Here is a 56,637-nt window from a genome sequence, read left to right on the forward strand (position 1 = left end):
GAGCGGCACGACGATCTCGAAGCCGTCCGACAACCCGACCGGCACCGTCAACTCGATGACGTTCCGGGCGGACATCGCCAAGAACAAGCAGTACTCCGCCAACGGCGACGACGGCGGCGCGTGGCTGGCCCGCACGGACAGCGCGCTGCAGGACGTCGACGACCAGCTCAACACGGTCAAGAACCTCGCGCTGCAGGGTCGGTCGACCGGCAACTCGGACGCGACGGCCCGCAACGCGCTCGCCGCCCAGGTCGACCAGCTGCGCAACGGGCTCATCGACAGCGCCAACGCGACCTACCTCGGCCGGCCGGTGTTCGGCGGCACGACCACGGGCACGATCGCCTTCGACCCGACCACCGGCGCCTACGTCGGTGACACCGGCTCGGTCAACCGCACCGTCGGCAAGGGCGACTCCGTGCGGGTCGACACGCCCGGCGAGACGACCTTCGGCAGCGGGCCCGACCAGCTGTTCAAGGTCATCGACGACATCAGCACGCACCTCAAGAGCGACCCCACCTCGCTCGACGCCGACCTCGCCCGGCTCGACAAGGTCATCAACGGGGTGCGCCAGGCGCAGTCCGACGTCGGCGCCCGCACCAACCGGGTCGAGGCGCTGCAGACGACGGCCAAGGCGCGCATCGACGCCAGCAGCAAGGCGCAGGGCGAGATCGAGGGCGTGGACATCCCCGCCGAGACGATCAACCTGAGCATGCAGCAGGTGTCCTACCAGGCCGCGCTCAGCACCGCCAGCAAGGTGCTGCAGCTCTCCCTCAACAACTTCCTCCGGTGAGTCGCAGGTGACGAGCGCCCTGTCCACGCGGCACGATGTCCCCATGACCTCCGTTCCCACGCTCGAGGCGAGCACCGAGCCGGTCCTGCGCTTCGAGACGGGCCTGCCCGGCTTCCCCGACGCGCGCGAGTTCCTGCTCGTGCGCCTCGACGACGCGGGCACGGTCTTCTCGCTGCGCTCGGCCGAGGACGCCGGGCTGCGCTTCCTCGCGGTGCCGCCGGCGACGTTCTTCCCCGACTACTCCCCCGAGATCCCCGACGACGCGGTCGACGAGCTCGACCTGCGTGACGCCTCCGAGGCGCTGGTCCTGCTGCTGGTGACCTGCCAGACCGGGCTCGCCGACGCCACCGCCAACCTGATGGCGCCGGTGGTCGTCAACTCGCGCACGCACGCCGCCGCCCAGGTCGTGCTGGCCGGATCCGACCTCCCGCTCCGCGCGCCGCTGCAGTCCTGAGGCACCGTTCCCTAGACTCGGGACCCGACGGGCACCACCTGCCCGCGACCACCGAGGAGGGCCCGTGCTCGTCCTGAGCCGCCGCGCCGGCGAGAGCGTCGTCATCGGTCACGACGTGACCATCACCGTGCTCGAGGTCCGTGGCGACCTCGTCCGCATCGGGATCGACGCCCCGCGCAGCGTGCAGGTCCACCGCGAGGAGGTCTACAAGGAGCTCCAGGAGGCCAACCGCGTCGCGGCCCAGGCCCCCGAGGACGCCGTCGCCGCCCTCACCGCCCAGCTGACCGGCCGGGCCGCCCCGCCTCCCGCAGACGCGCGATGACCATGAGGAAGTCAGCAGCGACACGCGCGTGTCGTGCTGACTTCCCCATGATCATCACGGGTGGGGGGCGTGGAGGGGGCGGAGCGGGCTACGACGCGTCGGGCTTGCGGTAGGCGTAGACCGAGGGCAGGGCGTGGCCGGTGAAGTCGAACTGCGTCATGTTGTCGTTCGAGGCCTCCGCCCCGGGCTGCCAGCCCACGCCGGGCACCCACTCGGGCTCCCAGTCGAAGAAGCCGAGGCCCATCCCGTCCGGCACCTGAAGCAGCACCCGGCGCAGCGCCTCGAAGAAGCCGGCCTGGCCGAGCTCGGTCGCGGGGTACTGGTCGCCGTCGGGCAGCACGGTGCCCGGCCCGACGATGTTGCCCTTGCCGTCACCGTCGGCGTAGGTCCAGGGGTACGCCGTCTCCACCACGACGACCGGCTTGTGGTAGCGCGCCACCGAGTCGTCCAGGTTCGCCTGCAGCTGCGCGAGCGAGCCGTGCCAGATCGGGTAGTACGACTGGCCGATGACGTCGAACGGCACCTTCGCGGCCGTGACGTGGTCGAAGAACCACTGCGTACCGCCCAGATCACCGCCACGGTCGATGTGGATCATCACCTTCATCTCGTGGTGGCGCGGGTTGCCCTCCTTCGCGCCGGTGACACCCGCCTTCAGCAGGTCGGTGAACGCGGCCCAGTGGTCACCGCCCCCGGGCGGGTAGAGCTGACCCGTGGGCCACAGCATGCCGCCGGTGATCTCGTTGCCGACCTGGATCATGTCGACCGGCGTGTGCTGGTTGGCGAAGTCCTGCACCAGAGAGCGGGTGTAGGCGCGCACCGTGTCCTTCAGCGCCGGCAGCGCGGTGGGCCAGCCCGCCGGGATCGGCTGCTTGCTCGGGTCGGCCCAGAAGTCGGAGTAGTGCGGGTCGAGCAGGATCTTCATGCCGGCCTTCTTGGCCCGCTTGGCCAGGGCCAGCGCCCGGGTCTCGTCGGTGTAGCCCGCCGGCGGGTCCACCCACACGCGGATGCGCATGTAGTCGGCGCCGTGCTTCTCGAGGATGCGCTCGGCCGGCTTGGCCTTGCCGTTGACGTCGCGGAACGTGACGCCGGCCTCCTCGAGCTGGGGCAGGAACGAGAGGTCCGCGCCGCGGATGCTCAGCGCTCCGGTCTCGTGGTTGCGCGCCTGCGCGGGCGCCGCGACGGTGCCGAGCACCAGCGCGGCGAGCGGGACGGCCGTCAGCAGCCGTCGCGCCGTTCGGGACAGGGTCATGGGTGCTTCCTCTCTGAAGCGGTGGGGGGTCAGTCGGTGCAGAGATGGGCGTAGGTCTCGGCGATGCGCGTGTGGAGCTGCGCGCCCGCCGTCTCACCCCTGCGCAGGCAGTCGCCCGCCAGGCGCAGGTGCTCGAGGGCCAGCGGGCGCAGGTCGCGCCCGTCGGCCGAGGGGGACGGGGTACGAGTGGGGCTGAGCGCCCCGCCGTGCACCCGCACGGCGCCGTGCTGCGTGCAGAGCACCTGCAGGTCGCGCGCCGCTGTCGGGTAGGAGACGCCGGTCAGGTCTTGGACGTCGCCGACGCTGAGCGCGCCGCGCTCGGCCAGGACCTGCAGCAGATGGGCGCGGCGCTCGTGCGGGAGCGCGTCCCGCGCGGGCGGCCGCCGCAGCTGCGTCACGCTCATGGTCGCGGGCGCCGGAGGACGGCGACCTCGCCGGCGGGCAGCTCGAACGGAGCGCCGTGCTCGGCGCCCGTGAGCAGGTCGACACCGTGGTCGGGCACGGTCGCGGGCGAACCCGCGTGGTTGATCAGGAAGACGTAGTCGTGGCGGTCGTCGCGCCGCACGACCCGCTCGAGGTCGACCGGGAGGTCTGGCGTGGTCACGCCCGCCTGCTCGAGGACTCGCCCGACGACGTCGTGGAGACCTGCGGCATCCGGGTAGCAGGAGAGGTACCACGCCGTACCAGCGCCGTAGGTGTGGCAGGTGAGCGCCGGTGCACCGGCGTCGGGACCGTCGATGAAGCGTACGACCGCCTCCGCACCCGAGGTGTGCACCGCCTCGGACCACACGGCGGCGGTGGTGCCGTCGTCGAGCGAGACCTGCGCACCGTGCGCCAGCGGGTGGAACTCGTCGACCCAGACGCCGAGCACGTCGCGCAGCTGACCGGGGTAAGGCCCCTCCGGCACGATGTCGAGCTCGTCGACCATCCCGGAGAAGAACCAGACGAGCAGCGTGCCGCCACCGCTCACGTAGTCGCGGGCGACGTCACGGCCGCGGTCGCTGAGCAGGTAGAGGCTCGGCGCGACCACCACGGGGTAGCGCGACCAGTCGCCCTCGGGTGCGACGAAGTCGGCGGTGAGGTGGTGGTCCCAGACCGCGGTGAACAGCTCGCGCACACGCTCGACGTGGTCGACGTCGATCGAGGGCTTGAACTCGAACTCGCCGGCCCACCAGTTCTCCCAGTCCCACACGACCGCGACGTCCGGCACCACCCCGCTGCCGGCCACCTCGACCAGCGACTGCAGGTCGGAGCTCAGCCGGGTCAGCTCCGCCCACACGCGCGACCGCGTCCCGGAGTGCGGCAGCATCGCCGAGTGGAACTTCTCCGCCCCCGCCCGTGAAGCCCGCCACTGGAAGAAGAGCACGCCGTCGGCGCCGTGGGCCACGTGCGCCAGGCTGTTGCGCCGCAGCTCACCGGGGGCCTTGGCGAGGTTGCGGTCCTGCCAGTTGACCGACGAGGTGGAGTGCTCCATGAGCAGCCACGGCCGACCGCCTCCCAGCGACCGGGTGATGCCGGCCGACATGGACAGGTCCACCTGGCTGCGCGGGTGCTCGGCGATCAGGTAGTGGTCGTTGGCGACGACGTCGAGGTGCGGGCTCCACGGCCAGTAGTCGGTGTGGATGCAGTTGTTGGCCATCAGGTTGGTGGTGACCGGCACCTCGGGCGTGACCGACAGCAGCTCCTCGCGCTCGTTGAGGTAGCAGGCGAGGTACTCCTGCGAGGAGAAGCGCCGGAAGTCCAGCTGCTGCGCCGGGTTGACGGGCATGGGCGCCGGCACGGGCGCCGTGACCTCCGCCCAGTCGTGGTAGCGCTGCCCCCACACCGCCGTCTGCCAGGCCTCGTTGAGCCCGTCGAGGTCGCCGTAGCGGTCGGCCAGCCAGCTGCGGAACGCGGCGACGCTGGCCGGGCAGTAGCACGGGCCGACGTGCGCGCCGAGCTCGTTGTTGACGTGCCAGAGCGCCAGCGGCTCGTAGTCGCGGTAGCGCCGGGCCAGCGCGCCGGCGACCTCGCGCGCCAGTCGCCGGTAGTCCGGCGAGCTGGGGCAGAACGCCTCGCGCGCGCCGATGCCGAGGACCTGGCCGGTCGCGGTGACCGGCCGGCTCTGCGGGTACGCGGTGGCGAGCCACGCGGGCGGCGCGGCGGTCGGAGTGGCCAGCACGACCCGCAGCCCGGCCGACGCCACCAGGTCGAGGATCCGGTCGGTCTGCCCGAAGTCGAAGACGCCCTCGGCCGGCTGCAGCAGGGCCCACGAGAACACGCCCAGCGTGACGACCGAGACGCCGGCCTCCTTCATGAGCAGCAGGTCGTCCTGCCACACGCTCTCGGGCCACTGCTCGGGGTTGTAGTCGCCGCCGAACCCCATCGCGGGCAGCTTCGTCGGCCAGCCGGTCACGCCTCCTCCACGGCGTTGGCCCGGGCCACGGAACCGAAGAAGGCCGCGCTGTCCTTGGGAGTGCGCCGCAGGGTGTCGTAGTCGACGCGCACGATGCCGAACCGCTTGGCGAACCCCTCGGCCCACTCGAAGTTGTCGAGCAGCGTCCACACGAAGTAGCCGCGGACGTCGACGCCCTCCTCCACGGCCTGGTGCAGCGCGGCGAGGTGGCCGCGCAGGTAGTCGAGCCGCTGCTGGTCGTGGACCGCGCCGTCGGGCGACACCTCGTCGTCGAAGGCGGCACCGTTCTCGGTGATGAAGACGGGTGGCAGGCTCGGGTGGTCCTTGGCCAGGCCGACGAGCAGCTCGCGCAGGCCGTCGGGCTCCACCGGCCAGTCGACCGCGGTGACCGGTACGCCGTCGGGCAGCACGGTGGCCGCCTCCAGTCGTCCCTCGCCCGGCGAGTGCCGGACGAAGATGCGCCGGTAGTAGTTGACGCCGAGGAAGTCGACGGGCGCGCCGGCGAGCTCCAGGTCGCCGTCCTGCACGAAGTCGAACGCCGCCGGGCCGCCCAGGTCGTCGACCACGTCGGCCGGGTAGCGGCCGTAGAGCACGGGGTCGAGGAACAGCCGGTGCGAGTCGCCGTCGAGCCGCCGGGCGGCGGCGACATCCGCGGGGGCGTCGGTCACCGGCACGACCGGCGAGAGGTCGAGGGTGATGCCGGCCGTGTGGTCGCGGCCGGGCGCTGCGCGCAGCACCTCCATGCCGAGGCCGTGCGCGAGCAGCAGGTGGTGCGTGGCGCGCATGCGCTGCCCGAGGTCGTCGATGCCGGGCGCGTGGATGCCGGAGCCGTAGCCTGCGTGGCTGGCGACCTTCGGCTCGTTGAGCGTGGTCCAGTGCGACACCCGGTCGCCGAGGGCGCTCTCGACGAGCGCCGCGTACTCGGCGAAGCGGTACGCGGTGTCGCGCGCCGCCCAGCCGCCGACGTCCTGGAGCGCCTGCGGGAGGTCCCAGTGGTAGAGCGTCACCCAGGGCGTGATGCCCTCGGCGAGCAGCGCGTCGACGAGCCGGCTGTAGTGGTCGAGGCCCTTGGGGTTGGCCGGGCCGGTGCCTGTCGCCTGGATGCGGGGCCAGGCCACCGAGAAGCGGTAGGCGCCCAGGCCGAGCCCGGCCATGAGGGCGATGTCCTCGGGGTAGCGGTGGTACTGGTCGCAGGCCACCTCACCGGTGTCGCCGTTGGCGATGGCGCCGGGTGTGGCGCAGAAGGTGTCCCAGATGGAGGGGCCGCGGCCGTCTTCGGTGACGGCGCCTTCCACCTGGTAGGACGCGGTGGCCGCGCCCCAGACGAATCCGTGCGGGAACTGGCGGGAGGTCATGCCGGGTCGGTCTCCTCGAGGGTGGGAGCGGGTCGGTGGCGGGTGCGCAGGGGCTCAGCCCTTGACGCCGCCGGAGACGAGGTCCAGGCGCCAGTACTTCTGCAGGAACAGGAACAGCGCGATGAGCGGGATGATGGAGAGCAGCGCGCCCATGACGGTCAAGCTGTAGAGCGCCGGCTGGCTGGCGCCCTGGTTGAGCATCGAGTAGAGCCCGACGGTCAGCGGGAAGCGGTCGTCGTTCGAGATCATGATGAAGGGCAGCAGGAAGTTGTTCCAGATGGCGACGAACTGCAGCAGCAGCAGCGTCACCATGCCGGGCAGCATCGGAGGCATGCCCACCGACCAGGCGAGGCGGTACTCCCCCGCCCCGTCGATGCGGCCGGCCTCGAGCATGTCGTCGGGGATGACCGCCGCGGCGTAGATGCGGGCGAGGTAGATGCCGTAGGGGCTGATGATGCTGGGCAGCAGGACCGCCCAGTAGGTGTTGACGAGCCCGATCTTCGACATCAGGAGGTACTGCGGGATCGCCAGCGCGACCTGCGGCACCAGCACCCCGGCGAGGATGCACCGGAAGATCGTCTCCCGGCCGAAGAACCGGAACTTCGCCAGCGCGTAGCCGGCCAGCGTCGACACCAGCACGGAGACGACCGAGCCGACCCCTGCGTAGAGCAAGCTGTTGAGCGCCCACTTGTAGAACTGCCCGTCGTTGAAGTCGAGCAGGTGGCGCAGGTTGTAGGTGAACCCGCCGTGGAAGCTGGGCCTGAAGGAGAAGGTCGTGAAGAACTCGTCGGGGTTCTTCGTCGACGCCACCAGCACCCACAGCACGGGAAGCAGGCAGTAGAGCGCGCCGAGGAGCAGGACGGCGGTCGGCACGACCTTGGCGCGCGGGCGGAGGCCGGAGTGCGTACGCGGTGACGCCTCCTGCCGGCGCGCCGGCTTCGTGAGGGTGGTGCTCATCGGTCCTCCCCGAACGCGCGCCGCTGCAGCGTGCCGAGCACGGCGAGCGAGAGCACGAGCGTCGCCGCGGCGAGGACCACCGAGGCCGCGGCTGCCGTGTAGACGTCGTTGTTGACGAAGGCGTCGCGGTAGATGGTCATGAGGGGCACCCAGGTGCTGGAGATGGCGGACGTCAGCGGCACGAGCGTCTGCGGCTCGTTGAAGACCTGCAGCGTCGAGATCAACGAGAAGATCGCGGTCATGATGACGGCAGGCAGCACGAGCGGGACCTTGATGCGCCAGGCGATCTGCAGCTCGTTGCAGCCATCGATGCGGGCCGCCTCCTGCAGCTCGGCCGGCAGGCCGCGCAACGAGGTGTAGATGATGATCATGTTGAAGCCGATGCCACCCCAGACCGCGATGTTGACGACGGAGTAGAGGACTGAGTGCGGCCCGAGGAAGCTCGGCACGGGCAGCCCGAGGGTGTCCGCCGCCTCGCGGATCGGGCTGACGCCGGGCAGGTAGATGAAGCCCCACAGCAGGGTGGCGATGACGCCGGGCACCGCGTAGGGCAGGAAGATCGCGATGCGGCTGAACCTGCCGAACCGGATCACCGGTGAGTCGAGCAGCAGGGCGAACAGCAGCGCGAAGCCCAGCATGATCGGCACGACGAGGAAGCCGTAGCCGAGCAGACGGAGCACCGAGTGCAAGTAGGCCGAGTCGCTGACGGCCGAGACGTAGTTGTCGAAGCCGACGAACTTCTCGGTACGCACCCCGAAGCCCGTCGAGTCGACGCGCGAGGCCCGCAGGCTCAGCCAGAGGGTGTAGCAGATGGGGACGACCAGGAAGACGGCGAACAGCGCCAGGGCGGGCGCGAGGAACACCAGCGGCGTGCTCCGCGCCCGCACCCGTCGTCGGCCCTGCCTGGGAGTCGAGACGGCCGCGACCGTGCTCTCCTTCAGGCTCATGCCCTAGGCCCCGGCGACCTTGAAGCCCTGCTTCTCGAGGTCGGCCACGGCGGCCGCCTGCAGGGAGTCGCACGCCGCGGCGAAGTCGGACTTCGACTGGATCGCCTTGGCGAAGATGTCGCTGTAGGAGCTGTAGGTCACGTTGACGTTGGGCGCCCACGTGAAGCCCTTGGCGGTGGCGGCGATCGCCTTGGCGTCGGCGTAGAAGCTCGGCTGGTTCGGCATCATCGCGGGTGCCTTCTCCAGGGCCGGCACGCTCTGGCCGGCCGAGGCCGCCGGGTAGATGCCGCCGAACTCGACGAAGGCCTGCAGCGCCTCGGGGTCGGTGTTGAGCCACTTGACGAACTTCTCCGCCTGCGGCTTCTGCTTCGACTTGGCCCAGATGGCCGTCGCCGACCCGCCCCAGAAGCCGGTGACCTTCGCCCCCGCGTCCCACTGCGGCAGCGCCGTCATCTTCCACTTGCCCTTGGTGCTGGGCGCGACGCCCTCGAGGACGCCGGCGCCCCACACCGCGCTCGGCCACGCCAGCAGCGTGCCGTCGCTCATGGCCTTGTTCCACTCGGGGGTGTACATCGGCTTGCCGGACAGGACGCCCTTGTTGACGAGGTCGCCCCAGAACTTCGCCACCTTCTTGGTGGGCTCGTCGTTGATCGACACCTTCCAGGTGCCGCCGTCGTTGGTCCACCAGCTGGCGCCCGCCTGCTCCGCGAGTCCCGCGAACCAGCCCGGGTCGCCTGAGGAGAACGTGGCGAGGTAGCGCTTGGGGTCCTTGGCGCGCACCTGCTCCGCGACGCTGGCGAACTCGTCCCAGGTGGTCGGGACGGTCAGGCCCATCTCCTGGAAGAGGTCCTCGCGGTAGTAGAGCATCATCGGGCCGACGTCCTGCGGGATGCCGTAGGCCTTGCCGCCGAACGACGTGAGGGCCCACGTGCCGTCGGGGAACGCGCTCTTGACCTGGCCGGCGAGCGAGCTGAGGTCGGCCGCGACGCCGTTGGTCACGAGCACCGGCAGCGCTTGGTACTCCGCGTGGATGAGGTCGGGGGCGTTGCCTGCCCGTGACGCGGTGATGATCTTGGTGAGGAGCTCCTCGCCCTGCGCCTGGCGGCTGACCTTGACCTGCTGGGTCGGGTTCTTCTTGTTCCAGATGTCGACGACCTTCTCGATGTTGGTCGTCCACGTCCAGAAGGTCAGCGTGGCCGCGGCGTCGGCGTCGCCCGCGCTGCCTGCAGCCGCGGCGGTGGAGGACGCACTGCCACCGCCCGAGCTGCCGCCGCACGCCGCGAGCAGCGCCGAGGCGGAGGCGGCTGCCCCGGCTCCGGCCAGTCCCTTGAGGAACCCGCGCCGCCCGAGGACCGGAGCGTCGAGCGCTGCACCTGCGCGTGGGCCGAACGGGGATGAAACCATGGACGAGCCTCCTGGACCGCGATGTCGAGTGTGCTGGGAGCGGTCACACACTCCGTCGCGACGCCAGGGGTTGTCAAGAGGTCGATGCTGGCCGTGACCTATCTGTGACCGCTCCCGGTCAGCCGTCGCGTTCCGTCCGCGACGCGTGCCCTCTCCCGTTGTCAAGCAGCGTGTGCCATTCTCGGGAGCGTTCCCACACGTCTCCGCTCTGGAGCTGCCCCGTGCCCTCTCTCGTACGACCCCCCGCCCAGCCGCTGCGTACGGTTCGGCTCGGCTGCGCCGACCTCGACCGTTCGCTCGACTTCTACACACAGGCACTGGGGTTCTCCGAGGTCGCGCGCCCGTCGCCGGGGACGCGTGCCGTCACAGACGGCGCCACGACCCTCGAGCTGGTCCACGTCAGCGGCGGCTCGCTCGGCGGCTGGCGCAACGACGACCTCCAGGGCGGCATCCGCCACGTGGGCCTCAAGGTGCCTGACGTGGATGACCGCATCTCCGCCCTCGCGGCCCGCGGCACCACCGTGCTGTCACCGCCCGCCGACGTGCTGGGCGACGTACGCATCGCCTTCTTCCTCGACCCCGACGGCGCGCGGCTCGAGTTCGTGCAGGGCTCCCTCACCTACCAGTCCGTCGCGTCGCCGGAGCTCGCCGCCGCCGAGCGGGCCGCGGAGCCGTCGTCCGGTGCGCCGGCGCGGGTCGACCACGTGGCCGTCACGGTGCCCGACCTCGACCAGGCCCTGCGGTTCTACTGCGACGGGCTCGGCTGGCAGGAGATCGGCCGCATCCGCCACGAGGGCGACGAGCGCGGCTTCCTCATGACCTACCTGCAGGCGGGCCCCACCGTGCTGGAGGTCTTCAGCTTCGACGTGCCCACCGCTCCGCCGCCCGCCCGGCCGGACCCGGCCCTGCTCGGCATCCAGGGCGGCGTCATCGACGAACTCCCGGAGCGCCAGCTCGAGGTCCTCACGGAGCTCGGCGCCCGACGAGTGGACAGCAGTGGTACGACTGTGGTCGTGGCACCCGACGGACTGCCGCTCGAGATCGGAGCAGGGTCGTGAGCAGGGTCCTGGTCACCGGCTCGACCGACGGCATCGGTGCCGCCGTCTCGACCCGGCTCGAGGCGGAGGGGCACACGGTGCTGCGGCACGCCCGCAGCGCGGAGCGGGCCCGGGAGGCCGGGGTGCCGGACGCGCTCGTCGGCGACCTGATGTCGCTGGAGTCGACGGCGGCGCTCGGACGCAGCGTGCGCGAGGCGGCCCTCGATGCCGTCGTGCACAACGCCGGCTGGGCCAGCCCGCACGACGTCCGCGAGACGACGGTCGACGGCGTCGAGCGCACCTTCGCCGTGCACGTGCTCGCTCCCTACGTCCTCAGCGCGGTCGCCGGCGTCCCCGCGCGGTGGGTCTACGTCAGCAGCGACTCGATCCGCGGCGCGTCGGTCGACCTCGACGACCTGCAGCTGGAGCGGGGCTGGACCTCGGCCACCGCGTACTCCAGCAGCAAGCTGGCCGGGACCGCACTGACGTTCGCGCTGGCCCGCCGCGTACCGGGCGCGCTCGTCAACGCCGTGCACCCGGGCTGGGTGCGCACGAAGATGAGCGGCGACGTCGCGCCGCTCAGCGTCGAGCAGGGGGCCGACACGCCCGCCTGGCTGGCGGTCTCCGACGACCCCGAGGCACTCACCACCGGCCGGCTCTTCCAGGACCGCGCCGTCGTGCGGCTCAACGACGCGGTCGACGACGAGGCGCTGCAGGAGCGGGTCGTCGAGACCTGCGAGCGGCTCAGCGGGCTGCGGCTGGCGTGAGCAGAGGCCGGGGGGCCGACGACGCCGGGGCGATACCATCGCCGCGGTCGTCGCACGGTGCCGGTCGACCGGCTCCACGGGAGGTGCAGGTGGCGGGGGACGGTGCGGCTGTGCCCACGTCTGAAGGCGCCCACCCCAAGTCCCGCACCGCGGCGCGTCGGGCGCAGCGCCGCGCACCCACCATCGACGACGTCGCCCTGGCCGCAGGCGTCTCCCGCGGGACCGTCTCCCGAGTGCTCAACGGCGGGCACTACGTCAGCCCGGCCTCGCTGACCGCTGTGACCCGCGCGATGCGGGAGACCGGCTACGTCGTCAACCAGAGCGCCCGCACGCTGGTGACCGGGCGCGCGAGCGCGGTCGCCTTCGTCCTGCCCGAGCCGCAGGAGCGGCTGTTCGAGGACCCCAACTTCAGCGTGCTGCTGCGCACCTGCACCCGTGCGCTGGCCGAACGCGACTACAGCCTCGTGCTCATGCTGGCCGAGAGCGCCGAGGCGCACGAACGGGTCATGCGCTACGTGCGCAGCGGCCACGTCGACGGGGTGCTGCTCATCTCGACCCATGCCGGCGACCCGTTCCTCGAGCAGCTCGACCGGGGCGGCGTGGCGGCGGTGGCCTGCGGCAAGCCGCTCGGGCACGAGGGCGGGCTGCCCTACGTCGCGGCCGACGACCGCGAGGGGGCGCGCCAGATGACGCGCTACCTGCTCGAGCAGGGGCGCACGCGCGTCGCGACGATCACCGGGCCGCTCGACACGCCGGGCGGGCGCGAGCGGCTCGAGGGCTACCGCGACGTGCTCGGGCGCCGGGCGCTCAAGCGCCGGATCGCCTCGGCCACCGACTTCAGCATCGAGGCGGGCGACGCGGCGATGACCGACCTGCTCGCGCGCAGCCCCGACCTCGACGCGGTGTTCGTGGCCTCCGACCTGCTGGCGGCCGGGGCGCTGCAGGCGCTGCGCCGCGCGGGGCGCTCCGTGCCCGACGAGGTCGCGGTGGGCGGCTTCGACGACTCGCGGCTGGCCGAGTCGACGCAGCCGGCCCTCACGACGGTGCGCCAGCCGCTCGAGCGGGTCGCCACCGAGATGGTCGACGTGCTGCTCCAGCTGATCGCCGGCGAGCCGGTGGCCTCGCGCATCCTGCCGACCGAGCTCGTACGCCGCGGCTCCGCCTGACGGGGCCCAGCCCTGCCCCCAGCACGTTTGGCACGATGTGACTCCTTGCCCATGGGATTGGCAAGGAGTCACATCGTGCCAAGGGTCAGGCGCCCCGCGACCGGGGCCCTGGCGTCAGGCGAGGACGACCGAGAGGCGACCGGCGCCGTAGCCGGCGACCGTCACCTTGAGGTCGCTGCGCCGGCCGAGCGTGCGCGAGATCGCGATGAGGTCGTTCGGCGGGAGCTCCTTGAGCCCGAAGGTCTGGTAGAGACGCACGTGCGGCTCGCCCTCGGCGTTGAAGAGCGAGGCCAGCACGTTGAGGACCTCGTCGAAGTTCTCCTTGACCGAGGGCGAGAGCTCCCGGTCCTCGATCGCGGCCTCGGCCCCGCCCTTGGGGATCAGGCCGATCGCCGCGCCCGCGTAGGCCGACATCGGCAGGTCGGCGATGACCACGGCCGCCGTGGCGGTGCGGTCGTCGACGTAGACCGCCGTGGTGGCGAGCTCGGTCGCGGAGTGCACGACCGGCTCGCCCTGCGCGATCTCGACGTCACGGAACAGCAGGCCCGAGAGCGCGTCCCGGATGGCCTTCTCGTGCGGCACGAACTTGACGACCATCGCAGTGTCCTTCAGGGAGGGGGAGGATCAGACCAGCACGGCGTCGAGGGCGTCGCGGAACGCCTCGGGCGTGAACGGCTTGGCGATCAGGAACAGGGCCCCCGACGCCTCGGCGCGGCCGCGCATCTCGGGCGAGCCCTCGGAGGTGACGAAGCCGAAGCGCACGGCGTTGCCGGCGCCGCGCAGCGCGTCGAGGAGCTCGATACCGGTCATGTTGGGCATGTTCCAGTCGCTGAGCACGAGGTCGGGCGCCTCGGCAACGACCTTCTCGAACGCGTCCTTGCCGTCGACGGCCTCGACGATGTCGTGGCCGTCATACCCGGCCTGGCGCAGGGTACGCGTGACGATCTGGCGCATGACCTTGCTGTCGTCGGCGATGAGGATCTTCACGGTCAGGCTCCCTTGGTCTCGATGGACGACCACACGGTGATCTCGAACTGCTCGCCCTGCCACTCGAGGGCGGCCTCGGCGACGATCGCGGCGCCGCGCTCGCTGACCGTCACCGCACCGGCGGAGACCAGGGGCAGCGAGAGCGAGCTAGGACCGGGCAGCACGCTCTTCACGTTGCCGCCGATGATGTTGACGAGCTCGCCGAAGGCGTCGTTGACGTCACCGTCGCTGAGGTCGGCCTCGTCGATCTCGAGCAGGACCGAGCCGACCAGGCGGGCGCCGCGCACGCTGGTGCCGACGACCACGAGGCCGTTCCACTCGCCGACGACCGAGACGGTCGCGCTGACCTCGGGCACGACGAGCCCGGCCACGGAGGGCAGGGGCTCGTCGCCGAGGTAGGACGCCCAGAGGTCGCCGGCGATGGCGAGGATGTCCTCGCTGCCGAGGAGTGCGATGGTCATGCGGACACCGCCGTCGGGTTCAGGCCGAGCAGCGCCAGCTTGTCGGCGATGGCGTCGGCAGTGAAGGGCTTGATGACGTACTCGTGGGCACCGGCGGCGAGGGCGCGCACGATCTGGGCGTGCTCGCTCTCGGTGGTGACCATCATGAGCGTGAGGTTGGACAGCTCGCTGCGGGAACGCGCCTCCTTGATGAAGGTGAGCCCGTCCATGACGGGCATGTTCCAGTCCACGAGGGCCAGCGCGGGGAGGTCGTCCTCCGCCTGCAGGGTCGCGAGGACGTCCAGCGCCTCCTGGCCGTTGCCGGCGTCGGAGACGGTGAAGCCCTGCGCGGCGAGGATGCGACCGAGGATGGTCCGCATCGCTCGCGAGTCGTCGATGACGAGGGCGCGCATGTCAGGCCCCTCTCCTTCCGAGTTGTGCGGCCGGCTTGTGGACCGGCGCTCCGGCGACGAGGACGCGATCCCAACGCTCGTCCACGCCAAGTGTTGTTTCGGCACCACCGAGCAAGAGATGAGACTCGGGGCGCATGACTCCTGCGACACGGCTCAGGATCGAGCGCTTGGTGGCCGTGTCGAAGTAGATGAGCACGTTGCGCAGCAGGACGATGTCGAACGGCTGCATGGGGGGGAACGGTGCTGCCAGGTTCATCCGCTGGAAGCGGATCGAGGAGCGCAGCTCGGGGGCTGCCTCCCACTCCGTGCCGCGTCGTGAGAAGTGCTTCACGAGCAGCGGCGCGGGGAGTCCACGGTTGACCTCGAGCTGCGAGTACCTGCCGGCCCGCGCACGGGTCAGCATCTCCTCGGAGATGTCGGTCGCGAAGATGTCGAGCCGCCAGCCCGCCGCCTTGACCTTGTCGGTGAGCGACATAGCCACGGTGTAGGGCTCCTGCCCGCTCGAGCAGGCCGCCGACCAGATGCGCAGCGTCCGGTCGGCCCGGCCGCTGGCCAGGATCTCGGGCACGAGCACGTCGGACAGCGCGCGGAACGGCGAGCCGTCGCGGAACCACGACGTCTCGTTCGTGGTCAGCGCGTCGACGACGCGGGCCGCCTCGCGGCTGTCACGGCTGGTACGCAGCGACTCCACGTAGGCGCCGACGCTGTCCTTGCCCGCCTGGCGCGAGAGCGGCAGCAGGCGTGCCTCGACGAGGTACTCCTTGCCGGGCTCGAGCACGATGGCGGCCTCGCGGTAGACGAGGTCGCGGACCCAGTCGAAAGCGGCCGGTGGCAGGGTCGATGCGGGTCTCGCGGCTGCCGACGGCCGAGTCGGCGCCGGTGCTGTGGTCATGGTCGGGCCCCCAGAGGTATTGCGTGGGCCTGGTGGCCCACCGAGTCGACGATCGCGCCTGCAACGGCGTCGATCGGGAGGAGCGCATCGGCGAGGCCGGCGTGCGCCACTGCACCGGGCATGCCCCAGACGACCGAGGTCGCCTCGTCCTGGGCGAGGATCCGGGCGCCCTTTGCGCGGAGCAGCTCTGCCCCGCGCCGGCCGTCGGACCCCATGCCGGTCAGCACGACGGCGAGGCTCGCGCCGCCGTAGACGCTGGCCACGCTGCGGAAGAGCACATCGACCGCTGGGCGGCAGAAGTTCTCGGCCGGGCCGCTGGTGAGGTGCGCCGTCACGGCGGCACCACGGCGTACCAGTTCGAGGTGGAAGTCACCGGGCGCGATGAGCACCGTCCCCGGCTTGAGCTGGTCACCCTCGGCCGCCTCGCGGACGTCGAGCGCGCTGGCGCGCGAGAGCCGCTCTGCGAGCAGCCGGGTGAAGATGGGTGGCATGTGCTGGACGATCACGACCGGCACGCGCAGCGTGCCGGGAAGCCCGGTGAGCACACGCGCCAGTGCCTCGGGACCTCCGGTCGAGCTGCCGATCGCCAGCACCTCGGGCCGCTGCACGGGTCCGCGCACCGCGCCGGCCCGGGGGCCGACCACCGCCGTCGCCGTGCTGGCGACCGGCCGCAGCGGGGCGGTCGGGCGGGTCGGCAGGGACGTCGTCGGGCGCAGCGGCGTACGCGGCCGCCCGGCCGGCACGTCGCGCCCGGTCAGCGAGCGCAGCTTCGGCACCAGCTGCTCGCGCACGCTGCGCACCGAGTCGGTGAGCGCCGTCGTGTTGGACGGCTTGGTGACGTAGTCGCTGGCGCCCAGGGACAGTGCCTCGAGCGTCTTGGCCGCGCCGCGCTCGGTGAGCGTGCTGAACATGATCACCGGGACGCGGGCGTGCGTCTTGCGCAGCTCCTTGAGCGTGCCCAGGCCGTCGAGCTCAGGCATCTCGATGTCGAGCGTCACGGCGTCGGGCGAGAGTGCGGCGAGCTTCTGGAGCGCCACGCGGCCGTTCTCGGCCGTGCCCACGACGGTGATGTCGGGCTCGGCGTCGAGGACCTGCGCGACGATGCGCCGCACCACCGCCGAGTCGTCGACGACCAGCACGCGGATGTCCGCCATGCGCCGCCCCCCGTCCCTCGTGTGGTCCGGAGCACAGCGCCCCGTCGAGGAGACTTATCGACGGACCCCCCGACCGCTTGAGGCTTTGTGCCCAGCGGTGTCGGTGGGGCGCGAGGGTCAGCGCAGCGGGCCGAGCACCCCCGCGAGCGGCTCGACGAGCGCATCGACGTCGGCGTCGGCCAGCAGGTCGGCGACGACCAGCGCGTGCACGGCCCCGGAGACCAGGTTCCAGACGCCGCCGGCGCAGTCGCTTGTGCCGAAGCCGGCGGCCTGGGTCGTCATCACGGCGAGCATCTGGGCCTGGGCGGCCACGCGCGTCCGGTCGGAGAGGTGGGCGGCCCACGAGGCGTTGTGCACGGCGAGCGCCCAGCTCGAGGTGCCGGTCGAGGCGCCTGAGGTGCGGCGGTACTGGTCCGCGGCGGCGCGCACGGCGTCGCGGTCGGCCGGCAGGCACGTACGCACCCGGAACAGCAGCCGGTGCACCGAGGCGCTGCCGGGGCCGAGGTCGCGAGGCAGCGAGCGGTGCGCGGCGGCGCGGCGCCAGGCCTCGAGCAGCACACCGCGGTCGGCCGTGGAGAGGGCCGAGCCCGCGTAGGACGCGGCGACCGCGTCGCACACGGCGGCGACCGCGCGCGTGCTGGCGTCGTCCTGCACCGCGAGCCCGTTGCCGGTGCGCCAGGTCCAGTCGAAGACGTCGTGGCGCACGCAGCGCAGCAGGTCCTCGAGCCCGCCCACCTGGGTCGTCTCGAGCCCGCGCAGCGCCGCGAGGGTCGCCGGGCCGGTGGTGCCCCGGGTGCGCGAGGCGAGGGTGCGCAGGTCGACCGAGTCGCGGGTCGCCCGCGCGACGCCGGCCCACGCGTCGGCGCGGTCGCGGTCGGCGGGCGCGGCGGCTGCCAGCGCGGGCAGGTCGGCCGCGGTCAGGTCAAGGGCGGCGGCTACCACGGCGGCGGTGTCGCTGCCGCCCGGGCGGCGCACGAGGTCGAAGCCGAGGACCGGGGAGCTGACGAGGGAGTACACCCCCCAAGGGTCTCCCAGCGCCCCCGTCGGCGCACTCCCCCGACGGAGCGGTTTGCCCTCACACGCCGTAGGGGAGCGTCACCGACGGCGACGCTCCCCTGGGACGTCCCGGACGAGCCGGGACTTCTCGGGCTCTCGCGAGCCCGCGGCCGGCTCAGACGGTGAAGCGGCCGACCAGCGACTGCAGCTCGCCCGACATGCGGGCCAGCTCCGAGGCCGACTGCTGCGCCTCGGTCACCGTGTGGGCGGTGGCCCGGGCGCTGCCGGCCACGCCGTCGATGCCGGCGGCGATGCGGCTGGTGGCCTGCGCCGCCTCGGTGACGTTGCGGCCCATCTCGCCGGTCGTCGCCGTCTGCTCCTCGACCGCCGAGGCGATCGTCATCTGGAAGTCGTTGATGCGGGCGATGATCGCGGCGATCTCGCCGATGGCCTCGACGGCGCTGGAGGTGTCGTTCTGGATCGCCTCGACGCGGCGCACGATGTCGTCGGTCGCCCGCGAGGTCTCCTGGGCCAGGTCCTTGACCTCGTTGGCGACGACCGCGAAGCCCTTGCCGGCCTCGCCGGCGCGAGCGGCCTCGATGGTCGCGTTGAGCGCGAGCAGGTTGGTCTGCTCGGCGATGCTGGTGATGACCTTGACGACGTCGCCGATCTCCCGCGAGGAGTCGCCGAGCGAGGTGACCGTGGCGTTGGCGGCCTCGGCCACGCCGACCGCCTGCGAGGCGACGCGCGCAGCCTCGCTGGTGTTGTGCGCGATCTCGGCGATCGATGCGCCCATCTCCTCGGAGCCCGCGGCGACGGTGTCGACCGCGTGCGAGACCGAGCCGGCGGCCTCGGCCACCGCGTCGGCCTGCGCGGACGCCGACTCGGCGGTGCCCGAGATCTCGGCGGCGACGCCGGTCAGCTGCTCGGCGGCGGTCGACAGGCTGCCGGCCGAGCCGCTCACGGCGTCGACCAGCGTGCGGATGCCCTGCTGCGCGCCCCGCAGCGACTCGCCCATGCGGCCGATCTCGTCGCGGCCGGTGATGTCGACGGCGTAGGTGAGGTCGCCGTGCGCGAGGGCGTCGAGCGCGTCGCCGGCCTTGCGCAGCGGACGGACGATGCCGCGCGACACGCGCCAGGCGATGCCGCCGAGCACGAGCAGCGCGAGCAGGCAAGTCAGGAGGGTCAGGCTGCGCACCTCGGTGACCTTGCGGGCGCTGCTGGCGGTGTACTTCTTCACGTCCACGGTCAGGGCGTCGTCGGCCGCGGCGACCGCGTCGTCGGTGGCGTCGTTGGCCTTCTGGACGTCCTCGTACTTCGCCCGCTCGACCGGCTGGTTGGCCGTCGCGGCGTCGATGACGGTCTTGATCTCGCCGAAGTAGGCGGCGTAGGCGGTGCGCAGGCCCGCGATCTCGTCCTTGGTGTCCTGCGTCAGCTGGTCCTCGTGGATCGCGTCGAGGAAGCCCTGCGCCTTGGCCTGGTCGTCGGCCAGGTCGGCGAGCAGCGCGTCCGGCTTGGGGGCGAGCAGCGCCTTGTAGGCGTCGACCTTGAGCTCGCTGGCGCGGGTGTCGAGGCGCAGGACCAGCGCGCGCACGTCGCGCACGTCGTTGAGCTTGTCCTGCTCGCTGCGGATGCCGTTGGCGCCGCTGATGGCGACGGAGCCGACGGCCACCGTGGAGAGGAGGCCGGCGCCGGCGAGGGCGGCGAGCTTCTTGCTGACGCTGAGCGCGGGGAGTGCCATGGGGGAGGCGCAGCCTTTCCTGTGGTTCGGGACGTTCGGTGCGTGGTGCCAGGCCGAACGGCCCGGTGCTGCTGAGAACATCGGCAGACCGCGTACGCACCTGAGCCCCGGCCCCGCACCTGTCGTCAGGTGCGGGACCGGGGCTCAGAGCCGTACGGGTGTGGCGCGGCAGCGTCAGCCGACGTCGACCGCGCGGTCGATGTCGAGCGCCAGCAGGAGGCGGTTCTCCAGCTTGTAGGCGCCGGTGATCAGCGCGCGCTCACGGGCGCTGAGCGTCTCGGGCGGGGTCTCGAACAGCTCGTCGCTGACGGTGACCACGTCGCCGATCGCGTCGACGAGCAGGCTGACGACCTCGCCGTCGACGCGGACGACGACGTTCATCGGCTCGGAGCCCTCGGCCGCACCCGGCAGCTCCAGGCGGCGGCGGAGGTCGACCGAGGTGACGACCTGCCCGCGCAGGTTCATCATGCCGCCGATGGCGGCCGGCGCGAGGTGCACCTTGGTGCTCGGCTGGTAGCGGAGCACCTCCTGCACGCGGCTCACCTCGACGCCGAACAGGTGGTCGGCCAGGGTGAAGGTGGCGAGCTGGGTCACAGCGAGATCCCCTCCAGGGAGAAGGCCTCTGCAGCGGCAGCGGCCGGGTCGTACGCCGCGGCGGGGTCGCCCGGCAGGATCGGGTCGAGCGGGAAGTGCGGGTCGGCCGCGAGGATCGCCTGGCGCACGTCGAGCAGCTCGACGACCTGCTGCTGGATGAGCGCGGAGCCCAGCAGGCCGATGTCGTCGACGTCGCTGCGGGCGTGGACGCCCTCCTCCACGATGTCGATGATGCGGTCGACCACCAGGGCGACGCTGCGCCCGCCGCGCGACGAGACGATCATCGGCAGGCGCTCGCCGGTGCCGTCGTCGAACGAGCCGAGGTGCTGCGAGAGCCGCACCAGCGGGAGGATCTCGTTGCGGTACTCCACGACCTCGCGGCTGCCGACGTGCTGCACCTTGTCGGTCGGGAACTCCTCGAGCCGGGTGACCATGTCGAGCGGGATGGCCACGCGGCGACCGCCGGCCACCTGGGCCACGAGCAGCTTCTCGGCCTCGACGACCGCGGCCGTGTGCTGCTCGACGGCGGCGGCGCGCTTGGCGCCCTCGCTGCTGAGAGCACCGGCGGCCAGGGCCTGGATGTCGAGGATGAGGGCCACCGAGCCGTCGCCGAGGATCGTGGCGCCGGAGTAGACGCCGATGCCCTTGAGCCGCGAGCTGAGCGGCTTGACGACGATCTCCTCGCTGTTGAGGACGCGGTCGAGGATGAGCCCGAAGGTCCGGCCCTCCGACTGCAGCACCGCGATGTTGAGCAGCCCGTCGCGGCGCTTGCCCTCGAGCCCGAGGACGTCGGCCAGGTCGACCAGCGGCAGCAGGCGGCCGCGCAGGCGGTAGACCGGCGCGCCGGACACCTGCTCGATCGCGGTGGTGCCGCGCGAGGCGTCGACGCTGACGACCTCGAGCAGGCTGATCTGCGGGACCGCGTAGCGCTCGCCCGCGCACTCCACCGTGAGCGCCGGCACGATGGCCAGCGTCAGCGGGATCGTGAGGCGGAAGGTGCTGCCCTGGCCCGGCACCGAGGACAGGTCGACGGTGCCACCGATCTTCTCGATGTTGGTGCGCACGACGTCCATGCCGACACCGCGGCCGGAGACGTTGGTGACCTTCTCCGCCGTGCTGAAGCCCGCCTTGAAGATGAGCATGAGGACCTCCCGCTCGGGCATCGCCGCGAGCTGGGCGCTCGTGATGATCCCGCGCTCGACGGCCTTGGCCCCGATCTTGGCGGGGTCGATGCCGGCGCCGTCGTCGAGGATCTCGACGACCACGCGACCGCCCTCGTGGAAGGCGCGCAGGCGCAGCAGGCCGGTCTCCGGCTTGCCCGCGGCGCGGCGCGCCTCGGGCGTCTCGATGCCGTGGTCGACCGAGTTGCGCACGATGTGCGTCAGCGGGTCCTTGATGGCCTCGAGCAGGGTGCGGTCGAGCTCGGTCTCCTTGCCGTGCATCTCCAGCGAGATCTGCTTGCCGAGCATGCTCGACAGGTCGCGGACGACGCGGGGCAGCTTGGACCAGACGTGGTCGATCGGCTGCATGCGCGTCTTCATGACGCCCTCCTGCAGCTCGCTGGTGACCAGGTTGAGCCGCTGGGTCATGCGCAGCAGGTCCATGTCGTGCTCGGCGCTGGCCCGCTGGATGAGCTGGTTGCGGGTCAGGACGAGCTCGCCCACCAGGCGCATGAGCAGGTCGAGCTGGTCGACGTCGACGCGGATGGTGCTGTCGGCAGCGGTGCGCCGGGCGGGGTTCTCGGTGCCGGGCTCCGGGTGGTGCTCCGCCTCGACCGAGGTGGGCGCCACGGGCGGCGCGACGACGGTCGGCGCAGGGGCGGTCACCGGCTCGGCGGGTGCCGCCGCGGCCTTGGGGGCGCGCGGGGCGGCCGGCTTGCGCGTACGCCGCTTGGCGGCCGGCTTCGGCGCCTCCTCCGCGACGGGCTCGGCCACGGGGGCCGGCTCGGCGGGGGCCGCGGTCACCGCGCTGCCGTTGAGGCACGCCTCGACGAGCGCGACGGCGCCGCTCACGTCGACAGCGCCCTCGGTGCCGTCCTGCTCGATGCGGGACAGCAGGCTGCGCACGTCGTCGACCATGCGCAGCAGCGCGTCGGTGGTGGCGGCCGTCATCGGCAGCTCCCCGTCGCGCAGGCGGCTGAGCAGGTTCTCACCGACGTGGGTCAGCGACTCGAGCTTCGAGAAGGCGAGGAAGCCGCTCGTGCCCTTGATCGTGTGGATGGTCCGGAAGATGCTCGACAACAGGTCACGGGAACCCGGCTCAGCCTCGAGCGCGACGAGGTCGCGGTCGAGCTGGTCGAGGTTCTCGTGGCTCTCGACAAGAAACTCCTGGACGATCTCGTCCATGCCCTCAAGGCCGTCCATGCGGACCTCTCTCCTTCTCGCGGGCCATCGCTCGTGCCCCGACCAACAAGACCATCGGCGTCCGCTCGCGCGGCTTGACCCTATTGACGCGCCCGCTTTGGGCTGGTGAGGTCAGTGGCTCGTCAGGACGAGGGGAGTGCGGTGGAGCTCGGAGGCGGACTGCTGGGCGCCGTCGTGCGGATCGGCGCAGCCCGCACCACCGCGGAGGCGCTCGACGCCCTGCTGCGCGCGGCGCTCCTGCTGGCGCCCGGGGCGCAGGTGGCCGCGGCGCTCCACGGCCCGGACGGTGCGCTGCGCGAGGCCGCTGCGGCTGACCTGTCGACGGACGCGACTGCCGTGCTGGCACGACTGCGGGCGCACCCTGACGCGGTGGTGCTGCCGGTGCCGGTGGAGGGTCGAGCACCAGGCGTGCTGGTGGTGGAGGGGCTGCCCGCCGCCGAGATCGAGCCACTGCGGCTGCTGGCGGTCGCGGCGGGAGCGGCGATCACCACCGCCCACGCGCTCGAGCGGGCCGAGCTGCAGCGTCGCTGGTCGGAGGGGAGCGCCTCGCTGGTGGCCGCGATGGCGCGCTCGGCCGGTCGCGGCGACGACGAGCTGCACCAGGTAGCCCGGCGGGTCCGCGAGCTGGCCGGTGCCGATGCGGCGCTCCTGCTGCTGCCGAGCGGACCGTCCGAGGTGGTCGTCGAGGTGGCCGCCGTCGCACCGGGGCTGGACCCGGCGGCCCTCGCCGGCGCGCGGCTGCCGCGCGCCGCGACGCTGGCGGGTGCGGTGCTCGAGGAGGGCGAGGCGCTGGTCGTCGACGCGGCGCCGGAGGCCGCAGCCGTACGCGGCGACCTGACGGCACCGCCGGGCTGGCCGGGCGGCGGGCCGACGCTGCTCGTGCCGCTGGGAGGCGCCGACGACGTACGCGGGGTGCTGGCGCTCGTGCGCTCGGCGCCCGCCTTCACCGAGCTCGAGCTCTCGCTGGCGAAAGGGTTCGCGGGCCTGGCGGCGCTGGCGCTGCAGCGCTCGCGTGCGCAGGCCGACCGGGGCGCGCACGCCGTGCTCGAGGACCGCGACCGGATCGCGCGCGACCTGCACGACTTGGTGATCCAGCGGCTGTTCGCGACAGGCTTGCAGCTGCAGGGCGTCGCCCGGCGCGCCGACGGACCGCTGCGCGAGCGGGTCGAGGGTGCGGTCGACGACCTCGACCAGACGATCCGCGACATCCGCACGACGATCTTCCAGCTGCACCGGCGGCCCGACAGCACCGACCTGCGCGGGCAGCTGCACGACGTGGCCGACGAGGCGGCGCGTCCGCTGGGGTTCCCGGTGCTGCTCGAGCTGCGCGGACCGATCTCCGAGGCGGTGCCCGACGAGCTGGCGCCGCACCTGGTGGCGGTGCTGCGCGAGTCGCTCTCCAACGTGGCCAAGCACGCGCAGGCGAGCGCCGTGACGGTGACGGTCACCGCCGACCGCGACATCACCCTCACCGTCGAGGACGACGGCCGCGGCTTCGTCGCCGACCGTGCCGGCAGCGGCATGCGCAACATGCGCCGTCGCGCCGAGATGCACGGCGGCCGCCTCGACGTCGCCGCCCGCCCCGGCGGCGGCACGCGCCTCCAGTGGCACGTCCCCGCCTAGTCGCGGCGGCCCGACGTTGATCGCCCTAGCCGATCAAAGTCGTGCCGGGCCCATGCAATTTGGTCGGCCCGGCACGAGGTTGATCGCCCTAGCCGATCAACATCTCGGCGGGGTCAGGCGGGGGTGGGGAGGGAGTGGCGGGTGGCGAAGATGGCGGCCTGGGTGCGGCTCTCGAGGCCGAGCTTGCCGAGCAGGTTGGAGACGTGGTTCTTGACCGTCTTCTCGGCCACCCCGAGCGCCTCGGCGATCTGCCGGTTGGTCTCGCCCTGCGCGATGTGACCGAGGATGCGCCGCTCCTGGTCGGTCAGGCTGGCGATCCGGTCGGGACGCCCGCCGCCGCGCAGCCGGTCGAGCACCCGCGCGGTGACCGCCGGGTCGAGCAGCGACTGGCCGGCGGCGACGCGGTGCACGGCCTCGATGAGGTCGTCGCCGCGCATCTGCTTGAGCAGGTAGCCCGACGCGCCCGCGGTGATGGCGGCGAACAGCGCCTCGTCGTCGTCGTAGGACGTGAGGATGAGCACGCGGACGAACGGGTCGGCCGAGCGTACGTCGCGCGCCACCTCCACGCCGCTGCCGTCGGGCAGTCGCCCGTCGAGGATCGCCACGTCGGGCCGCGCGAGCAGGATGCCGTCGCGCGCCTCGCGCGCGGTGCCGGCCTCGCCGACGACCTCGATGGCGGGGTCGGACTCGAGCAGGTCGCGCAGGCCGCGGCGCACGATCTCGTGGTCGTCGAGGAGGAAGACGCGTACGCGGCGCACGGGTGCGTCGGACGGCTGGCTCATGTGCGTGGCTCCTCGGTGCGGACCGGCAGCGCCGCTGGAGCGGCGCCGACGGTCCCATCGGCAGGCAGGGCGCCGACGTGAGCGAGGGGATGCAGGGAACGGGGTCGCCGGTGCCGGGACGGAGCCCGGCACCGGCACTCCGTGACGGCGGAGGCGGCGGGATTTGAACCCGCGAGAGGGTTTAAGCCCTCAACCCGCTTAGCAGGCGGGCGCCATAGGCCACTAGGCGACGCCTCCGCGGGAGAGGCTACCCGGACGGGAGGGCGCCGAGCAAAGCGGGCTCAGCGCCCGCAGCGGAGCGGGCTCAGCGCCCGAGCGGAGCGGGCTCTCAGAGTCCGTAGGCCTCCAGCAGCCGCAGCCAGATCTCGCTCACGGTCGGGTAGGACGGCACCGCGTGCCAGAGCCGCTCGAGCGGGACCTCGCCCACCACGGCGATGGTGGCCGCGTGGAGCAGGTCGCCGACGCCCGGGCCGACGAAGGTGACGCCGACGAGGACCTTGCGCTGCTCGTCGACCACGGCGCGCGCGGTCCCGGTGTAGCCGTCGGCCAGCAGCGAGGCGCCCGCCACGTTGCCGATCTCGTAGTCGACGACGCGCACGTCGAGGCCCCGGGACTGCGCCTCGGCCGCGGTGAGGCCGACAGAGGCCACCTCCGGGTCGGTGAAGACCACGCCGGGCACGGCGACGGCGTCGGCCGTGGCCGACGTCGCCGCCCACGGGCTGCCGTCGACCTGCGTGCCGCGCGCCCGGGCGGCGATCGCGTCACCCGCCGCGCGCGCCTGGTACTTGCCCATGTGCGTCAGCAGGTTGCGCCCGTTGACGTCGCCGACGGCGTAGAGCCAGTCGAACCCGGTGACGCGCAGCGTGTCGTCGACCTGGAGCGGCGCCTCGGGGTCGAGCCCCACGGTCTCGACGCCGACGTCGTATCTGCGCGCGCGGCGACCGGTGGCCACGAGCACCGCCGCCGCGGTGACCGGCTCGCCGGCGTCGAGCTGCAGCGTGGTCGGTCCGTCGCCGTCGCGCGCGGCGGAGGTCACGTTGACTCCGAGCCGCACGTCGACCCCGGCCTCGCGGAGCCCGCGCAGGACGAGCTCGCCGGCGAACGGCTCGTAGCGGCCGAGCAGCGTCTCGTCGCGCACGAGCATCGTCACCTGCGAGCCGAGCGCGTTCCAGGCGGTCGCGAGCTCGCACGCCACGACGCCGCCGCCGATGACGGCGAGCGTCGGCGGCACCTCCTTCGCGGAGGTGCCCTCGCGGCTCGTCCAGGGCGAGGCCTCGCGCAGACCAGGCACCGGCGGCACGACCGCGGTGGAGCCGGTGGCCAGGACGACGGCGTGACGGGCGTGCAGCGTACGCGTGCCCTCCGCCCCCTCGACGCGCACCGTGCGCTCGCCCTCGAGCGCGCCCTTGCCGCGGACGACCGAGATGCCGGCGCCCTCGGCCCAGCTCACCTGGCCGTCGTCCTTCCAGTCCGAGGCGAAGGAGTCGCGCCGGGCGAGGACGGCGGCGACGTCGAGCTCACCGGTCGCGGCAGCCGCCGCGCCGGGCAGCCGGCGCGCGGCGGCGAGCGCCTCGGGGTCGCGCAGCAGCGCCTTGCTCGGCATGCAGGCCCAGTAGGAGCACTCGCCGCCGACCAGCTCGTGCTCGACCAGCGCGGCGGTCAGGCCGCCGCGCACGGCGCGGGCCGCGGCGTTCTCACCGGCGGGGCCGGCACCGACCACGACGACGTCGAAGGTGTCCGGTGAGTCTGCTGCCGTCTCGGGCGACTGGTCGGTCATGCCGATCACTCTGGCACGCGCACGCCGTCGGCGACATCGCTCCATGCCGGGTCGGTCATCTCGGCGAGCAGGCGCTTGCGCGCCCGGCGCGGCAGCTTGTCGACGTAGACGACGCCGTCGAGGTGGTCGTACTCGTGCTGCAGGCAGCGCGCCACGAGCCCGTCGCCCTCGACGGTGACCGGGGCGCCCGTCTCGTCGAAGCCCCGCACGCGCGCCCAGCCCGGCCGGGCCAGGTCGTGGTAGACGCCGGGCACCGAGAGGCAGCCCTCCTCGCCCTCGTCGAGCTCGCGCCCGCGCTCCAGCTCGAGCACCGGGTTGACGAGGGTCGCGACCACGCGCTCGCCGTCGCTGCCCGGGCAGTCCATGACGAACACCCGCAGCCCCACCCCGATCTGCGGCGCCGCGAGCCCCACTCCGTCGGCCGCGGCCATGCTGCGGCGCATGTCGTCGACGAGGGCGGCGAGGTCGGCGTCGAACGCCTCGACCGGGCGCGCGACCGACGAGAGCACCGGGTCGCCGTAGCGCCGGATGCGGGGTGCGTCAGGCATGGCTCCAGCCTAGGACCGACACGCAGGACGCCGCCCGTCCGCGTGGGCCCGCCGGCCAGGGGGCAGTCTGTACGCCGTGAGCCCCCCAGCCCTGCCGCGCACGCTGGTCGTCGACAGCGGGGGCACCGGGATCAAGGCGCTGGTGCTCGACGCGCACGGCCGGATGATCACGCCGCGACGGCGGGTCGCCACGCCGTACCCCTGCCCCACCAGCGTCTTCCTCGAGACGGTCCGCAGCCTCGCCGAGCCGCTCGGCGAGTACGAGCGCGCCTCGATCGGCGTGCCGGGCGTGCTGCGCCACGGCCGCGTCGTGCACACGCCGCACTTCGTCACGGTCGCCGGGCCGTTCACCCCTGCCGACCCGCAGCTGGTCGAGCAGTGGCGCGGCTTCGACGTCGCCGCCGCGCTGTCACTGGTGCTGGGCGTGCCCGTGCGCGCGGTCAACGACGCGGAGATGGCGGGCTGCTCGGTGATCGCCGGACGCGGGTTCGAGGTGGTCATCACGCTCGGCACCGGCTTCGGCTTCGCGATGTTCGACGGGGGCCACCTGCTGCCCAAGGTCGAGATGTCGGCGCACGTGTTCCAGAAGGGCGAGACCTACGACCAGCGCCTCGGCAACGTGACGCGTGCCCGCATCGGCCGCGAGCGCTGGAACGCGCGGATGGTCGAGGCGATCGACGGGCTGCGCCGGGTGTTCTTCTGGGACCACCTCTACGTCGGCGGCGGCAACGCGCGCCACCTGCGGGTCGACCTCGGCCCGGACGTCACGACGGTGCCCAACATCGCCGGCCTGCTGGGCGGCGCGGCGCTGTGGCGCGAGGAGCTCGAGGGGCACGTCGGAGCCGGCGCACCCTGAGGCCGCTCAGCCCACCAGGGCGGGAGCGGCGAGCATGGCGACGTCGACCGAGCCTCCCTTGGTGCTCTGCCGGCCCACCTCGACGAAGCCGAGACGGGTGTGGAAGCGCATGGAACCGGGGTTCGGCGGGCGGGTGTTGACCTCGCAGCAGACCTCGGCCAGCCCGAGCGCGCGGGCGTCGTCGAAGATCGCGGCGTAGAGCACGCGACCCAGCCCACGGCCGCGGGAGCCCTCGCCGACCGCGATGCGGTCGACGTAGAGGAAGTCCGAGGAGCGTGCCTCGAACCACCGGTAGTTCTCGCTCGCGTAGTCCGCGCCGGGCAGCAGGCAGAGCGCGAAACCGGCCACCGCGTCGGTGGCGTCGTCGACGACCGCGAGCGCCAGCCGGGTCTGCCCCACCAGCCGCTCGAGCGCCGGCGCGTCCAGCTCGCTGACGGCGGGCACGGAGGCGTTGTTGATGACGAGCACGTCATCGAGGTCAGCCGGCACGACGGGCCGCACGACGTAGCTCACCCGCGAGACTGTAGTGGCGGGCCCGGCGCGCCGCGGGTCCTAGGGTGAGCCCGATGAGCACCGACTTCGCGCCCGTCGCCCGGGTGATTCGCTCCGGCTTCGTCGAAGGCGTCCACGTCGGCGCGGCGGTGGTCGTCGACCCCGACGGCACGGTGGTGGCCTCGCTCGGCAAGCCCGGCGTACCCGTCCTCCCGCGCTCGGCCGCGAAGCCGCTGCAGAGCGTCGCGATGCTCCGCGCCGGGCTCGACCTGCCGCCCGACCTGCTGGCGCTGGCGACCGCGAGCCACAGCGGCGAGGCCGAGCACCTCGACGGCGTACGCCGCATCCTGGCGCTCGCCGGCCTCGCTCCCGAGGCGCTGCAGGGCACGCCGGACCTGCCGCTCGGCCGCGCGGAGCGGCGGGCCTGGCAGCAGCGCGGCGACGAGCCGTCGTCGCTGGCGCAGAACTGCTCCGGGCAGCACGCGGCCATGCTGCTCACCTGCGTCGGCCGCGACTGGCCGACCGACGCCTACCTCGCCTCGGAGCACCCGCTGCAGCAGGAGGTGGCGCGCACCGTCGCCGAGCTGGGCGGCACCGAGGTGGTGGCGACCGCGGTCGACGGCTGCGGCGCGCCGACCCTCGCGCTGCCGCTGGCTGCGCTCGCCCGCGCCTTCGGACGCATCGCGAGCGCCGGTGCGGGAAGCGTGGAGGGCCGGGTGGCCGACGCGGTGCAGGCGCGGCCCGACCTGCTCGGCGGCTCCGGCCGCGAGGTCACCCGACTGCTCCGGGCGGTGCCCGGCCTGCTCGCGAAGGACGGCGCCGAGGGCGTGTTCGCCGCTGCGGTGCCGGGCGGGCCGGCGGTCGCGCTCAAGGTCGGCGACGGCGGCGCCCGCGCGGTGTGGCCCGTGGCGGTGGCGCTGCTGCGCCGGGCCGGGGTGCGCGCCGCGGTCCTCGACGAGCTCGCCGAGGTGACCGTGCTCGGTCACGGCGAGGTCGTCGGCTCTGTGCAGCCGGTGGCGCTCGAGGAGCTCAGGGCGCCGGCGTGAGGGCGGCCTCGCCGAGCCGGCCGGTCACCTCGCTCCACTCGGCCGGCGTCAGCTCGACACGCAGTTCCTCGCCGTCGTCCGAGACGGCGACCAGCAGGTCCTCGCCGGCGGTGTAGGCCTCGCCCGCGCCGAGCACCGCGATCTCGGCGAACATCCGGCGCTGCGCCTGGTCGGAGGGGTCGAGGTCGACACCGAGGTGCGGCTCGTCGCTGCGCGGGAGCCGGCCCTCCTGCACCTGCTCCGCGGCGAGCGAGCGCACCAGCGCGAGCGAGGGCGCGGCCTGCTCGTCGACCCGCGCGGCGGGCGGCTCGTCGACCCAGGCGGAGTCGAGCAGGGGCGCCAGCACGTCGACGACGGCGAGCAGGACCTCGCGCCGAGCGCCGGGCGGGGTGCCGGTCGGCACGGTGTAGGGGCGGCGGTCTGCGGCGGGCTCGGTCGTCACGGGGGCATCGTCTCAGCCGCGGGAGACCAGCCGCAGCGGGCGGGCCTTGGCCGCGGGCCGGAGCTCGGCGTCGGGCGCGTAGAGCAGGTTGTCGCGGATCCAGGTGGCGAGCTTCTCCGGGGGCAGCGGCCGGCTGAAGAGGTAGCCCTGGGCGATGTCGCAGCCCATCTCCTCGAGCTTGCGCAGGCTCAGCCGGTCCTCGACGCCCTCCGCGACGACGACCTTGCCCATGTGGTGGGCGAGCTGCACGACCGCGTTGACGACGGCCTCGTCGTTGGCCTCGGTGCCCATGCCGAAGACGAACGACTTGTCGATCTTGACCTCGTGGACGGGCAGCCGGCTCAGCTGCGCGAGCGAGGAGTAGCCGGTGCCGAAGTCGTCGACCGAGATGTGCACGCCCAGCTCGGCGATGCGCGTCAGCGCCTCACCGGCGCTCGCGCGGTCGTCCATGATGCTGGTCTCGGTGAGCTCGAGCGTGAGCAGGTGGCCGGGTACGCCGTGGTGCCTCACGACGCCCGCGACCTCGTCGACGAACGCGCTGTCGAGCAGCGCGCGCACGGAGACGTTGACCGCGACCGGGATCCGCTTGCCCTCGTCGAGCCACGCGCGGCACTGCGCGACCGCCTCGTCGAGCACGAGCGTCGTGAGCGGCGCGATCAGGCCGGTGTGCTCCGCTGCGCCGATGAACTCGTCGGGCAGCACGAGCCCGCGGGTCGGGTGGTTCCACCGCACCAGCGCCTCGACGCCGGCGAGGACGTCGTCGGAGAGCTGGACCTTGGGCTGGTAGTAGACGACGAGCTCGCGCGACCGGAGCGCCTGACGCAGCTGGGCGACGAGGGCGAGGCGGCGCGCCGTGCCGTCGTCGAGGGAGTCGTCGAAGACGCGGACGCCGAGGCGCCGGTCCTTCGCGTGGTACATCGCGATGTCGGCGTGCTGCAGCAGCGAGGTGGCGTCGCGGCCGTGCTCCGGGTGGAGCGCGACCCCGATCGAGCCCTCGATGTCCATGACCGAGCCCTCGAGCGTGACCGACTGGAGCAGCGAGTCGACGAGCGAGCGGGCGGTCCGCTCGGCCTCGCCCTCACCGCCGGGCCGGCGCAGCAGCACGGCGAACTCGTCGCCGCCGAGGCGCGCGACGGTGGACTGCGGTGGTGCGGCCGCGAGCAGCCGCTGGGCGACCGCGCAGAGCAGCTGGTCCCCACTGGTGTGGCCCAGGGCGTCGTTGATGTCCTTGAACTCGTCGAGGTCGAGGATGCAGACCGCGACGGGCACGTCGTCGCGCACCTCGGCCGCGACCTCGGTCATGAACTGCGACCGGTTGACCAGGCCCGTGAGGTCGTCGTGGGTGGCCTCGAGCCGCAGGCGCTCGAGCAGGCTGCTGTTCTCCAGGGCGAAGCCCGCCTGGGTGGCCAGCGTCTCGAGCAGGTGCAGGTCCTCCTCGCGGAACGACCGGCTCTCGGCGAGGTGGCCGGTGACCTCGAGCGTCCCGATCACCCCCGACTCCGAGGGCAGCGGCACCACGACGGCGTCGCGGGCGTCGCGCCCTGCCAGCCACGCCTTGAGCTCGACGTCGGCCGTGGACCGGGTCACGAGCACCGGCTGCTGCCGGCGGCGCACCTCGGCGTGGACGCTGTCGTCGAGGGTGTCGACGACCTCGACGCCCGACGGGCCGAGAGTGGTACGCCGCGGCCCGGTGCCGTCGGCCAGGGCGGTGAGCTCGAGGGTCGCGCTGCGCGCGTTGAGCAGCTCGACGGCCCGCTGGAGCAGGTTGCGCTCGAGGCCGGTGAGGTCCTGGCCGGGGCGCACGGTGCGGGACGTCTCGTAGAGCCGGCCGAGGGCGACGTGGCGGCGCAGCAGGGCGCCGTAGACCCGGTAGCCGACGTAGAACGACAGGCCGAGGGGGACGAGCAGCATCGGCTGCCACGACCCCGCCTCGACCAGCACGTAGGTGATGACGCCGACGGTGCCGCTGAAGAGCGCCGCCAGCAGGGCGATCCAGAGCGTCCAGCCGGTCTCGGCGGTCGGCGCGGTGCCCTCGTTGAGGTAGATCGCGCCTTGGACGGCGGCGAACTCGAAGGCGCTGGCCAGCAGGACGCCGAGCAGCGCGCCGGCACCCGCCGCGAGGCCGAGGTGGCCGTGCGGGGAGCACAGCTGCTGCACGGAGTAGGCGATCAGCGTCGTGCTGACGTAGAGCGCGACGTTGAACAGCCGCTTGATGAGCGGCACCGGCGTGAAGAGGCTGCCGACCAGCACGCCCACCGAACGGGCCAGGGCCAGCCCGAGCGGGTTGAGGAGGAAGAGCCCGAGGGCGACGGGCATGTCGCTGAAGTGCACGCCGTGCGTGTCGCGGCGGACCTCGATCTGGATGGGCAGCGACTCGGTCGCGGCGAAGGCGAGGGTCAGGGCCAGCAGCCAGCGCCACGACCCGAGGTTCGTGTCATGGCCGAGGGCCACCCAGAGGACGGCGCCGAAGCCCAGCAGCGCCGTCGCACCCAGCCCGGCGGTCGCCTCGAGGGAGAGGCGACCCGCGGGCGAGCGCTCGGCTCCCTCGACCACTCCGGCTCCTCCAGACGTTCTGCTGCGTCAGCCTTCCACACTGCGCCACGAGCTGCCCCGCCAGGACGAGCCGCGCCACGACGACCCGCGCCACGACGACCCGCGCCACGACGACCCGCGCCACGATGACCCGCGCCAGGAGCTGCCCCGCCACGACGAACCCCGCCACGAGCTACCCCGCCACGACGAACCCCGCCACGAGCTGCCCCGCCAGGACGAGCCGCGCCACGAGCTACCCCGCCACGAGCTACCCCGCCACGAGCTACCCCGCCACGAGCTACCCCGCCACGACGACCCGCGCCAGGAGGAACCCCGCCATGAGCTGCCGCTCACCGAAGTCTCGCCCTGCGCGGCGGCCGGTGTCGACCGGTTCGGAGCAGTCGCCGACGAGGACGACGAGGAGGCGGTGGGTGCCGCGGTCCGCAGGGCCGCGTCGACGTCGAGGACGCCGGCCGGGCCGAGGGCGGAGGGGGCGGCGGGCAGCGCGCGGGCCGAGGAGACCAGCACCGCCTTGGCCTGGTCCGGGGTCAGGCCGGGACGTGCCGAGAGGAGCAGTGCGGCTGCGCCGCTGACCACCGCGGTGGCCTGGGAGGTGCCGCTGCCGCGGAACCAGCCCGCACCGGTCCGCGCGGCCGGGTGCGACCGGTCGAGCGTCGAGCCAGGCACCCGCAGCCCGAGCACCGACTGCCCCGGGGCGAGGACGTCGACGCGACGGGCGGACGTGCCGAGCGAGGTCACGGGCGACACGGAGTCGGCACCGCGCCGCAGGGCGGAGGCGCCCACGGCGAGCAGGTGCGGCGACGCGGCGGGCACGTCGAGCGCGGCCGAGCGGCCGGAGTTGCCGGCAGCTGCGACGACGAGGATTCCTGCCTGCCAGGCGGCCTCGGCGGCCCACGTCACGGCCGCCTGCGCCTCGGGGTCGCTCGCGTCGACGGCGAGCGAGAGGTTCAGGACGCGGATGTTGCGGCCACCGTCGTGGGCGTGCTCGACGACCCAGCCGACGGCGCCGTAGATGTCGGCGCTGTCGACGGAGCCGTCCGAGCGGCCGACGCGCACGTTGACGACGCGGGCGTCCGGCGCGATGCCGTCGCGCGAGGTCGGGTCCCCGGGCACCTTCCCGTCGTTGGCGGCGACCAGGCCGGCCATGACGGTGCCGTGGCCGTAGCGGTCGACGCCGGCCGCACCGTCGGCCGTGACGTCGGGGCCGTCGACGACCTTGCCCCGCGACGACAGGCCGGGCACGCGTGCGACACCGGTGTCGATGACGGCGACGTCGACCCCTCGGCCGGTGACGCCCCTGCGCCAGGCGGCGACGGCGTGGACGTCGGAGGCGACGGCGTACGGCGAGACGCTCGCGGTCGCCGACGATGCGAATGGTGTGGAGAGGAACGCTGCCGCCGAGCGCTCGGGGGTGCGGGCAGCAGGAGCCGGCGAGGCGGCCGACGAGGGCAGTGAGCCGGCGGTGGCCGACGCGACGGCGGCCAGCGAGAGGGCCGCGGCGAGGGGGACCGTGGCGCGGGCCCGCCGGGCGGCGGGGCGAGACGTCGGGGCTGCGGGGACCGGAGAATCCAGCATGAGCCGTCTACCTCTCTAGGGCGCGCTGCTGCGCTGTCGGTGGTGGTGCTTCGGAGACCGATTACCCAAGCGTGAGTGCTCGTCCGGGTGAGCGCTCTCAGCACTCCCAGCACAGATTCACGGAGGCCCCGCCCCTCCGCATCCCGGCGTCACTCAGCGCAGATCTTAGGTGCACTGCTGGTCACTCGCGCGAGCGACACCTCGTGCCCGGATGCGGTTCCGGTGACGCACCGTGCAGGAGAGTCGCGCAGCGTCCCTACGACGTACCGGTCGCGGCGAGCTGCTCCCCCACGAGCGCCGGCGAGTCGCAGGTCGTCGAGATCTCCCGCGCGACGCGGTCGACGGCCGCCTCCAGCAGGGCCTCCATCACGTCGAGGACGTGGAGGGCCAGCCCGGCGGACGCCCGGTGGGGCTCTCCCTGGGCCAGCGAGCGCGCGAGGTCGGCGACCCCGACGCCGCGACCGGCGCCGACGTAGCCGGCGGACGCGGGCAGCGTCTCCCACTCCTCCGCGCCGGCGCGGAACACGCGCACATCGCCGTCGAAGTAGTTGGGGTCGGGCACCGAGAGCGAGCCGTCGGTGCCGTAGACCTCGATGCGCGGCAGCGCCGCCGCCCACACGTCGAAGCTCATCACCATCGTCGTCACGGCGCCGGACTCGTGCTCGAGCAGACCGGTCACGTGGGTGTCGACCGTGGACTCGAAGCTGGCGCCGGCACGCGGCCCGGACCCGATGGTACGCAGTGGTCGCGGCCGCGACGACGTGCCGACCACGCGGCGCACCGGCCCGAGCAGGTGCACCAGCGCCGAGAGGTAGTAGGGGCCCATGTCGTAGAGCGGTCCGCCGCCGGGCCGGTAGTAGAACTCGGGGTCGGGGTGCCAGCGCTCGTGGCCTGGAGTGGTCATGAAGGCCGTCGCGGCGACCGGCGTGCCGACGAGCCCCGCCTCGACCGCGGCGCGCGCGGTCTGGACGCCGGTGCCGAGGACGGTGTCGGGCGCGCACCCCAGCCGCAGCCCGGCGGTCTCGGCGGCCTGGACCACGGCCGCCGCCTCGGACGTCGTGAGCGCCAGCGGCTTCTCGCCGTAGACGTGCTTGCCCGCGTCGAGGGCGGCGTGCGCCACCGACGCGTGGGCGGCGGGGATCGTCAGGTTGAGCACCAGGTCGACGTCGTCGGCCGCGAGGAGCTCCTCGACGGTGCAGGCCCGGGCGCCGGGGTGCTCGGCGACGGCGGCCCGGGCGCGGTCGGCGTCGAGGTCGGCGACCGCCGTGACGGCGACCTGCGGCAGGTGGGGGAACGTCGAGAGGTAGGCGCCGCTGATCTTGCCGGCGCCGACGACGCCGACCCTCAGCGGCTGGCCCACAGCAAGCCCCTCTCGACGATCGTCCGGATCTCGGGCACGTCGAGGTCCTCGGGACGGTGGCCGACCGTGCAGACGAAGACCTTGCCCGCCCCCCACGCGCGCGCCCACACGGCGGGCGAGACGACGGGCGCGTGCCACGGGTCGCCCTCGCGCACGGCCTGGGTCGTGGTGGCGAGCACGTCGCTGGCCGAGTCGGCGAGCACCCAGTACTGCTCGGTCTCGAGCGCGACGCTGGTGAACCCCTGCACGACCGGGTGGTCGGCACGCTCGGGGACGACCTCGACGGTGTAGGGGACGAAGCCGCCCGGGTGGGCGGCGAACGAACCGCCGACGAGCTGGAGGTAGTCGGAGGAGTCGCGGAACGAGTCGGCGATCCCGCCGTGCCAGCCGGCCAGCCCGGTGCCCGCCTCGACGGCCGTGCGCAGCCCGGCCAGCTGCTCGGGGGTGATGGTGCCCATCGTCCAGCACTGGACGACGAGGTCGGTCGCCGCCATCAGCTCGGCGTCGGCGTAGGGCTCGAGGCTGTCGGACACCGTCACGTCGTAGCCGGAGGACTCGAGGAAGGGGAGGAACCGCTCGGTCGCCGCGACCGGGGAGTGACCCTCCCAGCCGCCGCGCACCACCAGCGCCCGCCGGCTCGGCCCCTGGCCGCTCTGCGTCTCGCTCAACGTCGCTCTCCTGCCCTGCGGCTGCCAGTTGCGCAACGCGGGACCCCGGTCACGCAGGTGGTCACCTTGTCAGAGGGCTGGACCAGCGTCAACGGGAATCTTGTTGCGCAACTGGCGGCTGCCGCGACAGACTCCACGCGTGTCTGCAGGAGCCCGCACCCCCACGCTCGGCGACGTGGCGGCGCTGGCCGGGGTCACGGTGCCTACGGTGTCGAAGGTGCTCAACGCGCGCAGCGACGTGTCACCCGCCACGCGCGAGCGGGTCCTGGCCGCCCTGCAGCGCACCGGCTACGCGAAGCCCCCGCGCGGCCGGCGCGGCACGACGGCCGCGGCGGGCGCCCGCACGCAGCCCGGCCTGGTCGACCTGGTGCTCGGCAGCGTCGAGGGGTCGTGGGGCAACCGCGTGCTGGGCGGGGTCGAGCGGGCCGCCGCCGAGCTGGGCCACGACGTCGTCGTGACGCTCGCCGACCCCGACACGGCCGACGGGCGCAGCTGGGTCGACCGCCTGCTCGCCCGCGGCTCGACCGGCGCGGTCCTCGCCCTCGTCGACGCGTCGGCCCAGCAGCGGGCCCGCCTCGCCGACGGAGGCGTGCCCGTCGTGCTGCTCGACCCCCGCAGCGAACCGGGGCCGGGGGTGGCGAGCGTCGGGGCGACCAACTGGGCCGGCGGGCGCGCCGCCGGCGAGCACCTCGTCGCGCTCGGCCACCGCGACATCGGCGTGGTGGCCGGCCCGCCCCAGCAGGTCTACAGCACCGCGCGCGTCGACGGACTGCGCTCGGCGCTCACCGAGGCCGGACTGGTGCTCGCGCCCGAGCGGGTGCGCTCCGGCGACTGGACCAGCGAGGGCGGCCAGCGCGCGGCGGCCGAGCTGCTCGGCTCCCGCCCTGCACCGACCGCCGTCTTCGCCTGCTCCGACCGGATGGCGCTCGGCGTCTACGCCGAGGCCGCGGCCCGCGGCCTGCGCATCCCCGAGGACCTCGCCGTCGTCGGCTTCGACGACCTGCCCGAGGCCCGCTGGCTGGTCCCGACGCTGACCACCGTGCGCCAGCCGGTGCGCGAGATGGGGGCGGTCGCACTGCGTACCCTGCTGCGCCTGCGCGCCGGCGGAGCGCCCGAGACCACCCGGCTCGAGCTCGCGACCTCCCTGGTCGTCCGCGCCAGCGCGCCCGCGGTGCCCCGTCCGGAGGTGAAGTAGGTTGAGCCCGACCGGGGTTCCGCATCAGGGAGGCCGCTCCATGGGTCCCAGCATGCGCGACGTCGCTGCACGCGCCGGGGTGTCGCCGAAGACGGTGTCGAACGTCGTGCGCGGCTGGCCCAACGTCACCGACGAGACGCGGGCCCGGGTCAACGAGGCGCTCGAGGCGCTCGGCTACCGCATGAACCTCTCCGCGCGCATGCTGCGCAGCGGGCGCTCGGGGATGCTGGCGCTGGCGGTGCCCTACCTCGCCGTGCCCTACTTCGCCGAGCTGACCAGCGGCATCGTCCGGGTCGCCGAGGCTCGGGGCTGGACGGTGCAGGTCGAGCAGACCGACGGCTCCCTCGACCACGAGCTGCGGGTCCTGCAGGGCGCGCGCGGCAACCTCATCGACGGGCTGATCCTGAGCCCCTACGCCGCGGGGCCCGAGCACATCGCGGCACGCACCGCCCCGACGCCGCTGGTGCTGCTCGGCGAGCGCATCGGCCACGGCGCCGCCGACCACGTCGCGGTCGACAACGTCTCCGCGGCGCGCGACATGGTCTCGCTGCTCGTCTCGCGCGGCTACCGCCGCATCGCCGCGATCGGCCTGGTCGGGGGGGCGACCGGCCAGCACTCGCGGATGCGGCTCGAGGGCTACGAGCAGGCGCTCGCGCGGGCCGGCCTGCCCCTCGTGCCCGAGCACCAGCGGCAGGTCTCGGAGTTCGGCCGGGCCGAGGGCGCCCGCGCGATGGACGAGCTGCTCGACCTGCCCGAGCGCCCTGACGCGGTCTTCTGCTTCGACGACCTGCTCGCGCTCGGGGCGCTGCACGCGGCCCACGAGCGAGGTGTGCGCGTGCCGGACGAGATCGCGGTGGCCGGCTTCGACGACATCGAGGAGTCGCGCTACTGCTACCCCACGCTGACGACGGTGCGCCCTGACAAGGAGGCGCTGGCCCGCCAGGCGGTCGAGCTGGTGCTGGCCCGTCTCGACGCGGGCGACTCCGAACCGCCGCGCAGCATGGTGCCCGACTACGCACTCGTCGAGCGCGACAGCACCGCCTGACCGCTCAGCGCGGCCGCCGCCCTGCCGATCCTGAGGCCGGGACCGGCCGGTCCCCAGGGACGAGGGGGCGGTGTCGGCGGTGCGTGCCTACGCGGTCGACGCCGTGGCGGCGCTGCTCTCCGCCGTGCTCTGCGTGCGCGCGTCCCGGCTCGCCTCGCCCCGCGGCGCCCGCGCGTGGCGCTGCCAGTCGGCGGCCCTGGCGTGCGGGGCCGCGACGGCGCTGGCCACGGCGCTGCTCCCGCCGCCCTGGCGCACGATCGCCGCAGACACCGGCGCCGTCGCCTCCAGCGTGCTGGTGGCCGCGGGCATGTGGCTGACCTCCCGCGCGCCGGACGCGCGGGCCCGTGTCCGCATGCTGCTCGACGGCCTGACCGGCGCGACCGCGGCGTTCGTCCTGCTCTGGACGGCACTGCTGGGCCCGGCCTGGGACGCCGCGCCCGGCGACCGGCACTCCGTCGCCGCCGTGCTGCTCCCCGTCGCGCCGCTGACGCTGGCGGCGTTCTACCTGTTCATCCTGTGCGCCGAGATCCCGCCCGGCCGGCGGGTGATGCCGGTGCTGCTGAGCTCGGCGCTGCTGTGCGACACGGTCATGCAGTCGGCCCGGCTGCTCGGTCGGCTCGGTGGGGACGGCCCGCTGCCCGCCGTCGTCCACGGCGGCTGGCTCGGCTGCTGCGCGCTGTTCGCCGCCGCGGCGCGGACCTACCGCGGCACGTCGGTGCGGCGCACGAACTCCTCCACCCTGCTGGGAGTCGGCCTGGCGCCCTACGTCCTGGTGGCGCCGGCGCTCGCGGTGCTCCTCGCGCACTGGCTCCAGGAGCGGAGCCTGCGCCCGGCCGACCAGTGCGCGGTCGCCGCGCTCGTCGTGCTGGTGACCCTGCGCCAGTGCGTCACGCTCGCCGAGAACCGCGTGCTCGTCGCACGGCTCGCGGCCCGTGAGGCCGAGCTCGAGCACCGCGCGACCCACGACAGCCTCACCGGGCTCGCCACCCGGTCGCTGCTGCTGCGCCGGCTCGACGAGGCGCTCGAGGCCGGGCCTGCGGGCGTGCTGCTGGTCGACCTCGACGGCTTCAAGCAGGTCAACGACACCCACGGGCACGCCGTCGGGGACGCGTTGCTGGTCGAGGTCGGTCGCCGGCTGCAGGCAGCCGTGCGCGAGACCGACCTGCCGGCCCGCCTCGGCGGCGACGAGTTCGCCGTCGTGGTGCCGGGACCGCCCGAGGCGACCGCCCGCGCGGCGGCAGCGCTGTGCAGGGAGCTGTCCGCCGCGTACGCGCTCGGCGGGCTCGCCGTGACGGGCGTCGGTGCGAGCGTCGGCACCGCCCACGGCTCGGCCGCGGACGGCGCCACCGGCGCGCAGCTGCTCGTCGCGGCAGACCTCGAGATGTACGCGGCCAAGCGCGCCGGGCGCCCCGCCGGCGCCCGCTGCTCGACGGGTCCTGGGCAGCCGGCCCGCGCAGTGCTTGGATGACGCCTGCCGGCACTACGAGGCCGGCTCCCCGCGCTCCCGGAGGCACCGTGCACCGCCGCCCGCACCTGCGTACCCCCCTCGCCCTCGGTGTCGTGCTCGCCTCGCTGGTGGCGTCGACGCCCGCCGCGTCCGCCGACACCGGGCCGCGACACGTGCCGGCGCCGGCGCGCGTCGCCGTGCTGGGCGACTCGATCAGCCGCGGCTTCGACGCCTGCTCGGTGCTGCAGGACTGCCCCGAGGTGTCGTGGTCGACGGGCAGCGTGCCGGCCGTGCAGAGCCACCTCGCCCGCATCGCCGCGCTCAACCCCGCGGTGCAGCCGGTCAACGCCGCCTTCACCGGCGCGCGGGCGTCGGCGCTGCTGCCCCAGGCCCGCGCCGCCGTGCAGCAGGGCGCCGACTACGTCGAGGTGCTGATCGGCGCCAACGACGCGTGCGCGCCGAGCGAGGCCGCGATGACACCGGTCGCGACGTTCCGCACCCAGGTCGCCAGCGCGTTCGCGGCGCTGCGCGGCACGCGGGTGTTCGTCGCCTCGGTGCCCGACGTGCGCAAGGTGTGGCAGGTGGCGCACACGACGCCGGCGGCGGCACTGGTGTGGTCGACGTTCGGGCTCTGCCAGAGCATGCTCGCGAACCCCACCTCGACGGCGCCCGCCGACGCCGACCGGCGCGCCCGGGTGCGCCAGCGCATCCAGGACTACAACACCGTGCTGCGCCAGGAGTGCGCCGCGCTGCCGACCTGCCGCTACGACCACGGCACGGTCTTCAAGACCGACTACGCGCTGGCCGACCTCTCGCCGATCGACTACTACCACCCGAGCGTCTCCGGCCAGGCCCGCCTGTCGGCCAACACCTGGCCCGAGACCTGGAAGTTCCAGCCGGTCGGCTGATCCCGCGCGTCCGGGAGGCTTCCGTCCGGGCGTCGGGTCGGTATAACGTTATCCCGACCGGCTGAGACGACTCTAACGAAGAGGTCCGAACCGATGCCCCTCGCCCTGCGGATCCGACTGGCCGTGCTCGGCGCGGCGACGTCCCTGGCGGCCGCGCTGGTCGCTCCGCCCGCGGCGGAGGCCGCCGCACCGGGCGACCACTCGACGAACGCGCGCCGCGCCCAGGCGTCGTGGGCCGCGCTGCAGCGGTGGTTCGCCGTCCCGGACGGCTCCGGGCTCTACCGCGAGCAGTTCCCGGTCGCCGCCGGCGACGGCGCCTACTCCTACGAGTGGCCGTTCTCCCAGGCGCACGTCGCCGCGCTCGACCTGACCGGGATGTCGGGGGCGCACTCGGACGCCGCGAGCTACGTCGACGACCTCGCGGCGCACGACGCGGCGCAGCTGCACTACTGGACGCCGGCGTCGACCACGGGGCTGCCCGGCTTCGCCTCCGGGGCCGAGCCGCCGTTCTCCAGCGGCGGCGACCTCTTCTACGACGACAACGAGTGGGTCGGGCTGCAGGACGTCCAGCACTACCTCCAGCACGGCGACGCCGCGTCCCTCGACCAGGCGCGTCAGATCTTCGACCTGGTGATGTCGGGCTGGGACTCCGACCCCGCACACGCCGACCCGGGCGGCATCTTCTGGACGCAGGCGCCGTGGAGCCAGGACCGCAACACCGTCTCCAACATGCCCGCCGCCGAGCTCGGGCTCCGGCTCTACTCGCTGACGCACGAGCAGCGCTACCTCGACGGCGCCCTGCGCTCCTACCGCTGGACCAATGCGAACCTGCGGACGCCCGAGGGCCTCTACTACGACCACGTCGACCTGCAGGGCAACGTCGAGAAGACGATCTGGTCCTACAACCAGGGCGTCCCGGTGGGCGTCAACGTCCTGCTCTACGAGGTCACCCACGACAAGAGCTACCTGCAGGAGGCGCAGCGCATCGCCTCCGCCGCCCTGGCCTACTACGCGCAGGGCGGGCGCCTCGACGCCCAGCCGCCGTTCTTCAACTCCATCTTCTTCAAGAACCTGCTGCTGCTCTCCAGCGTGAAGAGCGACAGCGCGGTCCGCGAGGCGCTGGTCGCTTACGCGGACCGGCTGTGGACCCAGCACCGCGACCCCGCCACCGGGCTGTTCCGCTTCGGGGACGCGGCGGGCACGCAGATGATCGAGCAGGCCGCCGTGACCCAGGTCTTCGCCGTCCTCGCGTGGTCCCGCGGGGACTGGAGCCAGCTCTACTGAGACCTGCTCAGCGCGGGTAGGTCTCCGTGCGGTTGGTGATGACGACCGTCTGCAGCACGACGCCGGCGGGCAGCGAGACCGCGGCGTGCACCATGCCGGCCACGTCGCGCGGGTCCATCATCCGCTCCTGCGGCAGGTTCCACTGGTCCATCATCGGCGTGTTCATCGCGGCCGGGTTGACCGCGCACACCCGCACCGGCCAGCCGCGCTCGCGCGACTCGGTCTGCAGCACCTCGGTCAGCTTGAGGTGGGCGGCCTTCGAGGCGTTGTAGGCGCCGGCGCCCGCGCCGACGGTCAGCGCCGAGATCGAGACGATCGACACGATGTCGGCAGGGCGGGTACGTGTCGGTGCCGCCGCGAGCACGCCGCGCACGAACGCGCGGGCGGTGTAGAAGGGCCCGTGCACGTTGACGGCGAAGACGCCGTGCCACTGCTCGTCGCTCAGCTCGGGGATGTCGGCGCCGCGGTCGGTGCCCGCGTTGTTGACGAGGACGTCCAGGCTCTCGCCGTGCTGCGCGAACGCGTTCTGGAAGAACGCGTCGACCGCCTCCGAGGAGGTGACGTCGAGGTCGACCGCCTCCGCGCTGCCGCCGGCGGACGTGATCTGCTCGACCGTGGTCCTGGCGTTCTCGGCGTTGACGTCGGCGACCAGCACGTGGGCGCCGGACTCGGCCAGCAAGGTCGACGTCGCGCGCCCCAGCCCGCTGCCGCCTCCGGTCACCACGGCGACGCGGCCGCTCAGGTCGTTGCTCATGCCTTCTCCTCCATCGTTGGGTCGGTGCCGGCGATCAGCCGCAGCGCGGCCTCGACGACGTCAGGGGGCTCGATCCGCAGCAGCGCGGCGTCGACGGTGTCGGCGTTGGGCGCGCCGCGTCCGGTGCCCCGCCACAGCACGGTGTGCACGTCGGGGTCGATCGCCGGGCCCCAGCTCGAGGGCGGCGTCGGGCCGAACAGCAGCACCGAGGGCACGGCCAGGGCGGTGGCGAGGTGGGCGACGCCGGTGTCGCCGCAGAGCAGCAGCCGGGCCGAGCCCAGCAGCGCGCTGAGCTCGGGCAGCGGCAGCACGCCGACCGGCGCCCCGGGCAGGCCGGCGAGCGCGGCCACCTCGGCCACCAGCGCGTCCTCCCCGGGTCCGCCGGTGATGCGCACCTGGTGCCCGGCCGCGGCGAGGTCCGCCGCGACCCGGGCCCAGCGCTCCGCGGGCCACCGGCGGGCGGCGTACGCAGCGCCCGGGTGCACGACGACGGCCCGGCCGCGAGCGGCCTCCGCCTCCGCGCGCGAGCGCAGCCGCAGGTCCTCGGGGTCGCACCGCGCGCCGACGGCCTCGACGAGGCGGCACCACCGGCGTACCTCGTGCTCGTCGGGGTCCCACGCGATGCCGTCGAGCTCGAAGGCGAGCAGGCGGCGAGGACCGGCAGCGCGCAGCAGGTCGCGGCTGGCCGGACCGTTGCCGTGCAGGTCGACGGCGTCGTGCAGGCCGAGCTCGCGTCCGGGCGGCGGGCCGTCGAGCCCGCGGGTCGGCACCAGCCCGTCGACGACGCCGAGCTCGACCTGCCAGCGGCCGACCGCCTCGGGCGCGGCCAGCAGGACCGGGCGCGGCGCGACCAGCCGGCGCAGCGCCCGCAGGGCGGGGAAGCCGGTGAGCGCGTCGCCGAGCCCGAGGGCGCGCAGCACGAGCACCGGGGCGTCAGGGGCGTCGGCGCCGTCGTCCCATCCCGCCGGCGCGCTCCCCCTCACTCGCTGTGTCCGAAGCCGTCGGCGCCCGACCAGGGCGGACGGGCCGACACGTTCGGACTGAGGACGGCGGGGCGGGCGAGGCGCTCGAGGAGCGCGGTGGTCGACCGGCCCTCGACGAAGGGGACGATCTCGACGCGGCCGCCGTAGGACTCGACGACCCGGGCCTCGGGCAGGTCCTCGAGCCGGTAGTCGCCGCCCTTGACCCAGACGTCGGGGCGCAGCCGCTCGAGGGTCGCGTCGGGCCGGTCGTCCTCGAACACGACGGCCGCGTCGACGCAGGCCAGCGCCTCGAGCATGCGCACGCGGTCGGCCGCGGGGTTGACCGGCCGCTCCAGGCCCTTGAGCCGGCGGGTGCTGTCGTCGGAGTTGACCAGCACGACCAGCGCGTCGCCCAGCCCGCGCGCGGCCTGCAGCAGCGAGAGGTGGCCGGGGTGGAGCAGGTCGAAGCAGCCGCCGGTGGCGACGACGCGCCCACCCCGGGCGCGGGTGCGGGCGACGACGTCCTCGGCGGTCGGCGAGTCGTCGAGCAGCGGCGCAGCACCCGGCTCCGGATTCGCGAGGGCACCGACGCCCCCGGCCGCGAGCCAGGCCGCGACCTCCTCGACGGCCGCGTCGACGGCGGCGGGCAGGGGCAGCCCGGTGCCCAGCCCGGCAGCCACGGCTGCCGCGAAGCGGTCGCCCGCGCCGCAGGTGTCGACCGAGTCGGGGCACGGCTGCGCGCGGTGCCGCGTGGCGCCCGCACCCTTGGCGAGCACGACGCCGCGCGCGCCGTCGGTGACCGCGACCGCGCCGGCGCTCCACCGGGCGGCGAGCGCGGCGCCGAGCGCGGCGAGGTCGTCGGCAGCTCCGCCCAGCAGGGTGGCCTCGGCCCGGTTGGGCGTCACGACGGCGCAGCCGGCGACCGGCTCCAGCCCGCGGGGGTGCGGGTCCCAGACGACCGGCACCGCCCGGGCGGCGGCCGCCAGAGCGTCGCGGACCCCAGGCGCTGCGGTCACCGGGCCGCCGTAGTCGGCGACGAGCACCGCGTCGGCCGAGGCGAGCAGCAGCTCGAGCGCGCTCGGGTCGAGCGCGCCGGGCCCTGCCGGAGCGGCGGACGGCTCGAGGTCGAGCACCGAGCCCTCGCTGTCCAGGCGCAGCAGCGACTGGCCGCGCACGCGTACGCGGGTCTTGCTCCTGGTCGGCACGCGCAGCGCGAGCTCGTGGAGCGCCACGGCGGGGGCGAGCAGGGTACGCAGCCGCTCCCCCGCGGCATCGGCGCCGAGCGCCGTCACGAGGGTCACCTCCACGCCGGGCGAAGCGGCGAGCAGCGCCGCCAGCCCGGCGCCGCCGGGCCGGTCGTGCACGGCGGAGACGTCGACCACGGGCACGGGCGCGTCGGGCGCGACGCGCTCGACGGTGCCGACGACGTCGCGGTCGAGCAGCGCGTCACCGACGACGACCAGCCGCGTCACCGGCGGGCCCCGGCCGGCGGCAGCACGCCGTCGGCGACCTCGCGCAGGTCGACCTCGTCGAGCCTCGCCAGCGAGCGCTCGACCGCCGCGCACAGCGCGTGGACCGCGACCAGGTGACCCTCCTGGATGGAGGAGACCGACGCGGCGTCGACGCTCAGCACCCGGTCGGCCAGCTCGGCGAGCGGGTTCGGCCGCGGGCCGGTGAGCGCCCACACCGCCACCCCGCAGGCGCGGGCGCGGGTCGCCGCGGCGAGCAGGTTGCTGCTGCGCCCGCTGGTGCTCAGCAACAGGAGCACGTCGCCGGGCCTGCCGTGGGCCTCGACCTGGCGGGCGAAGACCTCGTCGGCGCCGTAGTCGTTGGAGATCGCGGTGGTCGCCGAGGTGTCGCCGTGGAGCACGATCGCCGAGAGCGGGCGCCGCTCGCCCTCGAAGCGGCCGACCAGCTCGGCGGTGAGGTGCTGCGCCTCCGCGGCGCTGCCCCCGTTGCCCGCGACCAGCAGGCGGCCACCGTCGAGGCAGCTGGCGAGCTGCTCGCCCCAGCGGTCGATCTCGTCGCTCTGGGCGGCGAGGTCGGTCAGCCCGCGGGCGAGGTCGTCGAGGTGGTCGGACAGGCTGGTGTAGGTCGTCACCGGAGGTCTCCCCTGGCTGGTGGCAGTGGGCCGCGCGGGCTCGAGCAGACGGGCGTAGACGGCTTCGGTGGCGGCCGCGACGGAGTCCCAGGTGTAGTGGTCTCGCACGCGCCGGGCCCCGGCCCTGCCGGCCGCGTGCAGCCAGCCCGCGTCGGCCAGCGCGCGCGAGACGGCGGCCGCCACGGCGGACGGGTCGCCGGGCGGGACGTGCAGGCCGGTCACCCCGGGCAGCACGGTGTCGAGCATCCCGCCGACGCCCGAGGCGACGACCGGGGTGCCGCACGCCATCGCCTCGATCGGGACGATGCCGAAGGGCTCGTAGGCGGGCACGGCGAGCAGCAGGTGCGCCCCTCGCAGCAGCCGGGCGGCGCGGGCCGGGTCGACGCGGCCGACGAAGCGCACCCGGTCGGCGACGCCGAGCGCGGCGGCGTGCGCGCGCAGGCGCTGCACGTCGGGGTCGTAGTCGAGCGCCTCGGCGGCCGGTCCGCCGGCCACGACGAGCTCGGCGCCGGGCAGCAGCGCCAGGGCCTCCACCGCGGTGTGCACGCCCTTGCGCTCGACCAGCCGCCCGAGGCAGAGCAGCCTGGTCCGCGCCTCGGCGCTCCACGCGTCCTCGGCCGGGCCGGCGGGATGGAACACGGCGGTGTCGACCCCGCAGGGCACGACGTGGAGCCGGTCGGCGACCGCCCCGAGCGCGAGCAGCTCGGAGATCTCGTCGCGGCAGGTCGCCACGACCGCGTCGACGCCGGCGAGCAGCCGCGACTCGTGAGCGGCGCGCTCGGCCGGGCTCGTGTCCCGGGAGCCCTGGTGGCGCCGCTTCACGACGCCGAGCGCGTGGAAGGTCTGCGCGAGCGGCGGGGCGGCGGGCAGCGTACGCAGCGCCGCCTCGGCCGCGACCCCCGACATCCAGAAGTGGGCGTGCACGACGTCGGGGCGCTCGCGCGCCCACCCGCGCGCGAGCCAGGCGCCCATCTCGGGCATGTAGGGCAGCAGCGCGTCCTTGCCGAGCGCCTCCGGCGGGCCCGCCGGCACGTGCACGACCTCGACGCCAGGCGCGAAGGGCACCCGCTCGGGCAGGTCAGCGGCGTCGCGGCGGGTGTAGACGCGTACGTCGTGGCCACGTCGCGCGAGCGCCGTGGACAGCGCCGCGACGTGGACGTTCTGGCCGCCCGCGTCCTCGCCGCCGAGCACCGCCAGCGGGCTGGCGTGCTCAGAGACCATGGCGATGCGCATCAGACCACCTCCGCCAGCAGGGCGTCCCAGTCGGCGAGGAAGCGCTCGAGCGAGAAGTGCGCGAGCACGTGCTCGCGGGCGAGCTTCCCGGCCTGGGCCGCCGCAGCCGGGTCCGCGAGCAGGTCGCGCGCCGCGCCCGCGAGGGCGCGTACGTCGCTCGACACCAGCCCAGCCCCCGCCGGCACGGCCTCGGGCGCGGCGGTCGCGGCCAGCACGAGCACCGGCGAGCCGAGCACCATCGCCTCGAGCAGCGAGAGGCCCAGGCTGGTCCAGCGGTAGGTGTGCAGGTAGGCGCGGTGGCTGGCCATGCGCAGGTGCAGGCCGGCCTGCGTCAGGTTCTCGTGCAGCCCGCTGGCGAAGGCCGGCTCCCTGTCGACCAGCGCGTCGGTGCCCATGCCGTAGACGTCGACCGGCACGCTGCCCGCCACCGCGGCGGCGAGGTCCATGCCGGCGACGCGCCACCGGCGTACGGGCTCGTTGACGCTCATCGAGAGCCGTGGCACCTCGCCGGTCCAGATCGGACCGGGGTCGAGGACCCCGTGCTCGACCACGCGGGTGGGGACCGAGCCGTTGTCCCACATCATCCGGTTGAACTCGGTCACGTGGACGACGGGGACGCGCGTCTGCCCGGCGAGGTGGTGGCGCATGCCGGTGACGTCGCCCTCGGGGGTGTTGTGCTCGACGTAGACCGCCGGCACGTCGACGCCCGCGCGCAGCCCGGTCCACTGCTCGAGCAGCGCCGCCTCGTGCGGGCGCTGGAGCACCACGACGTCGGGGCGCGGCTCGGCGAGCCGCTCGGGCGGCAGCTCGACGACCGAGGCCGGCCAGTCCCAGGTGCGGGCGCGCCCGAGCCCGTCGGGGCCGCGGTCGGGGAGCACGGGCAGGACGTAGTCGTGCCGGCCCTGCAGGAAGGCGGTCGCCCACGAGCCGTGCACGTGCCAGAGCAGGATCCTCATGCGGCCACCGCCAGGAGCGAGTCGACGGCGGCGACCACGTCGTCGGGCGCGACGCCGGAGAGGCACGGGTGGCCCGGCACCGGACAGGTGCGCGCGCGGCTCGCCGCGCACTCGGCGCCCTGGTCGCCGAGCACCGCCACCGGCACGCCCCACGGCGCCCACGCCTCGGCCGCGACCACGGGCGCGAACAGGCTGACGACCGGGGTGCCGACCGCAGCGCTCAGGTGCGCCGGCCCGGTGTTGACCGCGACGGTGCAGCGGGCGCGCTCGAGCACGGCTGCCAGCTCGGCGAAGCTGGTGGCGCCGACGAGGTCGACGAGCCGGTGCTCCGCGCCGACGGCCGCGGCGGCCACGGTGTCGGCCAGCGCGCGGCCGGAGGCGGCGCCGGTGAGGACGACGTCGTGGTGGCGCAGCAGCGCCGCCGCGATGTCGCGGGCCTGCGCAGCGCTGATGCTCCGGGCCGGCACGGAGGCGCTCGGGTGCAGGACGACGTAGCCGCGCTCGAGCGCCACCGGCGGCTCGGGCAGCGGGGTACGCAGTGCGAGCCTCCCGTCGTCGCCCTCCGGCAGCGGCCAGCCGGCCGCCGCGACGAGGGAGAGGTTGCGCTCGACCTCGTGCGGGCCGCCCGGCGGGTGGCGCAGGTCGAGCAGCGAGCCGGGGTAGTCGGTGCTGGTGCCGGCGATGCGGGCGACCCCGGCCATGCGCAGGAGCAGCGCGAGCGGCAGCGGGCTCTGGTGGAACGAGGTGAGCACGACGGCGGCGTCGATCTCGAGCCCGCGCAGCCGGTCGACCAGTCCCAGCACGTCGGCCGCGTCGACGGGCGACGGGGTGAACCCGGTCCACGGGCAGTCCCAGACCACCACCTCGTCGACGTCGGGCAGCAGCTCGGCGGCGGGGGCTCCGGTCGGCGAGACGAGCAGCGTGACCCGCGCGCCGGAGGCGGCGACCGCGCGCACGGCCGGGCCGGCGAGCAGCACGTCGCCGAAGCTGTCGAGGCGGGCGAGGAGGACGCGGCTCACCGGGGCACGCCCAGCAGGTCGAGCGCCTCGGTGAGCGAGCCGGCGCGGCGGGCGGCCGCGTCGACCTCGTCGGCGCGGGTCGCGGGCGTGGGCACGAGGATGCCGGTGGCGCCGGCGGCCTCCGCCGCGCCGACGTCGGCTCCGATGTCGCCGATGACCGCGATCGCGGCGGGCTCGACGCCGAGCGCGTCGGCCGCGGCGAGCACCATGCCGGGGCCGGGCTTGCGGCAGGCGCAGCCGTCCTCGGGCCCGTGCGGGCAGACCTGCCAGGTGTCGAACGGGCCCAGCAGCGCGTCGACCCGGCCGTTGACCGCGTCGACCTGGTCGCGGGTGAGCAGGCCGCGGGCGATGCCGGACTGGTTGGTGACCACGCCGAGCGCGACGCCGGAGCTGCGCAGCCTGGCGACCGCCTCGGAGGCGTCGTCGACCGGACGGACCCGGGCGGGGTCGCCGTTGTAGGGGACGTCGTGGATGAGCGTGCCGTCGCGGTCGAAGAGCACCGCCCTGACGGCCGGCGCTGCCGTCTCCGCCTGTGCTGCCGGCGCCGGGACCGGCTTCGGCTCGGCGTCTCGGTGCCGCCACTCGCCGGCCAGGCGGTGCCCGACCGCGGCGAACGGGATGAGCACCGACGTCAGCACCATCTCCTCGACCTCGTCGCGCGTGCGCGGCCCGGGCACGATGCGGCGGGCGGCGAAGTCGGCGGTGAGCGCGAGCCACCCCGCGGTGAGCACAGCAGACGTACGCGGGCGCCGCAGCGCGAGCGCGCCGACCGCTCCTGCGGCAGCGGCCACCGTCGCGACGTGCCACGGCAGCCGCCCGGGCGGGCACTCGGTGTCGGCCATCCAGCGCGGCCCGTGGAGCTTGCGCATCAGCACGTCGTCGGCGTTGCCGCGCTGCTGGCGCAGGCTCGCGAGCCGGCTCGCCGGGCGCACCGGGTGGACGGCCTCGCGGGAGCCGCGCGCGAGGGTCCAGCCGGCCCTGCGCACCCGCGCGGCGAGGTCGGCGTCCTCGCGGAAGGCGCGCGGGAACCGCTCGTCGAAGCCGCCCACCGCCTCGAGCGCCGCCCGTCGGTAGGCCATCTCGGCGGTCGCCCACCGGGCAGCCTCGAGACCGGCCGTGCCACGCTCCCAGTCGGTCGGCCGCCGGCCGCCGGGCAGGGGTACGCGCAGGCGCGCCTGGCTGCCGCCGAGCGCGGGGTCCGCCTCGACGAGGTCAGCCACGAGCGCGTCGGACCAGCCGGCCGGCAGCACGACGTCGTCGTCGACGAAGACGACCCACGGAGTGAGCGTCCGCCGCCACCCGAGGTTGCGGGCGGCCGCGGGGCCGCGGCCACCACTGCGTACGACCTCGACGCCCTCGGGCAGTGCGAGAGCGGTCAGCGGCTCGCGGCGGTCGTCGACCACCACGACCTGCGCGGGCCGGTGCGGCTGCGCCGCCAGCGAGTCGAGCAGCACCTCGAGGCTGGGCCGGCCGACCGTGGGGACGACGACGCTCCAGCCCGCAGCGGCCCTCACGCGGCCGGGCTCCCACCTGCGAACACGTCGGCCCTGCGCACGACGAACGGGCCCATCACCAGCGTGTCGACCGGCGCCGAGCCGAACAGCTCGAGCACGTCGCTCGGTGAGTCGACGATCGGGCGGCCCGCGGTGTTGAGGCTGGTGTTGACCAGCACAGGCACGCCGGTGCGCGCCTCGAAGGCGTCGAGCAGGCCGGCCAGCAGCGGCTCGGTCGCCCGGTCGACGGTCTGCACGCGCGCGGTGCCGTCGACGTGGACGACCGCCGGGATCCGGTCGCGCCAGCCGGGCTTCACCTCGTGGACGAACAGCATGTACTCGCTCGGGATCCGGCCCTCGAAGATGTCGGACGCCCGCTCGAGAAGGCACAGCGGCGCCACCGGGCGGAACTGCTCGCGGCCCTTGATGTCGTTGAGCAGCTCGAGGTTGGCCGCCAGGCCGGGGTTGGCGAGCAGCGAGCGGTGGCCCAGCGCGCGCGGGCCGTACTCGGCCCGGCCCTGGAACCACGCGACGACCCGGTTGGCGGCGAGGTCGTCGGCGACGGAGGCCGCGAGGTCGGCGGGCCGGTCGTAGGGGACGCGGGCGGTCTTCAGCGCCTGCTCGAGCTGCTCGTCGGAGAAGCCGCGGCCGAGCGCGGCCGTGGTCATGGGCGCGCCGAGCCGGTCGCGCTCCTGCGCCACGTGGAGGGCGGCGCCGAGCGCCGTGCCGGCGTCGCCCGCGGCCGGCTGCACCCAGACCTCGTCGTAGGGGCCGTCTCGCAGGATGACCGCGTTGGCGACGCAGTTGAGGGCCGTGCCGCCGGCCATCGTCAGGGCGCGGTGGCCGGTGCGGTCGTGGATCCAGGTGGCGAGCTCGAGCAGCACCTGCTCGAGCCGCTTCTGCACGGTGGCGGCGAGGTCGGCGTGGGCCTCGGTGAGCTCGCCGGTGCCGCGGGGCGCGTAGGCCTCCCAGTCGATCTTCTCGGTCACGAAGCCACCGTCGTCGGTGGTGCGGACGAGCTCGCTGAAGTCGGCCAGGTGGCGCGGCTTGCCGTAGCTCGCCAGCGCCATGACCTTGTACTCGTCGCTGGAGCGGTGGAAGCCGAGGTGGGCGGTCAGGTCCTCGTAGAGGAACCCCAGCGAGTGCGGCAGCGACTGGGCCGCCAGCACCTCGAGGGCGCCGTCGCGGTAGCTGCCAGCCAGGTGCGACGCGGCCTCGCCGCGCCCGTCGAGGACGAGGGACGCGCACGTACGGTGCGGCCCGGCGAGCGCCGCGGAGGCGGCGTGCGCCTTGTGGTGCGGCACGAAGACGACCTTGTCGGGGTCGAGGCCGGGCAGCGCGTCGGCGAGCAGCGACGGCGTACGCGTCGCGAACGTCACGCGCAGCGGGTCCCACGGGTCGTCGAGCCCCAGCTCCTCCGGCGGCCGGGTGAGCGACGGGTCGAACGACACCGCGACGGCGTCCAGGTCGCGCGCCCGCACGCCGGCCTGCTCGAGGCACCAGGCGGCCGACAGCGTCGGCATCTCCCAGGCGGAGAACGGCACGTTGGGCTTGCCGTGCTTGCGCCGGTTGAAGCGCTCCTCCTCCGCGGCGGCGACGATCTCGCCGTCGACGACGAGCGCGCTCGCCGGGTCGTGGAAGACGGTGTTGACCCCGAGGACCCGCACGTCAGCTCCGTCTCTGGCCCCTCGGCCGATCACGCAGAGTGGCCGCTTGACGACGGTCACCTACTCGGAGAAGCGCTCACTCTACGGAGAGTAGCGCTTCGGCACAAACGTCTGGACTGGTGCAATTGCGAGGATTCGAGGCGACCATAGCGACGCTCCGTGGGCTCCACAACCCGAACCGGCGGGGCTGTGGACGAGCACTCACCGGGGCTGTTGGGCCGCGTCGAGCAGGTCGGCCGCGATGTCGCGCAGCTTGCGGTTGCTGACCGAGGAGGCCCGGACCAGCACCTCGAAGGCCTGCTGCGGCGTGCAGCGCCGCTGCCCCACGATCAGCCCCTTCGCCTGCTCGATGACCGCGCGCGAGGCGAGCGCCGACTCCATCTGCCGGCACAGCGTGGCGGTGGAGGCGAACAGGTGGGCGTTGGCCACGGAGATCGCGGCGTAGCCGGCGAAGGTGCGGGCCAGGGCCACCGACTCCTGGTCGAAGGCGTGCGGCTGAGTGGCGTAGAGGTTGAGCGCGCCGGTCACCGTCTCCTGCACGGGCAGCGCCACGGAGAGCGAGGAGCGGGCGCCCCGGGCGACCGCGGTCGGAATGTAGTCGGGCCAGCGGTCGTCGGAGGCGAGGTCGGGGACGAGCACCAGCTCGCCGCCCGCGGCGGCCGCGAGGCAGGGGCCCTGGCCCGTCGCGTACTGCGCCTCGTCGAGGTCGCGGGCCAGCTCCCCGCTCCAGGCCGGCGTCGTGCCCCGGTCGCCCTCGAGCAGCGTCACCGACGCCTCGGAGGTGCCGGGGATGGTCTGGGTGGCGAGCCGCGAGACCTTGGCCAGGACGTCCTGGAGGCTCTCGGTGCGCAGGTCGAGCCGCGCGAACTCGCTGAAGGCGTCGGCCGGGGGCAGCCACGTCCGGTCGGTCATCTGCATCTTCCTGGGACGGCACGTGCACAGGGTCGCTCGCGCCGTTGTCTCAACGCCGGGCGCGCGCGCACCGGCGCGCGTCCTGCGAGCAGCCTAGTTGCTCGGTGACCAGGCGCACCCCGCACCGGCCGCATCGTCGCGGCGCGGCCGGGGAACGCTGGCTGGCATGGCTACTACATCGATGACCTCGCTGACGCTCACCAACGGGATGACGATCGACCAGATCGGCTTCGGTGTCTTCCAGATCCCGCCGACCGAGACCGTCGCTCCCGTCCGCGCCGCCATCGAGGCGGGCTACCGGTTGATCGACACCGCGCAGGGCTACGGCAACGAGGAGGGAGTCGGCCAGGCGGTCCGCGAGAGCGGCGTGCCCCGCGACGAGCTCTTCATCACCACCAAGCTGACCAACAGCGAGCACGGCCGCGACAAGACGCTGCGCGCGTTCGACGCGAGCATGGACAAGCTCGGTCTCGACGTGCTCGACCTGTTCCTGATCCACTGGCCGCTGCCGATGTACGACCAGTACGTCGAGACCTGGAAGGCGTTCGAGGAGCTGCACGCCAGCGGCCGGGTCCGCGCCATCGGCGTCTCGAACTTCACCAAGGAGACCCTGCAGCGGCTCTTCGACGAGACCGACACGGTGCCGGTGCTCAACCAGATCGAGCTCCACCCGCGCTTCCCGCAGGCCGAGCTGCGCGAGTTCCACGCGCAGCACGGCATCGTCACCGAGGCCTGGAGCCCGATCGGGCAGGGCAAGGGGCTGCTCGACGAGCCGGTGCTGGCCGAGATCGCGCAGGCGCACGGCAAGACGCCCGCCCAGGTCGTGCTGCGCTGGCACGTCCAGCTCGGCATCGTCGCGATCCCGAAGTCGGTCAACCCCGAGCGCATCGCCCAGAACATCCAGGTCTTCGACTTCGAGCTCAGCGACGACGACATGGCCCGCATCGCCACGCTCGACACGGGCGAGCGGATGGGCCCGGACCCCGCCACCGCCTCGTTCCGCTAGCCCCCGCTCGGGCTAGGAGGCGGCGCGGCGGACCGCGTCGACGGAGCGGCGTACGTCGTCGGCGTCGGTCGTCCAGTTGCTGACCGACACGCGCAGGACGTCGCGCCCCCGCCAGCGCGAGCCGGACATCCACGCGGTGCCGTCCGCCAGCAGGCGGGCGGTCACCGCGCGGGTCCGCTGGTCGCTGCCGAAGCTGACGCACACCTGGGTGTAGCAGACCTCGTTGAGCACCTCGGCGCCCTCGACGGTGGCGATGCCGGCGGCGAGCTCCCGCGCGTTCGCGGCCAGTCCGTCGACCAACGAGGCAACCCCGGTGCGGCCGAGGGAGCGCAGCGCCGCCCAGACCGGCACGCCGCGGGCGCGCCGGGAGAGCTCCGGGACGCGCTCGTGCGGGTCCCCCGGCCCGTCGTCGCCGGCGGCGATCAGGTAGCTCGTGTGCACTCCCATCGTCGAGCGCAGCGCCGCCCGGTCGGCGACCACGGCGATGCCGCAGTCGTAGGGCGCGTTGAGCGTCTTGTGGGCGTCGCTCGCCCACGAGTCGGCGCCAGCCATGCCCGCGGTGAGGTGGGCCAGTGCCGGCGAGGCGGCGGCCCACAGCCCGAAGGCGCCGTCGACGTGGACCCACGCGCCGTGCCGGTGGGCGACCTCGACCGCCTCGGCGAACGGGTCGAAGGCGCCCGAGTGCAGGTTGCCGGCCTGCAGGCAGACCAGCACCGGCGACCCCGGCGGCAGCGCGGCGAGGGCGTCCGCGAGCGCGTCGGTCCGGACGCGTCCCTGGTCGTCGGCGGGCACGGGCTCGGGTCGCCCCAGCCCGAGGTAGCGCAGCGCGAGGTCGACGGTGTCGTGCCGCTCGGCGCCGACGAGGACGCGTACGCGGGGCGCCCCCTGCAGCCCGTCGGCCACGACGTCATGGCCGGCGCGGGCGAGCACCGCGGTCCGGCCGGCCGCCAGCCCGGTGAAGTTGGCCATCGTGGCACCGCTGACGAAGCCGACCTCGGCGGCGCTCGGCAGGCCTAGCAGGTCGAGCAGCCAGCCGGCCGCCGCCTCCTCCGCAGCGACCACCCCGGGCGTCGCGGCGCGCATGCCGGCGTTCTGGTCCCAGGTGCTCACGAGCCAGTCGGCGGCGAGGGCGGCCGGCAGCGTGCCGCCCATGACCCAGCCGAAGAACCGGCCGGAGCCGATCGCCATGAGGCCCGGCTCGACGGCCGCCGCCAGGGCGTCGACCACCTCGTCGGCCGCCTGCGGCGACTCGGGCAACAGCCCGCCGAGCGTGGCGAGGACGGCGTCGGCGTCGGTACGCGGTGGCACCGGCCGCTCGCCGACCGAACCCAGCCAGTGCCGGGCGTGCTCGTCGGCGCGTGCCAGCGCCCGGTCGTAGTCCTGCCCGCGTGCGCCCACGGCCACCTCCCGGTGACTGGTCTGCGGAGGGCACCACTCGACGCGCGCCGCCCTTGCGGTGCGATGTGGTGCGGCTTACTCTCACGCAATGGTAACGACGCCAGGTGGTCCTTGGGAAGAGACGTGACAGCGGTCGCCACCTCGGCACCTGCGGCGACCGCCCCGCCGCGACGTCAACGGCACAACGCGCGCGAGACGCGAGCCGCGTACCTCTTCATCCTGCCGTGGATCATCGGCTTCCTGGTGTTCACCGTGGGCTCGATGGTCTACAGCCTGGTGATCTCCTTCAGCAACTACAACCTCGCGACCAACACCGCCACACCGACCGGCCTGTCGAACTACCGCGGGCTGCTGGACGACCCCAAAGTCCTGCAGTCGTTGAAGAACACGCTCGTCTACGCACTCATGGCCGTTCCAGCCGAGATCTGCTTCGCACTGCTGCTGGCCTCGCTGCTCAACCGGGTCACCCGTGGGGCGGGCGTCTTCCGCACTCTCTACTACCTGCCGAAGATGACACCGTCGGTGGCGACGGCCTCGATGTTCCTGCTGCTGCTCAACGGCAACACGGGTGCGGTCAACTCCTTCCTGCGCTTCTTCCACATCCCCGGCCCGCAGTGGCTCGTCGACCCCGCGTGGGTGAAGCCGTCGATCGTGCTGATGACGCTGTGGGGCGTCAGCGGCACGATGGTGATCTTCCTGGCAGCGTTGAAGAACGTGCCTCGCGACCTCTACGAGGTGGCCGAGCTGGACGGTGCCGGTCCGGTTCGCAAGTTCTTCAGCATCACCGTCCCCATGATCTCCGGCGCGATCTTCTTCAACGTCATCGTGCTCACGATCAACGCTCTGCAGGTCTTCGACCAGGCCTACCTGCTGTTCTGGCGCGACCAGACCAACGCGTCCCCCGACTCGTCGCTGTTCTACGCGGTCTACCTGTTCCAGCAGGCGTTCCGCCAGTTCGACTTCGGCTTCGCCGCCGCGATGGCCTGGGTGCTGTTCGTCATCGTCATGCTGGTCACGCTGGTGCAGGTGCGCGTCGGCAACCGGTTCGTCTACTACGAGGGCGAGAAGAGCTCATGAGCGTCACCCGCTCCGTCGGTGTCGAGGACGAGCCG

General features: G+C 74.0%; 53 protein-coding genes and 1 tRNA gene (2 of these 54 only partly in view). 17 read left to right on the plus strand and 37 right to left on the minus strand.

What is annotated here, in order from left to right; all coding sequences use genetic code 11:
* The 3 genes from flgL to csrA all read left to right on the plus strand — a co-directional run.
* Positions 1-790, plus strand: the 3' portion of a protein-coding gene (gene flgL, locus CLV35_RS02880; protein WP_121191895.1) for a flagellar hook-associated protein FlgL. The gene continues 104 nt to the left of window position 1, outside the view; the window shows 790 of its 894 coding nt (coding positions 105-894); its start codon lies beyond the left edge, outside the window; it ends in the stop codon at positions 788-790.
* A gap of 43 nt (positions 791-833) precedes the next feature.
* On the plus strand, positions 834-1,244 hold the full coding sequence (gene fliW, locus CLV35_RS02885) for a flagellar assembly protein FliW (RefSeq protein ID WP_121191896.1): 411 nt from the start codon (positions 834-836) through the stop codon (positions 1,242-1,244).
* A 64-nt stretch (positions 1,245-1,308) separates the two neighbouring features.
* A complete protein-coding gene (csrA, locus tag CLV35_RS20725) occupies positions 1,309-1,566 on the plus strand; it encodes a carbon storage regulator CsrA (RefSeq protein ID WP_121191897.1) in 258 nt (85 codons plus the stop codon).
* Positions 1,567-1,654: 88 nt separating this feature from the next.
* Here the strand turns inward: csrA and CLV35_RS02895 are convergent, their stop codons facing one another.
* From CLV35_RS02895 to CLV35_RS02925, 7 genes are read right to left on the minus strand one after another with little or no spacing between them, the layout of a single operon-like run.
* Positions 1,655-2,815, minus strand: coding sequence for a glycoside hydrolase family 53 protein (locus tag CLV35_RS02895; protein WP_121191898.1), 1,161 nt, complete (start codon positions 2,813-2,815; stop codon positions 1,655-1,657).
* Positions 2,816-2,844: 29 nt separating this feature from the next.
* Complete coding sequence (locus CLV35_RS02900) at positions 2,845-3,213, minus strand: DeoR family transcriptional regulator (RefSeq protein WP_183061631.1); 369 nt, start codon at positions 3,211-3,213, stop codon at positions 2,845-2,847.
* A 2-nt stretch (positions 3,214-3,215) separates the two neighbouring features.
* Complete coding sequence (locus CLV35_RS02905; protein ID WP_231121411.1) at positions 3,216-5,210, minus strand: beta-galactosidase; 1,995 nt, start codon at positions 5,208-5,210, stop codon at positions 3,216-3,218.
* Positions 5,207-6,565 carry a GH1 family beta-glucosidase gene (locus tag CLV35_RS02910; protein ID WP_121191900.1) on the minus strand — a complete coding sequence of 453 codons (1,359 nt, stop codon included), beginning with the start codon at positions 6,563-6,565 and terminating at the stop codon, positions 5,207-5,209. Before CLV35_RS02910 ends, CLV35_RS02905 begins: the two co-directional genes overlap by 4 nt.
* A gap of 54 nt (positions 6,566-6,619) precedes the next feature.
* Positions 6,620-7,522: a carbohydrate ABC transporter permease gene (locus CLV35_RS02915; RefSeq protein WP_121191901.1), complete on the minus strand. Its 903-nt coding sequence runs from the start codon at positions 7,520-7,522 to the stop codon at positions 6,620-6,622.
* Complete coding sequence (locus CLV35_RS02920) at positions 7,519-8,469, minus strand: carbohydrate ABC transporter permease (RefSeq protein WP_121191902.1); 951 nt, start codon at positions 8,467-8,469, stop codon at positions 7,519-7,521. Before CLV35_RS02920 ends, CLV35_RS02915 begins: the two co-directional genes overlap by 4 nt.
* 3 nt (positions 8,470-8,472) lie before the next feature.
* Positions 8,473-9,873 carry an ABC transporter substrate-binding protein gene (locus CLV35_RS02925; protein WP_121191903.1) on the minus strand — a complete coding sequence of 467 codons (1,401 nt, stop codon included), beginning with the start codon at positions 9,871-9,873 and terminating at the stop codon, positions 8,473-8,475.
* Positions 9,874-10,094: 221 nt separating this feature from the next.
* Here CLV35_RS02925 and CLV35_RS02930 point away from each other — a divergent pair, with 221 nt between their 5' ends.
* From CLV35_RS02930 to CLV35_RS02940, 3 genes are all read left to right on the plus strand, one after another.
* On the plus strand, positions 10,095-10,931 hold the full coding sequence (locus CLV35_RS02930; RefSeq protein WP_183061633.1) for a VOC family protein: 837 nt from the start codon (positions 10,095-10,097) through the stop codon (positions 10,929-10,931).
* Positions 10,928-11,677, plus strand: coding sequence for an SDR family NAD(P)-dependent oxidoreductase (locus CLV35_RS02935; protein WP_183061635.1), 750 nt, complete (start codon positions 10,928-10,930; stop codon positions 11,675-11,677). Before CLV35_RS02930 ends, CLV35_RS02935 begins: the two co-directional genes overlap by 4 nt.
* A 110-nt stretch (positions 11,678-11,787) precedes the next feature.
* Positions 11,788-12,843 carry a LacI family DNA-binding transcriptional regulator gene (locus tag CLV35_RS02940; protein ID WP_121191906.1) on the plus strand — a complete coding sequence of 352 codons (1,056 nt, stop codon included), beginning with the start codon at positions 11,788-11,790 and terminating at the stop codon, positions 12,841-12,843.
* A 114-nt stretch (positions 12,844-12,957) separates the two neighbouring features.
* On the opposite strand, the gene CLV35_RS02945 is transcribed toward CLV35_RS02940, so the two are convergent.
* From CLV35_RS02945 to CLV35_RS02990, 10 genes are all read right to left on the minus strand, one after another.
* Complete coding sequence (locus CLV35_RS02945; protein ID WP_121191907.1) at positions 12,958-13,440, minus strand: hypothetical protein; 483 nt, start codon at positions 13,438-13,440, stop codon at positions 12,958-12,960.
* Positions 13,441-13,467: 27 nt separating this feature from the next.
* Entirely contained in the window at positions 13,468-13,830 is a 363-nt protein-coding gene (locus tag CLV35_RS02950) for a response regulator (protein ID WP_121191908.1), read from the minus strand.
* Between the two features lie 2 nt (positions 13,831-13,832).
* The gene (locus CLV35_RS02955) at positions 13,833-14,291 is read right to left on the minus strand and encodes a chemotaxis protein CheX (protein WP_121191909.1); all 459 of its coding nucleotides are present in this window, start codon (positions 14,289-14,291) and stop codon (positions 13,833-13,835) included.
* The gene (locus CLV35_RS02960) at positions 14,288-14,683 is read right to left on the minus strand and encodes a response regulator (RefSeq protein ID WP_121191910.1); all 396 of its coding nucleotides are present in this window, start codon (positions 14,681-14,683) and stop codon (positions 14,288-14,290) included. The genes CLV35_RS02955 and CLV35_RS02960 overlap by 4 nt, the downstream gene beginning before the upstream one ends.
* A 1-nt stretch (position 14,684) precedes the next feature.
* Positions 14,685-15,575 (minus strand): CheR family methyltransferase, encoded by an 891-nt coding sequence (locus CLV35_RS02965; RefSeq protein WP_121191911.1) that lies wholly within the window; start codon positions 15,573-15,575, stop codon positions 14,685-14,687.
* Entirely contained in the window at positions 15,572-16,729 is a 1,158-nt protein-coding gene (locus CLV35_RS02970; protein WP_121191912.1) for a protein-glutamate methylesterase/protein-glutamine glutaminase, read from the minus strand. The genes CLV35_RS02965 and CLV35_RS02970 overlap by 4 nt, the downstream gene beginning before the upstream one ends.
* A 117-nt stretch (positions 16,730-16,846) precedes the next feature.
* Positions 16,847-17,746: a hypothetical protein gene (locus CLV35_RS02975; RefSeq protein ID WP_121191913.1), complete on the minus strand. Its 900-nt coding sequence runs from the start codon at positions 17,744-17,746 to the stop codon at positions 16,847-16,849.
* A gap of 154 nt (positions 17,747-17,900) precedes the next feature.
* On the minus strand, positions 17,901-19,466 hold the full coding sequence (locus tag CLV35_RS19865; protein ID WP_231121413.1) for a methyl-accepting chemotaxis protein: 1,566 nt from the start codon (positions 19,464-19,466) through the stop codon (positions 17,901-17,903).
* A gap of 174 nt (positions 19,467-19,640) precedes the next feature.
* Positions 19,641-20,060, minus strand: a complete 420-nt coding sequence (locus CLV35_RS02985; protein ID WP_121191914.1) for a chemotaxis protein CheW — start codon at positions 20,058-20,060, stop codon at positions 19,641-19,643.
* Positions 20,057-22,423, minus strand: a complete 2,367-nt coding sequence (locus CLV35_RS02990; protein WP_121191915.1) for a chemotaxis protein CheW — start codon at positions 22,421-22,423, stop codon at positions 20,057-20,059. Before CLV35_RS02990 ends, CLV35_RS02985 begins: the two co-directional genes overlap by 4 nt.
* A gap of 141 nt (positions 22,424-22,564) precedes the next feature.
* On the opposite strand from CLV35_RS02990, the gene CLV35_RS02995 reads away from it, so the two are divergent.
* Positions 22,565-24,046 (plus strand): sensor histidine kinase, encoded by a 1,482-nt coding sequence (locus CLV35_RS02995; RefSeq protein ID WP_121191916.1) that lies wholly within the window; start codon positions 22,565-22,567, stop codon positions 24,044-24,046.
* A 113-nt stretch (positions 24,047-24,159) separates the two neighbouring features.
* On the opposite strand, the gene CLV35_RS03000 is transcribed toward CLV35_RS02995, so the two are convergent.
* The 4 genes from CLV35_RS03000 to def all read right to left on the minus strand — a co-directional run bounded on the left by CLV35_RS03000 (position 24,160) and on the right by def (position 27,153).
* Positions 24,160-24,828 (minus strand): response regulator, encoded by a 669-nt coding sequence (locus tag CLV35_RS03000; protein ID WP_121191917.1) that lies wholly within the window; start codon positions 24,826-24,828, stop codon positions 24,160-24,162.
* Positions 24,829-24,976: 148 nt separating this feature from the next.
* A tRNA-Ser gene (locus CLV35_RS03005) sits at positions 24,977-25,065 on the minus strand.
* A 91-nt stretch (positions 25,066-25,156) separates the two neighbouring features.
* Positions 25,157-26,605: a dihydrolipoyl dehydrogenase family protein gene (locus CLV35_RS03010; RefSeq protein ID WP_121192328.1), complete on the minus strand. Its 1,449-nt coding sequence runs from the start codon at positions 26,603-26,605 to the stop codon at positions 25,157-25,159.
* 5 nt (positions 26,606-26,610) lie between these two features.
* Positions 26,611-27,153 carry a peptide deformylase gene (gene def, locus CLV35_RS03015; RefSeq protein WP_121191918.1) on the minus strand — a complete coding sequence of 181 codons (543 nt, stop codon included), beginning with the start codon at positions 27,151-27,153 and terminating at the stop codon, positions 26,611-26,613.
* 76 nt (positions 27,154-27,229) lie between these two features.
* Between def and CLV35_RS03020 the strand changes: the two genes are divergently transcribed.
* Entirely contained in the window at positions 27,230-28,009 is a 780-nt protein-coding gene (locus CLV35_RS03020) for an ROK family protein (RefSeq protein ID WP_121191919.1), read from the plus strand.
* A gap of 6 nt (positions 28,010-28,015) precedes the next feature.
* On the opposite strand, the gene CLV35_RS03025 is transcribed toward CLV35_RS03020, so the two are convergent.
* On the minus strand, positions 28,016-28,522 hold the full coding sequence (locus CLV35_RS03025; protein ID WP_121191920.1) for a GNAT family N-acetyltransferase: 507 nt from the start codon (positions 28,520-28,522) through the stop codon (positions 28,016-28,018).
* A gap of 53 nt (positions 28,523-28,575) precedes the next feature.
* Between CLV35_RS03025 and CLV35_RS03030 the strand changes: the two genes are divergently transcribed.
* Positions 28,576-29,547, plus strand: coding sequence for an asparaginase (locus CLV35_RS03030; RefSeq protein WP_121191921.1), 972 nt, complete (start codon positions 28,576-28,578; stop codon positions 29,545-29,547).
* Here the strand turns inward: CLV35_RS03030 and CLV35_RS03035 are convergent.
* From CLV35_RS03035 to CLV35_RS03055, 5 genes are all read right to left on the minus strand, one after another.
* Positions 29,531-29,989: a hypothetical protein gene (locus tag CLV35_RS03035; RefSeq protein ID WP_121191922.1), complete on the minus strand. Its 459-nt coding sequence runs from the start codon at positions 29,987-29,989 to the stop codon at positions 29,531-29,533. The two genes, CLV35_RS03030 and CLV35_RS03035, sit on opposite strands and share 17 nt — an antisense overlap.
* Before the next feature lie 12 nt (positions 29,990-30,001).
* Positions 30,002-32,542 (minus strand): putative bifunctional diguanylate cyclase/phosphodiesterase, encoded by a 2,541-nt coding sequence (locus CLV35_RS03040; RefSeq protein WP_121191923.1) that lies wholly within the window; start codon positions 32,540-32,542, stop codon positions 30,002-30,004.
* A gap of 27 nt (positions 32,543-32,569) precedes the next feature.
* Positions 32,570-34,117 (minus strand): S8 family serine peptidase, encoded by a 1,548-nt coding sequence (locus CLV35_RS03045; RefSeq protein ID WP_121191924.1) that lies wholly within the window; start codon positions 34,115-34,117, stop codon positions 32,570-32,572.
* 256 nt (positions 34,118-34,373) lie between these two features.
* A complete protein-coding gene (locus CLV35_RS03050; protein WP_121191925.1) occupies positions 34,374-35,477 on the minus strand; it encodes a Gfo/Idh/MocA family protein in 1,104 nt (367 codons plus the stop codon).
* Complete coding sequence (locus tag CLV35_RS03055; RefSeq protein WP_231121415.1) at positions 35,462-36,145, minus strand: ThuA domain-containing protein; 684 nt, start codon at positions 36,143-36,145, stop codon at positions 35,462-35,464. The genes CLV35_RS03050 and CLV35_RS03055 overlap by 16 nt, the downstream gene beginning before the upstream one ends.
* Before the next feature lie 139 nt (positions 36,146-36,284).
* Between CLV35_RS03055 and CLV35_RS03060 the strand changes: the two genes are divergently transcribed.
* The 5 genes from CLV35_RS03060 to CLV35_RS03080 all read left to right on the plus strand — a co-directional run bounded on the left by CLV35_RS03060 (position 36,285) and on the right by CLV35_RS03080 (position 42,024).
* Positions 36,285-37,340, plus strand: a complete 1,056-nt coding sequence (locus tag CLV35_RS03060) for a LacI family DNA-binding transcriptional regulator (RefSeq protein ID WP_121191926.1) — start codon at positions 36,285-36,287, stop codon at positions 37,338-37,340.
* A gap of 40 nt (positions 37,341-37,380) precedes the next feature.
* Entirely contained in the window at positions 37,381-38,385 is a 1,005-nt protein-coding gene (locus CLV35_RS03065; protein WP_121191927.1) for a LacI family DNA-binding transcriptional regulator, read from the plus strand.
* A 70-nt stretch (positions 38,386-38,455) separates the two neighbouring features.
* Positions 38,456-39,853, plus strand: coding sequence for a GGDEF domain-containing protein (locus CLV35_RS03070; RefSeq protein ID WP_121191928.1), 1,398 nt, complete (start codon positions 38,456-38,458; stop codon positions 39,851-39,853).
* Positions 39,854-39,900: 47 nt separating this feature from the next.
* On the plus strand, positions 39,901-40,740 hold the full coding sequence (locus CLV35_RS03075; RefSeq protein ID WP_231121416.1) for a GDSL-type esterase/lipase family protein: 840 nt from the start codon (positions 39,901-39,903) through the stop codon (positions 40,738-40,740).
* Between the two features lie 93 nt (positions 40,741-40,833).
* Complete coding sequence (locus CLV35_RS03080) at positions 40,834-42,024, plus strand: glycoside hydrolase family 76 protein (RefSeq protein WP_121191930.1); 1,191 nt, start codon at positions 40,834-40,836, stop codon at positions 42,022-42,024.
* A gap of 7 nt (positions 42,025-42,031) precedes the next feature.
* Here CLV35_RS03080 and CLV35_RS03085 read toward each other — a convergent pair whose 3' ends face one another.
* The 9 genes from CLV35_RS03085 to CLV35_RS03125 all read right to left on the minus strand — a co-directional run bounded on the left by CLV35_RS03085 (position 42,032) and on the right by CLV35_RS03125 (position 53,121).
* Positions 42,032-42,778 carry an SDR family NAD(P)-dependent oxidoreductase gene (locus tag CLV35_RS03085; protein ID WP_121191931.1) on the minus strand — a complete coding sequence of 249 codons (747 nt, stop codon included), beginning with the start codon at positions 42,776-42,778 and terminating at the stop codon, positions 42,032-42,034.
* Positions 42,775-43,761, minus strand: coding sequence for a glycosyltransferase family 9 protein (locus CLV35_RS03090; protein WP_231121418.1), 987 nt, complete (start codon positions 43,759-43,761; stop codon positions 42,775-42,777). Before CLV35_RS03090 ends, CLV35_RS03085 begins: the two co-directional genes overlap by 4 nt.
* Entirely contained in the window at positions 43,758-45,212 is a 1,455-nt protein-coding gene (rfaE2, locus tag CLV35_RS03095; protein WP_121191933.1) for a D-glycero-beta-D-manno-heptose 1-phosphate adenylyltransferase, read from the minus strand. Before rfaE2 ends, CLV35_RS03090 begins: the two co-directional genes overlap by 4 nt.
* Entirely contained in the window at positions 45,209-47,074 is a 1,866-nt protein-coding gene (locus CLV35_RS03100; RefSeq protein WP_121191934.1) for a glycosyltransferase, read from the minus strand. The genes rfaE2 and CLV35_RS03100 overlap by 4 nt, the downstream gene beginning before the upstream one ends.
* The gene (locus tag CLV35_RS03105; RefSeq protein ID WP_121191935.1) at positions 47,074-48,030 is read right to left on the minus strand and encodes a glycosyltransferase; all 957 of its coding nucleotides are present in this window, start codon (positions 48,028-48,030) and stop codon (positions 47,074-47,076) included. The genes CLV35_RS03100 and CLV35_RS03105 overlap by 1 nt, the downstream gene beginning before the upstream one ends.
* Positions 48,027-49,049, minus strand: a complete 1,023-nt coding sequence (locus CLV35_RS03110) for a glycosyltransferase family 9 protein (protein ID WP_121191936.1) — start codon at positions 49,047-49,049, stop codon at positions 48,027-48,029. The genes CLV35_RS03105 and CLV35_RS03110 overlap by 4 nt, the downstream gene beginning before the upstream one ends.
* Positions 49,046-50,563, minus strand: coding sequence for an HAD-IIIA family hydrolase (locus tag CLV35_RS03115; protein WP_121191937.1), 1,518 nt, complete (start codon positions 50,561-50,563; stop codon positions 49,046-49,048). Before CLV35_RS03115 ends, CLV35_RS03110 begins: the two co-directional genes overlap by 4 nt.
* Positions 50,560-52,209 (minus strand): carbamoyltransferase family protein, encoded by a 1,650-nt coding sequence (locus CLV35_RS03120; RefSeq protein WP_121191938.1) that lies wholly within the window; start codon positions 52,207-52,209, stop codon positions 50,560-50,562. Before CLV35_RS03120 ends, CLV35_RS03115 begins: the two co-directional genes overlap by 4 nt.
* 201 nt (positions 52,210-52,410) lie before the next feature.
* Positions 52,411-53,121 (minus strand): GAF and ANTAR domain-containing protein, encoded by a 711-nt coding sequence (locus tag CLV35_RS03125; RefSeq protein ID WP_121192332.1) that lies wholly within the window; start codon positions 53,119-53,121, stop codon positions 52,411-52,413.
* 166 nt (positions 53,122-53,287) lie between these two features.
* Between CLV35_RS03125 and CLV35_RS03130 the strand changes: the two genes are divergently transcribed.
* Entirely contained in the window at positions 53,288-54,127 is an 840-nt protein-coding gene (locus tag CLV35_RS03130; protein ID WP_121191939.1) for an aldo/keto reductase, read from the plus strand.
* 12 nt (positions 54,128-54,139) lie between these two features.
* Here the strand turns inward: CLV35_RS03130 and CLV35_RS03135 are convergent, their stop codons facing one another.
* On the minus strand, positions 54,140-55,525 hold the full coding sequence (locus tag CLV35_RS03135) for a pyridoxal phosphate-dependent decarboxylase family protein (protein ID WP_121192334.1): 1,386 nt from the start codon (positions 55,523-55,525) through the stop codon (positions 54,140-54,142).
* 123 nt (positions 55,526-55,648) lie between these two features.
* Here CLV35_RS03135 and CLV35_RS03140 point away from each other — a divergent pair, with 123 nt between their 5' ends.
* Complete coding sequence (locus CLV35_RS03140) at positions 55,649-56,602, plus strand: carbohydrate ABC transporter permease (RefSeq protein ID WP_231121421.1); 954 nt, start codon at positions 55,649-55,651, stop codon at positions 56,600-56,602.
* Positions 56,599-56,637, plus strand: partial view of a carbohydrate ABC transporter permease gene (locus CLV35_RS03145; protein WP_121191941.1) — the 5' portion only. Its footprint extends 891 nt past the window's final position; the window shows 39 of its 930 coding nt (coding positions 1-39); its start codon is at positions 56,599-56,601; the stop codon falls past the right edge of the window. The genes CLV35_RS03140 and CLV35_RS03145 overlap by 4 nt, the downstream gene beginning before the upstream one ends.

The sequence above is a fragment of the Motilibacter peucedani genome (assembly GCF_003634695.1).
GTDB classification, from domain to species: Bacteria; Actinomycetota; Actinomycetes; order Motilibacterales; family Motilibacteraceae; genus Motilibacter; species Motilibacter peucedani.

Excerpts from the sequence above, each read along its gene's own strand:
- def (WP_121191918.1), bottom strand. The coding sequence starts at position 27,153 with ATGCCTGACGCACCCCGCATCCGGCGCTACGGCGACCCGGTGCTCTCG.
- CLV35_RS02955 (WP_121191909.1), bottom strand. The coding sequence starts at position 14,291 with ATGACCATCGCACTCCTCGGCAGCGAGGACATCCTCGCCATCGCCGGC.
- fliW (WP_121191896.1), top strand. The coding sequence starts at position 834 with ATGACCTCCGTTCCCACGCTCGAGGCGAGCACCGAGCCGGTCCTGCGC.
- CLV35_RS03080 (WP_121191930.1), top strand. The coding sequence starts at position 40,834 with ATGCCCCTCGCCCTGCGGATCCGACTGGCCGTGCTCGGCGCGGCGACG.
- CLV35_RS03000 (WP_121191917.1), bottom strand. The coding sequence starts at position 24,828 with ATGAGCCAGCCGTCCGACGCACCCGTGCGCCGCGTACGCGTCTTCCTC.
- CLV35_RS03065 (WP_121191927.1), top strand. The coding sequence starts at position 37,381 with ATGGGTCCCAGCATGCGCGACGTCGCTGCACGCGCCGGGGTGTCGCCG.
- CLV35_RS02910 (WP_121191900.1), bottom strand. The coding sequence starts at position 6,565 with ATGACCTCCCGCCAGTTCCCGCACGGATTCGTCTGGGGCGCGGCCACC.
- CLV35_RS03045 (WP_121191924.1), bottom strand. The coding sequence starts at position 34,117 with ATGCTGGATTCTCCGGTCCCCGCAGCCCCGACGTCTCGCCCCGCCGCC.
- CLV35_RS02895 (WP_121191898.1), bottom strand. The coding sequence starts at position 2,815 with ATGACCCTGTCCCGAACGGCGCGACGGCTGCTGACGGCCGTCCCGCTC.
- CLV35_RS02965 (WP_121191911.1), bottom strand. The coding sequence starts at position 15,575 with ATGACCACAGCACCGGCGCCGACTCGGCCGTCGGCAGCCGCGAGACCC.
- CLV35_RS02925 (WP_121191903.1), bottom strand. The coding sequence starts at position 9,873 with ATGGTTTCATCCCCGTTCGGCCCACGCGCAGGTGCAGCGCTCGACGCT.
- CLV35_RS03010 (WP_121192328.1), bottom strand. The coding sequence starts at position 26,605 with ATGACCGACCAGTCGCCCGAGACGGCAGCAGACTCACCGGACACCTTC.
- CLV35_RS02945 (WP_121191907.1), bottom strand. The coding sequence starts at position 13,440 with ATGGTCGTCAAGTTCGTGCCGCACGAGAAGGCCATCCGGGACGCGCTC.
- CLV35_RS03125 (WP_121192332.1), bottom strand. The coding sequence starts at position 53,121 with ATGACCGACCGGACGTGGCTGCCCCCGGCCGACGCCTTCAGCGAGTTC.
- CLV35_RS03130 (WP_121191939.1), top strand. The coding sequence starts at position 53,288 with ATGGCTACTACATCGATGACCTCGCTGACGCTCACCAACGGGATGACG.
- CLV35_RS02920 (WP_121191902.1), bottom strand. The coding sequence starts at position 8,469 with ATGAGCCTGAAGGAGAGCACGGTCGCGGCCGTCTCGACTCCCAGGCAG.
- CLV35_RS03100 (WP_121191934.1), bottom strand. The coding sequence starts at position 47,074 with ATGCGCATCGCCATGGTCTCTGAGCACGCCAGCCCGCTGGCGGTGCTC.
- CLV35_RS02990 (WP_121191915.1), bottom strand. The coding sequence starts at position 22,423 with ATGGACGGCCTTGAGGGCATGGACGAGATCGTCCAGGAGTTTCTTGTC.
- CLV35_RS03085 (WP_121191931.1), bottom strand. The coding sequence starts at position 42,778 with ATGAGCAACGACCTGAGCGGCCGCGTCGCCGTGGTGACCGGAGGCGGC.
- CLV35_RS02970 (WP_121191912.1), bottom strand. The coding sequence starts at position 16,729 with ATGGCGGACATCCGCGTGCTGGTCGTCGACGACTCGGCGGTGGTGCGG.
- CLV35_RS02960 (WP_121191910.1), bottom strand. The coding sequence starts at position 14,683 with ATGCGCGCCCTCGTCATCGACGACTCGCGAGCGATGCGGACCATCCTC.
- CLV35_RS03105 (WP_121191935.1), bottom strand. The coding sequence starts at position 48,030 with ATGAGGATCCTGCTCTGGCACGTGCACGGCTCGTGGGCGACCGCCTTC.
- CLV35_RS02915 (WP_121191901.1), bottom strand. The coding sequence starts at position 7,522 with ATGAGCACCACCCTCACGAAGCCGGCGCGCCGGCAGGAGGCGTCACCG.
- CLV35_RS19865 (WP_231121413.1), bottom strand. The coding sequence starts at position 19,466 with ATGGCACTCCCCGCGCTCAGCGTCAGCAAGAAGCTCGCCGCCCTCGCC.
- CLV35_RS03030 (WP_121191921.1), top strand. The coding sequence starts at position 28,576 with ATGAGCACCGACTTCGCGCCCGTCGCCCGGGTGATTCGCTCCGGCTTC.